52 protein-coding genes (1 of these 52 running past the window's edge) are annotated in these 57,671 nt (G+C 42.4%); 7 read left to right on the top strand and 45 right to left on the bottom strand.

All coding sequences use genetic code 11. From position 1 onward, the window contains the following. Positions 1–207 precede the first annotated feature (207 nt). From PGQ38_RS10610 to PGQ38_RS10620, 3 genes are all read left to right on the top strand, one after another. Positions 208–591, top strand: a complete 384-nt coding sequence (locus PGQ38_RS10610; protein WP_118579507.1) for a metal-sensing transcriptional repressor — start codon at positions 208–210, stop codon at positions 589–591. A gap of 99 nt (positions 592–690) precedes the next feature. Next, positions 691–3,375, top strand: a complete 2,685-nt coding sequence (locus tag PGQ38_RS10615; RefSeq protein ID WP_270431638.1) for a heavy metal translocating P-type ATPase — start codon at positions 691–693, stop codon at positions 3,373–3,375. Positions 3,376–3,716: 341 nt separating this feature from the next. Then, positions 3,717–5,300 (top strand): glucose-6-phosphate isomerase, encoded by a 1,584-nt coding sequence (locus tag PGQ38_RS10620; protein WP_148461889.1) that lies wholly within the window; start codon positions 3,717–3,719, stop codon positions 5,298–5,300. A gap of 193 nt (positions 5,301–5,493) precedes the next feature. Here PGQ38_RS10620 and PGQ38_RS10625 read toward each other — a convergent pair whose 3' ends face one another. The 16 genes from PGQ38_RS10625 to PGQ38_RS10700 all read right to left on the bottom strand — a co-directional run bounded on the left by PGQ38_RS10625 (position 5,494) and on the right by PGQ38_RS10700 (position 17,479). Then, the gene (locus PGQ38_RS10625; RefSeq protein WP_148461890.1) at positions 5,494–5,868 is read right to left on the bottom strand and encodes a hypothetical protein; all 375 of its coding nucleotides are present in this window, start codon (positions 5,866–5,868) and stop codon (positions 5,494–5,496) included. Positions 5,869–6,144: 276 nt separating this feature from the next. Next, the gene (locus PGQ38_RS10630) at positions 6,145–6,336 is read right to left on the bottom strand and encodes a bacteriocin (protein WP_118579498.1); all 192 of its coding nucleotides are present in this window, start codon (positions 6,334–6,336) and stop codon (positions 6,145–6,147) included. A 27-nt stretch (positions 6,337–6,363) separates the two neighbouring features. Next, entirely contained in the window at positions 6,364–6,702 is a 339-nt protein-coding gene (locus PGQ38_RS10635; protein ID WP_270431640.1) for a hypothetical protein, read from the bottom strand. A 442-nt stretch (positions 6,703–7,144) separates the two neighbouring features. Then, positions 7,145–7,645, bottom strand: a complete 501-nt coding sequence (locus tag PGQ38_RS10640) for a hypothetical protein (protein WP_270431642.1) — start codon at positions 7,643–7,645, stop codon at positions 7,145–7,147. Further along, a complete protein-coding gene (locus PGQ38_RS10645; protein WP_227199046.1) occupies positions 7,587–8,639 on the bottom strand; it encodes a hypothetical protein in 1,053 nt (350 codons plus the stop codon). Before PGQ38_RS10645 ends, PGQ38_RS10640 begins: the two co-directional genes overlap by 59 nt. 5 nt (positions 8,640–8,644) lie before the next feature. Further along, positions 8,645–9,136: an RNA polymerase sigma factor gene (locus PGQ38_RS10650; protein ID WP_195409698.1), complete on the bottom strand. Its 492-nt coding sequence runs from the start codon at positions 9,134–9,136 to the stop codon at positions 8,645–8,647. Between the two features lie 177 nt (positions 9,137–9,313). Continuing rightward, entirely contained in the window at positions 9,314–9,616 is a 303-nt protein-coding gene (locus tag PGQ38_RS10655; RefSeq protein ID WP_173715914.1) for a type II toxin-antitoxin system RelE/ParE family toxin, read from the bottom strand. Beyond that, a complete protein-coding gene (locus PGQ38_RS10660) occupies positions 9,609–9,872 on the bottom strand; it encodes a type II toxin-antitoxin system prevent-host-death family antitoxin (protein ID WP_118579486.1) in 264 nt (87 codons plus the stop codon). The genes PGQ38_RS10655 and PGQ38_RS10660 overlap by 8 nt, the downstream gene beginning before the upstream one ends. A 345-nt stretch (positions 9,873–10,217) precedes the next feature. Next, positions 10,218–11,147, bottom strand: a complete 930-nt coding sequence (locus PGQ38_RS10665) for a hypothetical protein (RefSeq protein WP_195991481.1) — start codon at positions 11,145–11,147, stop codon at positions 10,218–10,220. A 94-nt stretch (positions 11,148–11,241) separates the two neighbouring features. Next, positions 11,242–12,801: a sensor histidine kinase gene (locus PGQ38_RS10670; RefSeq protein ID WP_270431646.1), complete on the bottom strand. Its 1,560-nt coding sequence runs from the start codon at positions 12,799–12,801 to the stop codon at positions 11,242–11,244. Beyond that, on the bottom strand, positions 12,785–13,468 hold the full coding sequence (locus PGQ38_RS10675) for a response regulator transcription factor (protein WP_173718324.1): 684 nt from the start codon (positions 13,466–13,468) through the stop codon (positions 12,785–12,787). Before PGQ38_RS10675 ends, PGQ38_RS10670 begins: the two co-directional genes overlap by 17 nt. A 117-nt stretch (positions 13,469–13,585) precedes the next feature. Continuing rightward, complete coding sequence (locus tag PGQ38_RS10680) at positions 13,586–13,936, bottom strand: DUF6075 family protein (RefSeq protein ID WP_118579471.1); 351 nt, start codon at positions 13,934–13,936, stop codon at positions 13,586–13,588. Between the two features lie 517 nt (positions 13,937–14,453). Further along, positions 14,454–15,692 carry a tyrosine-type recombinase/integrase gene (locus PGQ38_RS10685; protein ID WP_117675389.1) on the bottom strand — a complete coding sequence of 413 codons (1,239 nt, stop codon included), beginning with the start codon at positions 15,690–15,692 and terminating at the stop codon, positions 14,454–14,456. Between the two features lie 105 nt (positions 15,693–15,797). After that, positions 15,798–15,977 (bottom strand): helix-turn-helix domain-containing protein, encoded by a 180-nt coding sequence (locus tag PGQ38_RS19965; RefSeq protein ID WP_084414526.1) that lies wholly within the window; start codon positions 15,975–15,977, stop codon positions 15,798–15,800. Between the two features lie 4 nt (positions 15,978–15,981). Further along, the gene (locus PGQ38_RS10695) at positions 15,982–17,091 is read right to left on the bottom strand and encodes a replication initiation factor domain-containing protein (protein ID WP_181977672.1); all 1,110 of its coding nucleotides are present in this window, start codon (positions 17,089–17,091) and stop codon (positions 15,982–15,984) included. Positions 17,092–17,149: 58 nt separating this feature from the next. Beyond that, on the bottom strand, positions 17,150–17,479 hold the full coding sequence (locus PGQ38_RS10700; RefSeq protein WP_117495356.1) for a hypothetical protein: 330 nt from the start codon (positions 17,477–17,479) through the stop codon (positions 17,150–17,152). A gap of 249 nt (positions 17,480–17,728) precedes the next feature. On the opposite strand from PGQ38_RS10700, the gene PGQ38_RS10705 reads away from it, so the two are divergent. After that, positions 17,729–18,412 carry a helix-turn-helix domain-containing protein gene (locus PGQ38_RS10705; RefSeq protein WP_117675391.1) on the top strand — a complete coding sequence of 228 codons (684 nt, stop codon included), beginning with the start codon at positions 17,729–17,731 and terminating at the stop codon, positions 18,410–18,412. 127 nt (positions 18,413–18,539) lie between these two features. Here the strand turns inward: PGQ38_RS10705 and PGQ38_RS10710 are convergent, their stop codons facing one another. From PGQ38_RS10710 to PGQ38_RS10810, 21 genes are all read right to left on the bottom strand, one after another. Beyond that, positions 18,540–18,992 (bottom strand): helix-turn-helix domain-containing protein, encoded by a 453-nt coding sequence (locus PGQ38_RS10710; RefSeq protein ID WP_117675393.1) that lies wholly within the window; start codon positions 18,990–18,992, stop codon positions 18,540–18,542. Between the two features lie 97 nt (positions 18,993–19,089). Beyond that, entirely contained in the window at positions 19,090–19,941 is an 852-nt protein-coding gene (locus tag PGQ38_RS10715) for a MerR family transcriptional regulator (protein WP_117675395.1), read from the bottom strand. 334 nt (positions 19,942–20,275) lie between these two features. Further along, positions 20,276–20,956: a hypothetical protein gene (locus PGQ38_RS10720; protein WP_117675397.1), complete on the bottom strand. Its 681-nt coding sequence runs from the start codon at positions 20,954–20,956 to the stop codon at positions 20,276–20,278. Between the two features lie 288 nt (positions 20,957–21,244). Further along, complete coding sequence (gene tsf / locus PGQ38_RS10725) at positions 21,245–22,183, bottom strand: translation elongation factor Ts (protein ID WP_270431653.1); 939 nt, start codon at positions 22,181–22,183, stop codon at positions 21,245–21,247. Positions 22,184–22,291: 108 nt separating this feature from the next. Further along, positions 22,292–23,032, bottom strand: a complete 741-nt coding sequence (gene rpsB / locus PGQ38_RS10730; RefSeq protein WP_118579468.1) for a 30S ribosomal protein S2 — start codon at positions 23,030–23,032, stop codon at positions 22,292–22,294. A gap of 242 nt (positions 23,033–23,274) precedes the next feature. Beyond that, positions 23,275–24,099 (bottom strand): pseudouridine synthase, encoded by an 825-nt coding sequence (locus PGQ38_RS10735; RefSeq protein WP_270431655.1) that lies wholly within the window; start codon positions 24,097–24,099, stop codon positions 23,275–23,277. Positions 24,100–24,121: 22 nt separating this feature from the next. After that, entirely contained in the window at positions 24,122–26,296 is a 2,175-nt protein-coding gene (locus tag PGQ38_RS10740; RefSeq protein WP_270431656.1) for a DUF6449 domain-containing protein, read from the bottom strand. Then, the gene (locus PGQ38_RS10745; RefSeq protein WP_237963396.1) at positions 26,274–27,173 is read right to left on the bottom strand and encodes an ABC transporter ATP-binding protein; all 900 of its coding nucleotides are present in this window, start codon (positions 27,171–27,173) and stop codon (positions 26,274–26,276) included. The genes PGQ38_RS10740 and PGQ38_RS10745 overlap by 23 nt, the downstream gene beginning before the upstream one ends. Then, complete coding sequence (locus PGQ38_RS10750) at positions 27,170–27,541, bottom strand: GntR family transcriptional regulator (RefSeq protein ID WP_270431658.1); 372 nt, start codon at positions 27,539–27,541, stop codon at positions 27,170–27,172. The genes PGQ38_RS10745 and PGQ38_RS10750 overlap by 4 nt, the downstream gene beginning before the upstream one ends. Positions 27,542–27,744: 203 nt before the next feature. After that, positions 27,745–28,560, bottom strand: a complete 816-nt coding sequence (locus PGQ38_RS10755; RefSeq protein ID WP_118579453.1) for a CPBP family intramembrane glutamic endopeptidase — start codon at positions 28,558–28,560, stop codon at positions 27,745–27,747. Between the two features lie 20 nt (positions 28,561–28,580). Then, positions 28,581–29,228 (bottom strand): HAD-IA family hydrolase, encoded by a 648-nt coding sequence (locus PGQ38_RS10760; protein ID WP_173735037.1) that lies wholly within the window; start codon positions 29,226–29,228, stop codon positions 28,581–28,583. Between the two features lie 166 nt (positions 29,229–29,394). Further along, on the bottom strand, positions 29,395–30,669 hold the full coding sequence (locus PGQ38_RS10765; RefSeq protein ID WP_270431661.1) for a hypothetical protein: 1,275 nt from the start codon (positions 30,667–30,669) through the stop codon (positions 29,395–29,397). Continuing rightward, a complete protein-coding gene (locus tag PGQ38_RS10770) occupies positions 30,666–31,976 on the bottom strand; it encodes a serine/threonine-protein kinase (protein ID WP_173718316.1) in 1,311 nt (436 codons plus the stop codon). Before PGQ38_RS10770 ends, PGQ38_RS10765 begins: the two co-directional genes overlap by 4 nt. Positions 31,977–32,248: 272 nt before the next feature. Continuing rightward, positions 32,249–33,928, bottom strand: coding sequence for an ABC transporter ATP-binding protein (locus PGQ38_RS10775; RefSeq protein ID WP_226815230.1), 1,680 nt, complete (start codon positions 33,926–33,928; stop codon positions 32,249–32,251). Between the two features lie 166 nt (positions 33,929–34,094). After that, positions 34,095–35,975: an ABC transporter ATP-binding protein gene (locus tag PGQ38_RS10780; RefSeq protein ID WP_270431663.1), complete on the bottom strand. Its 1,881-nt coding sequence runs from the start codon at positions 35,973–35,975 to the stop codon at positions 34,095–34,097. Positions 35,976–36,199: 224 nt separating this feature from the next. Continuing rightward, positions 36,200–37,966 (bottom strand): arginine--tRNA ligase, encoded by a 1,767-nt coding sequence (argS, locus tag PGQ38_RS10785; RefSeq protein WP_118579438.1) that lies wholly within the window; start codon positions 37,964–37,966, stop codon positions 36,200–36,202. 172 nt (positions 37,967–38,138) lie between these two features. Further along, entirely contained in the window at positions 38,139–39,008 is an 870-nt protein-coding gene (locus tag PGQ38_RS10790) for a DegV family protein (protein ID WP_173771893.1), read from the bottom strand. A gap of 306 nt (positions 39,009–39,314) precedes the next feature. Further along, positions 39,315–40,346 carry an ABC transporter permease gene (locus PGQ38_RS10795; protein ID WP_270431665.1) on the bottom strand — a complete coding sequence of 344 codons (1,032 nt, stop codon included), beginning with the start codon at positions 40,344–40,346 and terminating at the stop codon, positions 39,315–39,317. A gap of 1 nt (position 40,347) precedes the next feature. Further along, positions 40,348–41,754 (bottom strand): HlyD family secretion protein, encoded by a 1,407-nt coding sequence (locus PGQ38_RS10800; protein WP_270431668.1) that lies wholly within the window; start codon positions 41,752–41,754, stop codon positions 40,348–40,350. 132 nt (positions 41,755–41,886) lie between these two features. Then, positions 41,887–42,726, bottom strand: a complete 840-nt coding sequence (locus tag PGQ38_RS10805) for a carbohydrate ABC transporter permease (protein WP_226854858.1) — start codon at positions 42,724–42,726, stop codon at positions 41,887–41,889. Positions 42,727–42,729: 3 nt separating this feature from the next. After that, positions 42,730–43,575, bottom strand: a complete 846-nt coding sequence (locus tag PGQ38_RS10810; RefSeq protein ID WP_173718311.1) for a carbohydrate ABC transporter permease — start codon at positions 43,573–43,575, stop codon at positions 42,730–42,732. A gap of 77 nt (positions 43,576–43,652) precedes the next feature. On the opposite strand from PGQ38_RS10810, the gene PGQ38_RS20650 reads away from it, so the two are divergent. Beyond that, positions 43,653–43,769, top strand: a complete 117-nt coding sequence (locus PGQ38_RS20650) for a DUF6783 domain-containing protein (RefSeq protein ID WP_368357298.1) — start codon at positions 43,653–43,655, stop codon at positions 43,767–43,769. Positions 43,770–43,794: 25 nt separating this feature from the next. Beyond that, positions 43,795–44,472, top strand: coding sequence for a response regulator transcription factor (locus PGQ38_RS10815; protein ID WP_118579423.1), 678 nt, complete (start codon positions 43,795–43,797; stop codon positions 44,470–44,472). A gap of 14 nt (positions 44,473–44,486) precedes the next feature. Here the strand turns inward: PGQ38_RS10815 and PGQ38_RS10820 are convergent, their stop codons facing one another. The 6 genes from PGQ38_RS10820 to PGQ38_RS10845 form a co-directional block, all read right to left on the bottom strand. After that, complete coding sequence (locus PGQ38_RS10820; RefSeq protein WP_270431671.1) at positions 44,487–45,788, bottom strand: sensor histidine kinase; 1,302 nt, start codon at positions 45,786–45,788, stop codon at positions 44,487–44,489. A 12-nt stretch (positions 45,789–45,800) separates the two neighbouring features. After that, positions 45,801–48,143 carry an ABC transporter substrate-binding protein gene (locus tag PGQ38_RS10825; RefSeq protein WP_226854855.1) on the bottom strand — a complete coding sequence of 781 codons (2,343 nt, stop codon included), beginning with the start codon at positions 48,141–48,143 and terminating at the stop codon, positions 45,801–45,803. 311 nt (positions 48,144–48,454) lie between these two features. Continuing rightward, a complete protein-coding gene (locus tag PGQ38_RS10830; protein ID WP_118579414.1) occupies positions 48,455–49,726 on the bottom strand; it encodes an ABC transporter permease in 1,272 nt (423 codons plus the stop codon). Positions 49,727–49,737: 11 nt separating this feature from the next. Beyond that, positions 49,738–51,834 (bottom strand): efflux RND transporter periplasmic adaptor subunit, encoded by a 2,097-nt coding sequence (locus PGQ38_RS10835; protein ID WP_270431673.1) that lies wholly within the window; start codon positions 51,832–51,834, stop codon positions 49,738–49,740. Between the two features lie 4 nt (positions 51,835–51,838). Then, entirely contained in the window at positions 51,839–52,510 is a 672-nt protein-coding gene (locus tag PGQ38_RS10840) for an ABC transporter ATP-binding protein (protein WP_148461915.1), read from the bottom strand. Beyond that, positions 52,507–54,036: an efflux RND transporter periplasmic adaptor subunit gene (locus PGQ38_RS10845; protein WP_270431675.1), complete on the bottom strand. Its 1,530-nt coding sequence runs from the start codon at positions 54,034–54,036 to the stop codon at positions 52,507–52,509. Before PGQ38_RS10845 ends, PGQ38_RS10840 begins: the two co-directional genes overlap by 4 nt. 282 nt (positions 54,037–54,318) lie before the next feature. On the opposite strand from PGQ38_RS10845, the gene PGQ38_RS10850 reads away from it, so the two are divergent. Beyond that, positions 54,319–55,449 (top strand): hypothetical protein, encoded by a 1,131-nt coding sequence (locus tag PGQ38_RS10850; protein WP_270431678.1) that lies wholly within the window; start codon positions 54,319–54,321, stop codon positions 55,447–55,449. A gap of 197 nt (positions 55,450–55,646) precedes the next feature. On the opposite strand, the gene aspS is transcribed toward PGQ38_RS10850, so the two are convergent. Both aspS and hisS read right to left on the bottom strand, forming a co-directional pair. After that, complete coding sequence (gene aspS, locus PGQ38_RS10855; protein WP_270431680.1) at positions 55,647–57,452, bottom strand: aspartate--tRNA ligase; 1,806 nt, start codon at positions 57,450–57,452, stop codon at positions 55,647–55,649. A 135-nt stretch (positions 57,453–57,587) separates the two neighbouring features. Next, a protein-coding gene (gene hisS / locus PGQ38_RS10860; RefSeq protein ID WP_195699974.1) for a histidine--tRNA ligase crosses the window boundary here: on the bottom strand, positions 57,588–57,671 show its 3' end. It continues 1,167 nt past the right edge of the window; the window shows 84 of its 1,251 coding nt (coding positions 1,168–1,251); its start codon lies beyond the right edge, outside the window; it ends in the stop codon at positions 57,588–57,590.

Consider the following 57,671-nt stretch of genomic DNA (forward strand, 5'->3'; position numbering starts at 1 on the left):
TGCGGGAATAATTTTTCAAACAGATTACTATTCACTCCGTTCATAGCAACACGCTTCGCGATACACAGGAATCATGCTTTCGCATGGTTTCGCGCCGCAATTCTCAGGTTTTCTGTGAATTACTTATTGACAAATACCCCGCCAGGGTATATATTGGTTTCATCAAATACATACCCCTAAGGGGTATATAAGGAAAGGAGTCCGCCTATGACAGCTGATTATAAATCCGAATCCTGCTGCAGCCACACCGCAGCCGATCCTGCAACTCTTTCCAGCCAGGAACCTACCAAGAAGGTCTGTTCCTGCTGTTGTACCAAGCACACCGATCGTTCCGAAGCAGAGCGCAGGAAGCTGGTAAACCGTCTGAAACGTATTGAAGGCCAGATAAGGGGGATTATAGGAATGCTGGAGAATGACGCTTACTGCAACGATATTCTTATTCAGTCAGCAGCTGTAAATGCCGCTGTGAATGCATTTAATAAGGAACTTCTCGCCAATCATATCCGAACCTGTGTGGCAAGAGATATCCGTGATGGTAAAGACGAAACCATTGATGAGCTGGTTGCAACTTTGCAGAAGCTAATGAAGTGAGATACCAGCGTATTCCGAATGTGTACCTGCCTGCGGAGGTACGAATGCGCAGAGCAGTCCGTCGGTATCGAAACACTGTATTCGAAGGAGGAATTTATTATGGAACAATACAACGTCACCGGCATGAGCTGTGCAGCCTGCAGCGCCCGTGTGGAAAAAGCGGTAAACAAGGTTCCGGGAGTTACTTCCTGCTCCGTAAGCCTGCTTACCAATTCCATGGGAGTGGAAGGAACTGCCTCAGCCTCTGCCATTGTCTCAGCTGTAGAAGAAGCCGGATACGGCTGCAGCCTGAAGGGTGCTTCCGGTCAGACGGAATCCGTTTCCGATGCTGAGAAAGCCTTGGAAGATCACGAAACGCCACTCCTCAGGAAACGGCTTATTGCCTCAGTAGGTTTTCTTCTGGTGCTGATGTACTTTTCCATGGGACACATGATGTGGGGATGGCCGCTGCCAGCCTGGTTTGATGGCAACCATATCGCCATGGGACTTGTACAGCTGCTTCTTGCAGGAATCGTCATGGTCATCAATCAGAAATTTTTCATCAGTGGCTTCAGGAGTCTGTGGCACCGCTCTCCGAACATGGATACCCTGGTAGCTCTCGGCTCCATGGCCTCCTTTGTATGGAGTGTCTACGCCCTGTTCGCCATGACCAGAGCCCAGGTTGACGGCAATTCCGAACTTGTCATGCACTACATGATGGAATTCTATTTCGAATCTGCCGCTATGATCCTGACCCTGATCACCGTTGGAAAAATGCTGGAAGCCCGTTCCAAGGGCAAGACCACGGATGCCTTAAAAGGTCTTATGAAGCTTGCTCCCAAGACTGCCGTTGTCATCCGAAACGGCCAGGAAGCCACCGTTCCCATTGACCAGGTTGTAAAAGGTGACACCTTTGTTGTCCGTCCTGGTGAGAACATCCCGGTGGATGGTGTGATTATCGAAGGATCCAGTGCAGTCAACGAATCTGCCCTTACAGGTGAGAGTATCCCTGTCGACAAAGCTGCCGGAGATCTTGTCTCCGCAGCCACAGTCAACCAGTCTGGCTTTATCAAATGTGAAGCTACCCGCGTTGGCGAAGACACCACCCTCTCCCAGATCATCAAAATGGTCAGTGATGCTGCAGCCACCAAAGCTCCTATTGCCAAAATCGCAGACCGTGTTTCCGGTGTTTTCGTACCTGCTGTTATCACTATTGCAATTATAACTACTATTGTCTGGCTGCTTACCGGTCATGAGGCTGGCTACGCCCTGGCAAGAGGAATTTCCGTTCTGGTCATCAGCTGCCCATGCGCCCTTGGTCTTGCCACTCCGGTTGCCATTATGGTTGGAAACGGAATGGGTGCCAAAAACGGTATCCTTTTCAAAACAGCCGTCTCCCTTGAGGAAGCCGGAAAGGTTCAGATCGTAGCCCTTGACAAAACCGGAACCATCACAAACGGTCAGCCGGAGGTTACTGACATTCTCCCTGCAGACGGCGTGTCTGAGAACGATCTTCTCACCATTGCCTACGCCCTTGAAAAAAAGAGCGAGCACCCTCTTGCGAAAGCCATTCTGGAAAAATCTGCAAGCCTTGGTCTTACAGCCCAGGAAGTCACAGAATTCCAGGCTCTTCCCGGCAATGGACTCTCTGCGAAGCTTGGCGCTTCCACGCTTATCGGCGGAAGCATGAAATACATCAGCACTCTGGCAGCTGTCTCTCCGTCTCTTATGAACCAGGCCGAGAAGCTTGCCGAAGCAGGAAAAACTCCTCTTCTTTTCGCAAAAGATGGAAAACTTCTTGGAATCATTGCAGTTGCTGATGTAATCAAACCGGACAGTGCACAGGCGGTCAAAGAGCTTCAGAATATGGGTATCCAGGTAGTTATGCTTACCGGCGACAACGAGCGCACTGCCAGAGCTATCGGCGCACAGGCAGGTGTTGACCAGGTTATTGCAGGCGTCCTTCCAGATGGAAAAGAGAGCGTCATCCGCTCCCTGAAGGAAAAAGGCAAGGTTGCCATGGTTGGCGACGGAATCAACGACGCACCAGCCCTTACCAGAGCAGATATTGGTATTGCCATCGGTGCCGGAACGGATGTAGCCATCGACGCAGCAGATATTGTCCTTATGAAGAGCCAGCTTTCCGACGTGCCAGCTGCTATCCGTATGAGCCGCGCTACTCTTCGCAACATCCACGAGAATCTCTTCTGGGCGTTCTTCTACAATGTAATTGGTATTCCGCTGGCTGCCGGCGTATGGATTCCAATTTTCGGATGGACCCTGAACCCGATGTTCGGCGCTGCTGCCATGAGCCTTTCCAGCTTCTGTGTAGTTACCAACGCGTTGAGGCTAAACCTGTTTAAAATTCATGACGCAGTTAAAGATAAAAAAATCAAGAATCCGGTTTCCATAGAATCCAATTCTGGAAATATTGCTGATTCCTCTGAAGCATCATCTGCTGTTTTCTCAAAATCATTCAATGCAGATAAAACTTCAGATGCAGAACAAACGATTAATAACAGCTGCAAGCTTTTGAACGAATGCAGCGATATTAATAACAATACTAACAAAAAGGAGAATAATACCATGGTAAAAGTGACAGTTAATGTAACAGGAATGATGTGCGGACATTGCGAAGCACACGTAAACAAAGCAATCCAGGAAGCATTTGGGGTACAGGATGTTGTATCCTCCCATGATGCCGGAACTACTATTTTCTCAGCACCAGAGAAAGTGGACGAGGACAAAATCCGCCAGGTAATCAAAGACGCTGGCTATGAAGTAACCGGAATTACACAGGAGTAATCCATCCCTCACATTCAACTTGACCAATGCAGAAACCTATTGCAAAGGTCCGTTCAAACAGCCGACAGAAACATTTTTCAGCTTCTGTCGGCTGTTTTTTTACTTCTATCCCCTCTTTTTCTCCAGCTTTTATGTTCTTTTTTTCATATCAGCCCCATTCTTTCTTATATTAATGTTAATTTTTCAAGAATCTTCATCCTTGCATTGAAATTCTATAAATTTTTCAGTATAATGATTTCGATACGGGTCTCACAGTGAGACTCCTTTGAGAGCATAATCCGTTGCTGAACAAGCTTTGAACAGCAACTATAGTCTCAACCATTTAAAGGAGGAATTATATTATGGCAACATGGAAAAATCTTGACACACTTGATTCTTTTGGCAAACTGAAAGAGCTTAAGAATCACGTAGACATTGCGGCAGCTCTGTCTGGTGAAGAAGGTGGCAAGCGTGTAGCTGATTATAGTACACCAATGGCAGCTGGTCTTTCTTACAACTATGCAGCCAAAGAAGTAGACGAAACCGTTTTATCCGCACTTGCGAAACTGGCTGACGAGGCACAGCTGATCGACAAATTTCAGGAATTATATAATGGTGCAGTGATCAACACCGGAGAGAACCGTATGGTTCTTCATCACCTTGCACGTAAGCAGCTTGGTAACCCGGTTGTTGTAGATGGTGTAGACAAACGTGAATTCTACGTTGCCCAGCAGAAAAAAGCTGCTGATTTTGCAAATAAGGTTCATGCTGGTGAGATCACCAACGAAGCTGGTGAGAAATTCACCACAGTCGTTCAGATTGGTATCGGCGGAAGTGACCTTGGTCCCCGTGCTCTTTACATCGCACTGGAGAACTGGGCGAAGGCCAATAACACATTCAAGATGGAAGCGAAGTTCATCAGCAACGTTGACCCGGATGATGCAGCTGCAGTACTTACTTCTGTAGACCTTGCACACTCCTTATTCATCGTTGTATCCAAATCCGGTACAACCCTTGAGACACTGACCAACGAAGCATTTGTAAAGGATGCCCTGACAAAAGCAGGTCTGAATCCTTCCAAACACATGCTTGCCGTTACAAGTGAGACTTCCCCTCTTGCAAAGAGTGAAGATTATCTTACCGCCATCTTCATGGATGACTACATCGGAGGCCGTTACTCTTCTGTTTCCGGCGTAGGCGGAGCAATCCTTTCCCTGGCATTCGGACCGGAAGTATTTGCTCAGCTCCTTGAAGGTGCTGCAGCTGAGGATCAGCTTGCAACAAACCGTGACCTTATGAAGAACCCAGATATGCTGGATGCCCTGATCGGTATCTATGAGAGAAATGTGCAGGGATATCCTTCCACAGCTGTTCTTCCATATTCACAGGCATTAAGCCGCTTCCCGGCACACCTTCAGCAGTGTGACATGGAGTCCAATGGTAAAACCGTAAACCGTTTCGGCGAGCCGGTTAACTACGTAACAGGTCCGGTTATCTTCGGAGAGCCAGGAACCAACGGTCAGCATTCCTTCTATCAGTTATTGCATCAGGGCTCTGACATTGTCCCGCTTCAGTTCATCGGCTTTAAGAACAGCCAGCTTGGCGTAGATGTTGACATTGAGAACAGCACCAGCCAGCAGAAGCTCTGCGCTAACGTGGCAGCTCAGATTGTTGCATTTGCCTGCGGTAAAGAGGATGAGAACCTGAACAAGAACTTCAAGGGTAAACGTCCGTCCAGCATTATCATCGGTCAGCAGCTTACCCCTGCTTCCCTGGGTGCATTGCTTGCTCACTTTGAGAACAAGATCATGTTCCAGGGCTTCGTATGGAATCTGAACAGCTTCGACCAGGAAGGCGTTCAGCTTGGTAAAGTTCTTGCGAAACGTGTACTTGCACACAATACAGACGGTGCTCTTAAGGTATTCAGCGATCTTCTGAACATCTGATCTTTCAAACAGGCTCTAAAGCGTGTCTGAAAAATTTACGGCAGCCCGGAAAGTACCGGGTTGCCGTTTTTTTTTGTCACATACTATAAAAACAGACCGCAGAAATCCTGTATTTTCATAATCCTCTGCGATCTGATTTCCATATTGACTTGTCTTGCAAAGAACCTTTTTCAAACCATTAATAAACTGACACTCAGGCAACCTGCACGCCCCAGATTTTCTTTGTTTCCAGGCCTCTGCCAGGCTTTCCTGTTACACAGATGCTCTTATTTCTCCAGTTTCCAACACCATTATCCGAGAAACAGATTCCAGCACCATCTGCAGTCTTTTTCACCTGAATCTTCATTTCCAGATTCCGTACCTTGCCATACATCAAACTGGTCTTTACAAGCTCATCCAGATCTTTTTCCAGCTGTGCTTTATCCATATACACGCTAATCTTTTCCTCCGCCAGCTCTGCTTCCAGCCATTCCTGACCTGGTGTAAAGTATTTCTGTCTTGCCTTTACAAATTCATCTATAAAACTGTTAAGCTCCACTTTCTCATTTCTCTGTAATATCTTTCTCATAAAAGAAGCCTCCTTGCCTTAAAAAGCGTTACTGTTCGGTTACTTCGCAGCAACTCAAAAATATCATTCTTTTTTCCTTTTCTGAAAGATATTATAGCTGTCTATGTTAAATTCTGTGTATTGCCAATGTTAAACATATTTAAAATAATTATACCTATTGTAAAGAGCAATATTAAAGTATCTTTTTTATAAAAAATCCCGCAATCCGTTATCATCAATACGGACTGCGGGATTTTCCACTAAAAGGCTACGAGCCAGGGACTTTGGGAATGCGCTTTAAATTTTCCAGTACCCCGTACCACAAACAGCGCATTCAACCAGAGAACCGTCTTCTCTACTGAAAATTGTTTTCGCTTCTGTACTCCCACATTGTGGACAGCAGTTTCGCGCATTCTCCTCGCATCCTCCACCGGACACATTGTCCAACTCATCATCTGAAAGCTCTCTTTTTGTTATTTCGTCTTCCATCAAAAATATCCCTCCATCCAAAATCAATTAATTCTGTGTTTTGGTGGAAGTAGGATCCCAGTAGGTTGCACCGCAGCAGGCGCAGGTTACATAAGTGCAGCCATAAAGCGGCTCTCTGGAAGAAGCCTCCGTACTTCCGCATTTCGGGCAGCTGTATCCTACGTCGCAGGAATCACCGCCTGTTACATTGTCCAGCTCATCATCTGAAAGTTCCTGGGTTACCGGGTGTAATCTGGCATACATTTCTTCTGCCTGTGCAGTATCAAGCTCCATGCCGTTTTCCTTCGCCAGTTTCTGAAGTTCTTCCACAGATCCGGTTCCCTTTGCAGCTTTTAAAACTTCCTTTGTCATTTTGTTCTCTGCCATAGTCAAATCCTCCTTAAAATTATATTAGATTTACAGCCACCTTTTCCCCGGCAGGTCCACTCCATATGTATCTGCGGTCTGCATCATGCCTGAAAAAATGTGCTCTAAATTTCCATTAAATATCAGTACCCGGATTATAATCAATTTCCGTATAATTCTCATATTCCTGCAATGCACTGACAGTTTTCTCATAATATCCCTGTCCGAAAAACACACATTTGGAGGGATCTGCCCCCAGTTTGTCCCCGGTCAGCACAATAAAACTTAAGTTAATGGATTATTTACCCATCTGCTTTGCAAAGTATTTGTGAACAGCCTTTATTTATATGGATTTGCGAGGTTCTGCCCATAAAGCTTACGCAAATTTGACGCAACTTACTGAATAAACTGGGGGTTCTGAACTTATTCTAATTCGGAATGGATCCGGCTCTTTTTTTCATACCTACCAGCCAAACGCATCACGAATCAGTGCCCCCGTTTCCCCGTCTATGTAAAACAGTTCCTGTTCGTCCGGGGAATCTTTCCACTGGTAAGGGCAGCGAAAGCTCCAGACAGGTCTGTATGTGATTCCGTCTGCGGTTTCATCAATATAGTATTCCAAACATATTTTTGTAACTGGAATCGTGGTGGATTCTGTTTCCTCCGCAGTGTCCTGTTCCGTGAAGAGACCAATTTTGCCTTCTTTTACATATTGTTCCACTGACTTCATAATTTCTTCCATTGGAAACATAGTAACTGTTTCTTCCACTTTCAACTGAAGCGGAATCGGTATGTTGAAATAACAGTCTTCAGGCGCAGGACCAAAGCCTGAAGTTCCCAGATAACCATGCTGGGAAAGCCTGCCCACCGGGACCCCATTCAACAGAATCTCTGTATCGTAATAATCATATCCCTCCGTCATGTTGCTGATTGATTTTCTTACATACTGCTGTTTCCGGATCATATTTCTCATTCGCTCCCGTAGCATCTGAAGGATTTTCTGAGTCTGTTGTTTCCTGTGTACTCTCTTCCGTAGAATCCGAAATGGGTTCTACACCAGTATCTTCCGCCTGCATCTTTCCTTCTTTTCTGTATTTTTCTATAATATCCCGTACTTCATCATTTAACGGAAGGGTTACTGTAAGGGTCTGCGGCGTATATCCTCTGTAAGCATCCTCCGCAGGCAGTGCATAAGCCAACATTCCTTCTGAATCTGTAAAAGAACCAGTTTTAAAAATTTTTCTGAAAGCTTCATCATCTTTCCAGGTGTAATAGATCCTGCCGTTATAATCTGGATATGCCTGAATGGTCATGGAAACCTCTACCTGGGAATCTTCATTTAATATTTTCTCTGTCAAAGCATCATCATACAGGGTAATATGTCCATAATAGAGATCTTCCCCGTCTATCTTATTCAAAGTTGCAAGTGCATCTTCTCCATTCACTGTCGCATGATCACGGCAGCTGAGCGTATAATTCTCCACCGCCCCGGAAGGATCTCCAAGAAAGCTGAAACCGCTGCCATCAAAATACGCTTCTGTAACAGACAGCATAGACTGGTTCCAATCCCTCTCCTTTGGCGTTATATGATAAGAAGTCACATCTTCCACATTTTCTGCAGTTGAATCAGGTTCTGTGACAACCATTTGAACAGCTTCCTGTTCTGTAACCCCCTGCTGCTCCAGTTCTTTGTGAAGCCATCCAAGTTTTGTTGCAAGTACGCCGGTGCTGACGCCTAATACAGCAGCCACAGGAAGAAGAATCCGGATTATTTTTTTCTTATTCCCTGAATTTTTTGATCTTCCTTTATCTGATTTTACAATTAGATTCTTCGTGCTGCTCATTCTCTCATCTGGAGAATCCAAAATTCCCTTCAGAACATCTTCCATAGCTTTATCAATATTGTCCGGTATCACAGTTTCTTCTTTTAAAATTTTTCTGATTTCTTTTTCATCCATAGTCTTCACCTCCTGATCACCTTTTTTAATTTTGCTCTTGCCCGGGAAAGTTTGGTTGATACGGTGTTGCTGTTCATTTCAAGAAGATTACCAATTTCCTTTACGGAAAATTCATCAAAATAATAGAGTTCCACGATTTTCCGGCTTTCTTCATCCAGACATAAAAGCAATTGTTTCCATTCGCAGAGATCCAGATCTTCACACTGTACACCTTCTGAGATATTATCCAGTTCCGCGTCATGGTTCTTTTGACGGAGAATGTCTTTGCATTCATTTATCAGAATCCGCATCAGCCAGGTTTTAAAATATTTCACTTCCCTTAATCCCTGTATCTTTTCATAACAGGACAGGATCGTATTTTGCAGTGCATCTGCAATGTCCTGTTCGTTCCGAAGATAAACCCAGGCAGCTTTATACATGCTCTGCTTATTTATCCGGATCAGCTGAACGAACGCTTCTTTATCTCCATTTTTAGCAGCTGTTACCAAAGCCTCCATTTTATTCCCCCTTTTTGTTTTTGTAACTATTAGACTTAAAATATGGGAATTTGCTTTCAAAAATTTTTTATTTTTACAAAACAAGACACAGGCAATCGAAACTTGACTGTCTGTGTCCTTTTTATATCTGACTATCATTCTTAAATGTTATTTTGTACAGCAGTTCAACCCTTTCGTTTACATCTGCCTTCCCTGATATTGCACTGTCAATACAAATACTTTTTTCTTGTTTTCATCAACTTTAAAAATAGCAATATAATTGTCAATGATCAGCTGTTTATATTCTTTTCCGGCATAGCGACCTACCAGACGGTCCTGGTGCGATTTTGGAAACAGTTCCAGCTTTTTTATTGCCTGCCAAATCCGATCCGTCTGTTCTTTTGCAGTTTCAGGTGACAATTTTTCAAGTGCAATATAAGCATAAATATCATGAATATCCCGGTACGCTCTTGGATACAGCATTATCTCATATTTATCCATAATATTTCTTGTTGAGCTGTTCCATTGCACTTTCTAATGAAATCGGCTCTGCTCCTTCTGTTACTTCCTGTTCTGCTTCATAAATTGCCTGATCAATCTTGTTTGTCTGGGCAAAACGTTCATACAGCTCTGAACTCATTACAACTAAGTCACTATATCCATTTTTCGTAATAAATATTGGTTCCTGCTTTTTATGTGCCAGTTCCGATATTTCACTGGTTTTTCTTAAATCTCTAATCGGCATAATTGTTGGCATAATGAACACCTCTCTTTCTTGTGCTATAATTGTATCATAATTATGAGTCGGTGTAAATTCTTATTCTATGTGAACTTCCAGAAATTTTCCGCCTAAAACTCGCACCACAGCCGCAGCTGTGGTGCATTCTTGTCTATTATTTTTTATAACCTTACGACAACTAAAATCTATTCTTAGATCTCGAAATTTTAATTTTTCCGTTTTAGTATTCTGAATCTGAAAAGACTTTACACCTATGCCTAAACATGACACAATCCAGTCAATCATGTTCTCTTCATGATCCTCAAATGTCAAAATCAACATTTTCCCAATATGCTTCACCTTGCAAACGTTTATATCTAATTTCTAATTCAAATGCGCTATACTTGCCATAACTTCTTCCATTGTAATCTGTCTCACAGTTTTAATCCTGCCATCATCTTCCCGTTTCACTATCAGATATATCTTATTATCTTTTGCCTCCTTGCTTCCATTCTGGTAAAAACTTCCATCCTCGTCCATTAGTAAATGAACTTCTTTTCCATGCCACATCCAGCTACCTGTCGCAGAATCGAGGTCTATGCCATTCTGCTTATATTCCTGAATCTTTATTTCTGAATTAAGATTATCTCCTACTACACAGGTACCCTCTGCTGTTTCCACTGCATTTTCAACTGTATCCTTCTGTTCCGCATAATTTGACACCACATCTTCTGTCACTACTGCTGTTTCCGTCGCTGACCCATCATTGGCTTCCGTTACTGTTTCCTCATCGTAAGCAAACATATGAATACTACTTCCCGTTTCTGTATCCACAGCTTCTTGTACATAAGATGATTCTTTTCCAGCCGCTGCTTCCAACGCTTCCATTTCCTTTGTCCGCTGGTCATATTCTTCCTGTGTAGCAATCCGAACGCCCGTTAATCTGTAATCGTCTTCCCTTACCGTATAGACATCAATTTCACCTTCCGGCATCTGGATCGACTTATAAGTATCCTCAAGCTGTCGGTCAATCAGCCATCTTACGGTTTTCCCCTGATAATACAGTGTATCACTGTCTGCATCATAAGTAACACCGTAGCATTCAAGATAAGCAAGTTCATTACGCATTTCTTCCTTATGCCAGTCGGATAATTTTTCCTTTTCTTCCTCTGTCAGATTGGAAGATGAAGAATCTTCGGAGATAAATACCTTTCCTCCCATATCATATCCGTAAGTCATTGCCTGCACACTGTAGCCGCATACTGCCACAGATAAGGTAGTTCCCATTAATAAAGCTGCAATTTTTCTTTTCATTGTACATCCAACTCCTTTACATTTTTTATTATGTCCATACCATACCATTGAATTTTGTAATGTAATTGGAGTTTATATGTGATTCGTGTGTGATTTATAGAGAAAAGGAAAAACAAACCCCATCACATGTATTACCCATACGATAGCTTGCTCCATGCTGGTCCAAGATCATTTTTACAATATAAAGACCCAATCCGCTTCCACCGGTCTGGCGGTTACGGGACTGTTCCACACGATAAAATGCTTCAAACAAATGGACTAATGCTTCTTCCGGAATAAACACCCCGGTATTTTCAATCTGGCAATATACCGTCTCGGTATCTGTTCCCGGTTTCAGCAAAACTCTGATATGATTCCCTTTTTCTTCCGGCGTATAACGGATGGCATTAAGCAGAAGGTTAGAAAAAACTTTGTCCATCATCACCGGATTCACATCTGCATACAAATGTTCTGGGATCTCCACTTGCAGTTCCAGTTTTTTATTTTCTATCAGTTCAGCCATATCAGCAATCTGCAAGCGGAGCTGTTCTGCTATATCGGTCTTTTGTGTAATAAATTTGTTATTCTCGATCCGTGAAACAGTCAGAAGTTCCTTTACCATGTCTTCCATTTTTTCTGTGGTTTCCAGTGACCGCTGCAAATAGTAATTTCTGTCCCTGTATTCCCCTACTCCCTGCAGCATTCCGGACAAGTGCCCTTTCAATATTGTAATCGGTGTTTTCAGTTCATGGGACACTGCTGAAAAAAATGCAATTCTCTTTTTCTCTATCTTGCGTTCCATTTCGATATCTGACTTAAGCTTTTCATTTGCACTCTTCAGTTCTTCCAATGCTCGTGAGAGGTTTTTGGAAAGCTCATTCAAGCTTTCCCCTAATACTCCTACTTCATCTGTTCTTTTCCCCTGATAGGAACTGTCAAAATCAAGCGCAGCCATATTTTGAGCCAGTTGACTTAACCTAACGATCGGAAATGTCAAATAAAGGGATGCCCCCAGTGCAAACAATATGGAAACTACAATAGCGATTCCAAGGATATACGGCAGTATCTGATATAATATTTCAAGAGCCTGATTGACTGGCTGCATTCCCCCAGAAACAATCATTGTATATGTTTCTCCACCCACTTTAACGCTGTACCGTTTCACTGCTGAATTATCTCCAACTTCTGCAATTCCATCAGCCTGTTGGACGACATCCTCTGTTACGACGTCCGCCTGGCCGATTACTCCCTCTTCATAGGCCGCATTTTCTTCCTGTACGATAGTGGTTTGCTCTGCGCTATTTTCGTGTGTCAATATCATATCACCCATATAAACCTGCTCTACCACACCATTATCCAATACATCTTCTGTCACGGCTGTACTCTCAGCCGGCCATATCCTATTTCCCTGTTCATCCAAAATCACGACTGAAACTTTCGAACCTGCTTCAAACAATTCAATGGCATAAGAAGCTTCATTAATCGTTTCATAAGAATGAATGGTTTCAATCATTTCCTGTGAAACCGAATCAATATCCTTCTGTAGCTGTTTACTATAATAGGTTGGAAGGAATCCTACAATTACCGCATATGTAATTCCACTGGATACTGCCAGTAAGACAGCAATCAGTGTGCAAATTTTTATGGTCAGACTGTTTTTAATTCTCTTTATCAATCCGGTATCCCACCCCTCTTATTGTACTAATCAGATTTACTCCCAGCTTTTTGCGGATATTCTTAATATGTGTATCCACAATTCGCTCTTCCCCATAATAATCTTCTCCCCATACCATATTTAGAAGTTTCTGGCGTGTCAAAACGATTCCTTTGTTAATCAGCAGAACATATAGCATTTCAAATTCTTTCTGTGTTAATTCAACCTCTATCTGTTCTCCCTTTTCTGCTTTACAAATATAAACATGATGCCCCTTCACATCCACGCTTAACGTTTTATAAGAAATCACCTGCAATTCATCTTCTCTTTGTGTCCTTCTCAAGATTGCTGCAATTTTTCTCAATAAAATGGGTATAGAAAACGGCTTGGTGACATAATCATCTGCATTCATATCAAAGCCTTTGATCTGATACGCTTCTTCATCTAATGCCGTAAGCATGATAATTGGTACATTCGATTCTCTACGGATTAATTCACATACTCCAAAACCGTCTATCTTTGGCATCATAACATCCAACAGCACAAGATCAAACTCGCCATTGTGAAATTTTGCAATCCCATCCACACCATCATACGCCAGTGTAACTGCATATCCTTGATCTATCAAATAGTTTTCTAATATTTTCTGAATGTCATCCTCATCTTCAACAACCAATATTCGATACATAAAATCACTCCCCACAATTTCTTTTTAATATTTCCTGTAATTATACATTAGATATATGGAGTTACGATGGAGTTAATAAAAAATATAGAATTATTTTCACACATAAAATCTATATCATTATAATAAAACCATTTTCTTTTCATGGCAATGCGTTTTAATCATTCCGATGTTACAACATAATTGGCTAAGTAATCGGAACACTACTCCAAGATTGATAGTGGTAGTGGTCTTTCCTCCACCTTCCTGCAGACATTCTGGCTTCACACTGCCATTTTTAAAATCATAAATTTTGTTAACGTGTTTTCGTGTATCTCTGTCAATTCCAAGACAATATACCAATGCTTCATGATATACGTCTTTCCATCTGCATTTAGGCAGATATTCCAAATAGAATTCCTTATGTTCTTTGCTCATAAAAGTTATTGTGCGAGCATCCTCGCCAGCTGCGCCTATCGCTGTACTTGCCATATTGATTTCCTCCTTATGCAATTAGTTTTTAAGTTTATAATTTGATTTTTGAAAATTATGGCGATCTGATGAAACCGCTGATAATTTGAGTAACTTCGCTGAAGATTGCAAGCCTTTGCTTTTACTCAGTTTTTCCTTACTCAATACTCAATTTTAGAAGATTCTTGGTGATTTCCAGCGATGCTTGGCGGTATTTAGGATTTTTTTAGAAAAATATAGAAAAAAACCCCGAAAACCTTATAATCACTGTGAAACGTAGTGTTTATAAGGCTTTCAGGGCCTTTAAATACTTAAATTTAGACTTATTAAAATAATATAATGAAAACTTAAGCTAATGGATTACTTACCCATCTGCTTTGCCAACTTTTCCTTACTGTTTTCTCAAATGCCCATTTTATAAGGCTTTCTACGCTTTCCTCAATTCTGCTCTTCCATTTTACCCAATTTCCCTTTGGGTAGAAACTTTTCATTCCCGTTGAAAGCAAATTTCTCTTATTTTGCTATGTTGGGTACTCTTTTATGCACACTGGGTAGAGTTTTTATTTTTCTGAACTTTCTGTTTTTCACTCACGCTACCAAACTTTGCTATTTCTTCTTCAAATTTTGTTTCTGTCACATGAGTATATATGTCAATCGTTGTACTGTAATGCTGATGTCCCATTAGCATTTGCACTACTTTAGCGTCCATTCCTTTTTCAAAGCACCTGCTACAAAATGTATGTCGGATTGCATGAGGATAAAGGTCTTTAAATTCTATCGGCTCTCTGTTTTCCTTTACCGCTTCTATTGCTTCTTGAAAATTGATTGCTTTTACTACTTTCTTAATTTCTTTTTCTGCTACATTCCGAATAACTGGACTTCCTAAAGAAGTGGTAAACACCAAGTTATCAAATTCTCCACTTGAACGCCAACGATTTCCATAGGCTTTTTTCTGCCTGTTCTGTTTTTCTTTTTGAGATAACAGAGTTTCTTCTGTTTCTGCCATAAACGGAATACTTCTGTATGAATTATGTGTTTTAGGCTTTGTTAGTCGCATAGTCTTTACTCCATTTTCATATTGGCAGGATAAAGACCTTTGAATGTTAATACATTTCTTATTCCAGTCTATATCTTCCCATTTCAGACCACCAACTTCTCCAATTCGCATACCTGTTAGAAACATAATGTAAAACATCTCTTTATACCAGTTATGCTCTACTTCCTGCAAAAACCTTGTTTGCTCTGCCATTGATAAGAAACGTCTTTCTGCTGTTTTATTTTCCCAAGGTACATTGATTTCAAAACATGGATTGATGTCTATAATACGATTATTCTTTGCAGACTCCAAACACTCCCGAACTCTGCCTAAAGCATCTCGCATACTGGAAGACGCTCTCCCCTGTTTATTCATATCGTTAATGACACGCTGAATATCCAAGTTCCGTATATCTGTCACTTTCATATCTCCTATTGCTTTTCCAAATGTATTATAATATTTGCTACGCATAGGGAACACGCTTGTTTCCTTGATGTTAGGAATTTTATAATTTGTAAACCATTCCTCAAACCATTCGTTCAGCGTTACTTTCTGACGTTTTATATCAATGTTGTTTCTTGCTTCTTCCTTTGCCTTTTCAAACAATACTTTTAATTTCTTCAAATCAACGTCATACAAGTTAATGTCTATTCCGTTTATCTTTGCTCTTGCTTCGTATCTACCGTCCTTTCTTTGACGTAAACCTGTTCCTAATTCTTTTCCTTTTAAATCTTTACCCATAATCTCTACCCTTTCTATCAATCAAATATCTTGATAAATAAAAAGGGAACTTCTGTGATTTTAACCATATACTACTATAAGTTCGCCTCCTTTTCAATCAGAACTTCAATAACTTTTTGTCTGTTGCTCTAACCATGTATCTAATAATCGTCTGTTCGCATACCACCGATACCCAATCTTCATGGAAAACGGACAGTTTCTACTTTTCAAGAGTTCTCTTGTCTTTGTTTCTCCAAGTCCAAGATACTCACTTACTTCCTTTAAATTTAATAATGCTTTTTCTATACGATTATCCCCTTTCCTCTAATCTTCTTGCTTTTATGTAATCATCATACAACTGTTTCTGTGTGATATTCATTTCTCCATTTGCTACAAGATTACCAATATAATCTCTCTGCTCTATCTTTCCAACCTCTGCAAACAGTTTCAAAGACGGAGCAACATACTTTTCCAACCACTCCCACACCTTTTGTAAACTCTTCTTCTGTGGTTGCATAGTAAGTTTGACCGTGCCTATGTCTTTCATCAGTTCTGCCCACGCTTGATAGGTTGGATAAAGTCTTTTTCGTGTTGTCATGCTATCTGTCGGCTTTTCTAAAAATCGTATTTTGCTGTTCAATACTTCCATTGCCAATCCTGCCACATCTCTATATCTCAATAATTCCTGTACTACACTTACTGCCATTTCCTGCCGAAATCTCAATTCATATCTGTTCCAATTTTCGTCTAATTCTGTTCCATACTTTTTATTCTGTTCATATCCCTTTTCATAAAATACCAATCTCAAATTACTGGCTGAACTGCCGAGATAAAGACTTCCACCTTTACTCTGAAACACTTCCTCTTTCAGTTCTCCCGAGTCGTGAAAATCTATCTCCCGTAACTTTGAAGAAAGCAATCCCTCTTTTGTCCGTACAATCAAATCGGGAATACTCAAATACGGTTTTCTGTCGTCAATCGCCAAATCAATCCGAGGAAAATTGATGTGATACTGACAAACTCTGTTTAAGAAATCAAACCATGTTTCCTCATTGAGTTGTAAAAAATTCTCATAGTTGCGACAGCCTTTCCCACTCATCAAAATCTGAAAGCCTTGATACTGTGAATGTCCTGTCGGCTTTAGCACCTTGATATTATCGAATATTGCCACAACCTCATGCCCTGCAATCCCTTTTTCATAGCCTGTTACCGTCATAAGTTCCAAAGGTATTCTCAGCACATCTTCTATAACTGCTTCTAACGGAACTTCCTTAATGGTTATCTGACACCAGTCTATCAAGGCACTTAATGCTTCTTTCTGCCGTATTACTCCCCTGTTAGTGTAGGGGAGTTCTGGAAGAAAACTTCCGCTTCTTTCTTCCAAATTTATCAAACCTCCAATCTGCAACGGCGTTGCCATTGCCCTGCCCTCAACCTGACGTTTGGTACGTCAGAACGAGGACAGGAACTTTGACTGCCTACATATTTTTATTTGGAACAGAGTGGATACCCTTACAGGTAATCTTCTCCACTAATACAGGGAAATTCCCTCTCTGCACATAAGGAGCATAAACTGGTTCTTCCAGTTCCACTACCGCATAAGGCTCAATCTTCGGAAGTTCCGTTGCTTCCAAGCGAATATCCACGCTGTTCCCAAGTTTCATGCTTCCAAGATGAAGTTTTAAGGCTTCCACTTCCTCTGTTTTCTTCTTACTGTCTTTATCATAGCGGTAACAGTTATCCGCACCCATAAAACGAAGTTCTCCAAATGCTTCTTTTACCTGTTCTTTTGTCAATGTAATCTGCATACACGTTCCTTTCTCCCCGTTGAACCGATAGGTCAGTTTCTCATATTTTCATTTTCCTATTACGACGTTGTTTTAAGTTCAGTTATTTCTGAACTTAATTGTATATTAGCACAGACACATTCGTTTTGCAATAGGGAGTTTAGTTTTTTATAAACTTTTTGTTTTCTTTTTTCTGAACTTGTGGTATAGTGTCCTTAGACGATAAGATATGAAAAGTTATAACAGGATATGGAAAGAGAGGGTTTTCAGATGAATACAATCGCAGAACGGATTAAATTTGCCATGAAAGCAAAAAACAAAAAACAAGTAGATATAGTCAAAGATACTGGTATCAGCAAAGGAGCGTTCAGTTCCTATCTTTCGGGACAGTACAATCCGAAAGCCGACAAACTAGAACTGATTGCCGACTCTTTAGATGTAGATTTGCGTTGGCTTTACGGGGAAAATGTACCTATGGAAAATGCTCAAAAATATGATACTGCCCTGCAATACGTCTTTTACAACAACTCCTGCTCCGAGTATCTTCTTGATGATTTAGATGATATGTATATCGCAATGAAAACACAGTATTCCGCCCTCATTCCACGCTTTTATGTCCTTGTCAACCGAAGCGGAAATGAAGTACATATACTGCCTTTATTTTTAAGAGAAGATAGTTCCGAGTTCTACGAATGTCCGTCTGATTTTTTCCACGCAGACAGGCACAGCGTTTTTACAAGAGATTTTGACAGTATCAATGTGGAACTTTCGACTGCCACCGTCTATTATTATGGAATTGATACAAAGACTTATGAACCGAAAGTTACCACGCTGTCCTACTCACAGGCTGACGATTGTTTTTATATCGACAATGGAATACAGAGCGGTCACATAAAAGCATTTGAAAAAGAACTGATGAAAGAAGCACTTTACTTAAAACATAACGCCCAGTAACAAACAAGAGGACTTGCAAGGTTTCCGACCTTTCAAGTCCTCTGCTGTATCATGGTGCTGTTAGCTGTGTCCGTTCTGCCAAGGACTGCCCTACGGCGTATCGGCTTCGCCTTGTTCCTTGACCTCACTACATTTCTCTCAACTTTTTAGAAACTATGAAATTACAAAGAAATGCTACCGCTACAATAATAAAGCAAATGATTGTACACCATCCAGGTACTCTCATATCTAATTGCACTCGTAACAAAATCGTGATTGCTAAAAATACAGCTCCCACAATTTGTATAAAGTCTAATATTTTTTTTTGAAGTGTCTGTAAATGCTTTTTCTCTTTTATTCTTTCAGATTTCCATATTCCATAATTTACTTGCATATCATTTACATCTTCATCTGATATAAGTTCGTCCATACTTACATCTAGTTCTAACGCCAGTTTTTTTGCCGTAATCAAATCTGGACATCTTGAACCATTTTCCCAACGACAAACTGTCTGCCTTGAAACATATAACTTATCTGCAAGTTGTTGCTGAGTGAGATTTTTTTCTTCTCTGAATTTTTTGATGTTATCATTTAATGCCATACTCCATACCTCTCTTTCATTCACATCATATAACGATAGAACCCAAAATAAAAGTACCAGTATGTATTTCCTGTGTTTCCATTTTGGTAACATCTGTTTATTCTAAGTTTTCTACACCATAATACCGATATATCGCTGAACCAATGTATTTTGTAACACCTTTTCCGTATTGTTTATCTGTGTCTTCTTCCAACTGAGAATGATTCAAATAATCTTTAGCCATTTCTAATAATAATACTCTTGCATTATCCATTTTAAAAAGATTTTTACAACTTTTCCCCAATCTTTTTACTGCTTTCATTGACATATCTTCATCTGAATTTTCCATTGCACAAGCAAACTGTTTATAAATCAAGTCCATCTCATTTTTTTGCTCTGTAACTTCTTCTCTAGTTCCTGTTGACTTCAGACTTGCTTCTACTGCTTTTTCTTTACTTCCATATATCTTAATTAAATGCTCACATGCCTTTTCATCTTTAAAGCCTTCCGCAACAGATTCTTTAAACTTCTCAATATCTCCATAATGCTCGATAATTATTTTCTTGTCTTCTTCACTCATAATTTTTAAAGAATGTTGTATTATTTTTTGAATATCATCTTTATTAAATGTTTCAAAACTCATCTTGTCCTCTCCTTTCAACACATCAGAAATCAATTCGATAATACCATTCAAACGATTCCGTTTCATTTCTAGCATCATTTTCTGTGTTTCAAGAATCTTACGATTATCACTTTCAGAATTCTTCATAATTGCTTTTATTTCTGACAATGGAACTTCCAGTTCTCGAAAAAACATAATCTGACGTAATTTTTTCAATGAGCTTTCATCATATAAACGGTATCCTGCTTCTGTTACTTTAGCAGGTTTTAACAAATCAATTTCATCATAATATCGTAATGTTCTTATGCTAATTCCAGTCAATTCTGATACTTCTTTAACTGTTTTCATAAGTCCTCCTTTCCCTTTCATCGTAAACCGTTACGTTACTAGAGAGTCAAGATGTTTTTTCTATTTTATCACAAATTCAATAAAACCGCCCTTAATTTTACAAATGAGAAATGACGCAAATAATGTTTCCACTACCTACGCCATTTCTCATTACATCTTTGAAATATTTACTCCATTTTCTTTCAATCTTTACTCCATTCTAAAAATCTGTTACGATATTTTGCGGTATTCTACGATACCTTTTCTTTGAAGAAAAATGTCTGTAAACCTTGATTTCAAACGAACTTTTCAATATTTCCAAGCACTTTATTCTGTTGTGAGATTTTCTTTCAAATTATTTCTGCACAATAATTTCATAATTTTCCTTTTTTAATGATTGTTTATCTATTACATCCACCGAAAATATTTTCTTCTCTTTTTTTTCAAACACTACATCAAAAATAATATATGTAAGTATTGCCTCTTTAATTGGTGTTAATACATTGAAATATAACATCTCATACGACTCTAAGCATATATTTTGTGTTGAAACTCTATTCAAAAAAGATACTATCATATTCACCATTGATTCAGAACAAAAGTTTAAAGCAACGCAAAGAATATAAAACACACCAAACACAATATATTTTTTACTTTTATCATTTTTACGATAAAAAAATAACACCACTATAAATAATAAATACATTGTAATACTCATGAACGCTTTAATATCTTCCATTCCTCTGAGTATCGCATTATTTTTTAAGGAAAACACAGCACAAATGTACAAGACAAACATAATCGTGAAAAATGGTAATATCAATTTTAATAAATACCAAAAATCAAATTTATTGCCATCAATTTTTCTTTGTATACGATTTAATAACAAAGGATTCATTGGTGTACTACAAATAATCGTAGTAACAAATGATGCCAAAGGTCTATCCGTCATAAAAGACATTATAATCAATACGATATTTACTATCCAAAATATTATTTCTGCTATTATCCTTTTCACTATTAATGTCACTCCCAATCTATTCTTCTCCAAAGTCAACTTTTTAATATTCTAAAAAATGAGAGCATATCACTTCCGCAATATACTCTCATCACTCACAGCGTTCCCTTTCTATTTTAAACAACAAACAAATTCCTCGTTAAGAGGTTGGGTAAATTTCTTTACCCAATACCCTACCCAATCTGTACCCAAAATAGCACGATATTTTGTGAGATTTTACAGTAGTTTATAACACTTGTCAAAATAGCTAGAAACCGCTTAAATACGCTATTTAATTCGCTTTTTACCAGTCCTACGATTGATAAATTAGTTTCCCATCTGCTTTGCAACTTCCTCAGCAAAGTTCTCTTCTTTCTTCTCGATTCCGTCTCCGGTCTCGTAACGAACGAAGCCTTTGATTGTAATCTTAGCGCCGTTCTCTTTAGCAACCTGTGCTACATAGTTGCCAACAGACTGTTTTCCATCTTCAGCTTTAACATAAACCTGATCAAGAAGGCAGATCTCTTTAAGCTCTTTCTTGATACGTCCTGCGATCATTCCCTGGATAACCTTCTCCGGTTTCTGGGATTCCTTAGGATCGTTCTGGATCTGAGCCATAAGGATTTCTTTCTCATGCTCGATATACTCAGCGCTTACTTCGCTGTCGCTTGTGTAAAGAGGTTTCAGAGCTGCAACCTGCATTGCAACGTTCTTAGCCATCTCTTTAACAGCGTCGTTTACAACATCTGTCTCAACGTCAACAAGAACGCCGATCTTTCCACCCATATGTGTGTAGGAAGCAACGAAACCGTTCTCCTCTTTCATCTGAGCGAATCTACGGATGTTCATGTTCTCACCGATAACTGCGATCTGAGCTGCAAGAGCTTCTTTAACAGTCTTAGTGGTATCAAGTGCCCATGCCTCTGCAAGGAAAGCATCGATATCAGCTGCTGTAGTTGTCAGAGCCTGAGCTGCAACATCTGCAACATACTGCTGGAATTTCTCGTTCTTAGCAACGAAGTCTGTCTCGGAGTTAACCTCAACAACAACTGCGTTTTTAGCATCGTCAGCAACAAGTGTCTTGCAAAGACCCTCTGCTGCAACACGGTTTGCTTTCTTCTGAGCGGTAGCAAGACCTTTCTCGCGAAGAAACTCTACTGCTTTATCCATATCGCCTTCTGTAGCTGTAAGAGCTTTCTTACAGTCCATCATACCAGCGCCGGTCATCTCTCTTAACTCTTTTACCTGTGCTGCTGTAATAGCCATTTTCATTTCCTCCTGATTGATAGTGTGTTGTAAGGACCTGTCCGTCAGCTGTGGATATGCCTATGCAGGCATAGCTCATTCACAGCTGATGTCCAGAATTTTCACAAATTATTCCTCTGTAGCGAACTCTTCAGACTCAGCCTGGATTTCTCCCTCAGCGTCTGTCTGTCCCTGGTTTGCTTCGATAACTGCGTCAGCCATCTTGGAAACGATCAGTTTTACAGCACGGATAGCGTCATCGTTACCCGGGATTACGTAATCCAGTTCTTCTGGGTCACAGTTAGTATCGCAGATTCCGATAAGCGGAATTCCCAGTGTATGAGCTTCCTGAATGCAGATCTTTTCCTTCTTAGGATCTACTACGAAGATAGCATCTGGAAGTCTCTTCATTTCTTTGATACCGCCAAGGTTCTTCTGAAGTTTATCTAATTCTTTTCTTAAAGCGATAACTTCTTTCTTAGGCAGAACATCGAATGTTCCATCAGACTCCATGGTCTCGATCTCTTTCAGTTTCGCAATACGGCTCTGGATAGTCTTGAAGTTGGTAAGCATACCGCCTAACCATCTCTCATTTACATAGAACTGTCCGCAACGCTCAGCCTCTGTCTTGATAGCGTCCTGAGCCTGTTTCTTAGTACCAACGAAAAGGATATTTCCGCCGTTAGCTACGATATCAGCGATTGCATTATAAGCATCGTCAACCATTCCTACAGACTGCTGTAAGTCGATGATATAGATACCATTTCTCTCTGTGTAGATGTATGGAGCCATTTTAGGGTTCCATCTTCTTGTCTGATGTCCGAAATGAACACCTGCCTCTAAAAGCTGTTTCATTGAAATAACGCTCATGTCTTTTTCTCCTTTTGGTTAAATTCTTCCGCATGAATCCTTTTCCTCTCGGACCCAGCCTCACACCGCAGGGCACCATCCTGGGAATCTCCATGCGTGTTTGATGATTTGCAACTTTTGCATTATAACATGACAAAACCCTCCGTGTAAAGAGGGTTTTTGCAAATTTTTCCGCTATTTTAGGGTTTTTTTTCTTTTAACAAGGATTCTCAGATTTCTGTAAAATAGCCATTCTGTACAAGTTATCTGCCATCATTCAGTGCAGCCAGCTCTTCCTCCGTCAGTTCCCGGGCCTGTCCTTTCGCCAGATTTTCCGGCAAAGTCAGAGGACCCATGGAAATTCTTTTCAGATAAATTACTTTCTTTCCAACAGCTTCCATCATTCGCTTCACCTGATGAAAACGACCCTCGTGGATTGTCAGAAGAATTTCAGAACACCAGATGCTGCCCTCCAGATCTGACTTATGTCCTGCAGCATTTGAATTGGCCATCACTGCTCCTGATTCACCTTCGACATTTTTACAGTCAACATTCTCTTCCCATGTTCTGAGAATCTCCAGCTTCCCCGGCAAGGTCGGCTCCTCATCTCCAATATCCACACCTAACCAGATCTTCTCTATATCCTCCGGCACCACTTTTCCTTCCGTCACCGCGAAATACGTCTTATCCACATGTTTCTTCGGGGAAAGCAGTCTATGTGCAAGCTGTCCATCATCTGTAATAAGAAGCAAGCCTTCCGTATCCTTATCAAGACGTCCTACCGGAAAAAGATTCCGTCTGCCATCCTTTGGCACCAGATCCAGAACTGTCTTTTCCCTGGTATCTTCTGTGGCACTTACATAGCCGGCAGGCTTGTGCAAAAGATAGTACACAAACTCTGCCCTTGCTCCAAGACGCTCTCCGTCAAATTCTACCACATCCGTCTCCGGATCTATTTTCAGTTCCGGCTTTTTCGCCTTCTCACCATTTACCTGAACCATTCCCTTCTGGATCAGCTTCTTCACTTCCGTTCTCGTACCAGCTCCTGAATCCGCCAGAAATCTGTCCAGTCTCACTGCTTTTCCCATTCTTTATAGTAGCTCTCCTTCTTTATTCCTTTTCAAAAACCTCAAAGGATAATGCCCGCTGTGAATCCTCTTTCATAAATTCCGGAACATCCTTCGCCATTATGGACCACGCTGCCTCTGATTCCACTCCGTCAATCACAACCTTCAGGCTGACCCATTTATCAGCTTCTCTTTTTTCCCAGAATGGCACCATCCGGTAACATCTTAGAACCTTTTTCAGTTCTTCCAGCTGTTCCGGCTGATCGTAAACTACAGGAGAAGAATATTCATTATGCTCTTCATTCATATAATATTCCACTTCCACAGTGCTCAGCTTCACATCCTCCATAGAGACAGGATACCCTGTTTCCTTCAAAATTTCAACAGTCCTTTTAAACTGCGGGAATACATAAAAGCATGCGGAAAAATAATAGTCTCCGGTTCTGCCAGGCACCATGGCATCAACAGATTCTGCAGATGGTACTCCGGAATACTCAATGGTCAGGCTTGCACATGGCTCTCCGGTCAGCACTTCCGGATCCGCCTCCTCCACATCCTTACGAAATGCATCCACCAACAGCTGTCTCTTTGCCTTATTGTCCTGGAAAAGGGAAATAGATTCTCCTGTAATAAAATCGCAGCGCACCTCATCCACATATTTATCATCCAGCTTCAAAATGGAATAGCGCTCAGACTTTAAGGTTCCCTCCGCATATCCCTCTTTATACAAGTTCTTCTGATTCTCTGTGCTGACCATATAAGAGCGATAAACAGTTTTTCCGGACTTCAGGTCATAACGCATCTGAAGTCTTGATGTATCATTAGAAGAATCCCATATATCGCCGTTCCACAGCGCTCTGTTGTCACTATCTTCTGAAAGTGATCGGCATATAACCTTGTTTTCCTTCACAATCTGCTCCACACATGCATAAATATCAGGACTAATGCCCAGATTATTGCCCAGAAGATCTCCATTCCTATAATATCCGGAATCCTGTGTGGAAATCTTGCCATCTTCATTTATTTCAACGCTATAAGTATTCTCCCATCCACCGCCATCCATAAATTCAGCTGCAATATTTTCGATTTTATCATAAGAAGGGATATAGTTGTCGTATCCAGTCAGGTCAAATAAGAACATACAGGCCACAAATGCTACACAGGCCCCGCTTACCACAAACTGTATTTTATTGGAGAAAAATTTTCGGAAATCCCTGTAATAAATAATTCCCATTATCCCTCCTGAAAGAAGGGTTCCAAAAATCAATCCGAAAATCCACCATACAATTCTGGAATTGTCACTTGGAAGCATATAGAAAATAAGTCCGATTCCAAGTCCTCCGGGAACCACGATCATAAATCTTATAATTTTCCCAACCCATGGAAAAACAAAGGCCATACCGGTTCTTTCGGATTTTCTGTATACAAATGCATAATATCCAAGAACGCCAAAAGCGATTGTCACCAGAAGCACAATTCCCAGAATGCCACCATAATTTTCTTCTGCATATTTTCCCACAAAGGTGTAGGCAAGGATGACTGGTGACGCCATTTCTCTCAAGCCTTTTATATAGCCATAGACACCTGCACTGCTGGTATAATAAAAGGCATATTCGTAAAACTGCAGAGTAACAGAAAGCACCGGTCCATAAGCAGCCACTGCAATAAGCAGAAGAGCTCCCATAAGCAGATGACCGGTAATGCAGATTACCAACACAACCGAAAAATACAAAAGCAGATATAAAAGCAAATGAAATACCATCATCAAAAATGCCAGTTTCATAAGATGAAGGCTGAAAAATCCCCTCATTGCCCCGATGCAGACGGAGAAAAATTCCATTGCCAGATATGGAAACAAATAATACAAAAGGGACTGCAAAGTCTTATGCCAGAACATTCTGCTTCGTTTCACCGGAAGACTGTGATAGAAATCAATTTTCCGCGGTGAATAGAGATACCAGAACTGGCTGATTCCGTTAAACAATGCTGCAACTGCTGCAACTGCAAGTCCGGTGATCATAAATCCATCCTGCCACAGATTTGCATAAAGTGCATTGATCTCCCTGGTGGTATATCCCATTCCAAACCAGTTTCCCAGCATGATCAGCTCTGCCACCGGAAATGCCAGAAGAAATCCAATGGTCACAAAAGCCGGGATCCACATCATGCCTTTTGATGACACCTTCATATATCTGCTAGAATAAATTTTTGATTTCATAGCCAGCCACCTCCGTTTCACTGATAAAAATTTCCTCCAGGGTCAGAGGAAGCACCTCCATAAAGAGAGGATTTTTTGCCTGGATTTTCTCTATGATCTCACTTCTGGTTCCCCGGGCCGTTATCATAAGAAGAGAACCCTGATGCTGCACCTTCAAAACCTGAAGTTCCTTTTCCAGTTCTTTTTCCTGCTGTCTTCCACTAAGCACACACTGGATCTTGTGAATGTGAAATTTCATGTCTTCCAGATCTTTGGAAAGAAGAATCCCCCCTTTATGCAAAAGTCCGACATGATCGCAGATATCTTCCAGTTCGCGCAGATTGTGAGACGCGATCACAGGAGTAAATTCCCGGTTCATGATCTCCGCTGCAAACAGGCTCTTTACTGCCTGACGCATTACCGGATCAAGTCCATCAAAGGTCTCATCGCAAAACAGATATTTCGTTGCCGCGCACACACCGATGATTACCAGAACCTGTTTTTTCATACCTTTGGAAAAAGTTGCAATTCTGCGATTTTCTTCCAGATGAAATTGTTCCATCAGTTCATGAAAAAGCCTGGTTCGAAACTGAGGATAAAAATTTCGGTAAAAGCGCACCAGATCCATTGCTGTATAATTTGTCGGAAAATAACTATCATCTGAGATATAAAAAAACAGTTTCTTTGCTTCTTCATTTTCATACACTGGCATACCGTCAATCTGTATTTCCCCTTCATCTGGCTTTATAATTCCAGCCATCATCCGAAGCAGGGTGCTTTTCCCAGCGCCGTTACTGCCCACAAGACCAAACACTTCCCGCACCCCAACATCCAGAGTTGCTTTATTGACCGCTTTGACAGTGCCAAACGCCTTACTGCATTCTTTGACTTCTATCATGGCTTCTCCTCCTTGTAACACTCCCTAATAATGTAGATCAGCTCTTCCGCTTCCATTCCCATAGCCTTTCCCTTCCGGATCAGGGTTTTCAGTTCTTTTATATAGGAAGCTTTGCTAAGTTTACGCACTTCTTCACTGTCTGCAATAAAGTTTCCTGTTCCTTTAACCGGGTAGATCAGTCCCTCCTGTTCCAGCTGCATGTAGGCTCGCTGGATGGTGTTGGGGTTGATCGATAATTCCATGGCCAGCTGCCGCACAGAGGGCATTCTGGAGCCTGGCTCCAGTACTCCCTTCAGGATCAGGTTCCGGAATTTCTCCTCCACCTGCTCGTACAGTGGCCTTCTGTCCTGATAATCTAAAACGATCATAGACAGGCCTCCTCCTTTCTAAGTGTATTAATACGTTTAATACACTTAAGATAGCATATGTGTACTTTAAATTCAAGACGGGAAATTCTTAAATGTTTATAAAGTGGAATGCGCCAACAAAAAACCTTCTCACAATCTCCCCTGTTTTTCCAGGATTTTGTAAGAAGGTCTTCTATTTTTCTTAATATATTTCTGATTATGCTTTATATCAGCCTCGTACATCCTCGTTTCTGATAATTCTTATAGCATCTCCAGATACCATAAGTTCCTGCAAAAACAAGAAACAGATTCAGTGCAATTACGGATGTGGCTCCTGTATGATCCAGCATGTACAGCATCACATCACTGACCAGCAGGCTCCAGATATTTGCCCCCATATGAAGAAATACACTGGCAAACAGATTTCCTCTCCATTCCAGGATCAATGCGAAAAGCAATCCCATAATAGTTGCATACACTCCCTGGAGCAGATTCATATGGTAAATTCCAAATGTCAGTCCTGAAAACAGTGCAGCTGTGATCACGCGCATATTATCTCTCATACGAAGAAATACCAGCCAGCGGAAAATAACTTCTTCTGCAAAAGGTGCTGCAATCCCCATCCAGAAAATCAGACTCCAGATACTTTTCCCCTCGGAAATCAAGGACTGAGTTTCCTGATAAGCTTCCGGATTCAAATATTGCTGAAAAAGCCCTACCAGAATGTTTCCATATTGACCAAGAAATGCGCCAATTATAAGAAACCCCAGAATTTCAGGAACAGGAAGGTGACGATCAGCTGCAGGATATAATATCCCGGTTTCTTTTCTTCTTGAAAAATCGCCCCGATACAACAATATGCAGGGAACTGCAGCCAAAATCCCTGTCAGACCAGTCAGCATAAGCACATGCTGGTAATATGCACTCATATCTGCGCCAGTCCGCTGCACCAGAAAATACAGTCCCAGATAGGAGACAAGCTGGGAAAGCACAAAATGGATTCCCACCGGATACAGACACTTCCATGCCAAAACCGGCATTTTCTGTTTTCTTCTGGGGCTCAGGCGAAAAAATCCAGTATTTCCTCTGCCGAATTCACAATTTTAAAAGGATGGGCATTTTTCAGTTCTTCTTCGGTTCCGTACCCATAGGAAACTGCAATGCATTCCAATCCGGCGCGTCTTGCCCCAAATACATCATGCTCTTTATCCCCCACCATGATCACCTGGTCACGGTGTTCAGAAAATCCCAGCCGCTTCAGAGTTTCCTCGATCACCTCTGTCTTATTGGTTCGTCTACCCTCAGGCTCACTTCCAACCATCTCGTCAAAATAAGAATCAATATGGAAATATTCCGCAACAATCTTCACAAAATTCTCTGGTTTGGAAGATGCAATGGCAAGTTTGTATCCTCTTTGTTTCAGTCCGGATAACATTTCCGGAATGCCAGGATACAGTTCATTCTCATAAATCCCCACTGGTGCATATCGTTCTCTGTAAATCCCAACTGCCTTTCTTGCCGTTTCTTCGTCAATTCCCGCATATTCCTGAAACTGCTCCAAAAGGGGCGGTCCCACAAAAATGCGCAGCTTCTGAAGATCTGGTTCTGGTTTTCCCACCTTCTCCAGAGCATATTGTACGGATTTGGTGATTCCCTCCCCGGAATCGGTGAGAGTTCCGTCCAGATCAAATAAAATAGCTTTGTACATCTGTGTTTTGCCTCCTGTACCGTCATGTAATTTTTGTCGTTGATTTTTCAGGTCTTTCGCTATATGAGTGTTAATTATAACATCATTTCTTTATAACGTCCAGATGGCAAAATCTTAGTTGATGGTTACCATTCACTCCATGACCAGTAACAATTGATGCACACTTTCAAAACTCCCATATAGGCATATGCACAATTCTTCTCCCATCTATTACCGCAATCACCTTCACAGTATTTTCCTTCGCTGTAATCGGCTGGTCAAATATAAGGGTATCCCCCTTCTGGTGCCAGAAAATCTCATCACCATTTAAGTTCAAAGACAGAATTGTAACATCCTGCTCACCGGTAGTTCTTATAACTTGTATTTCAGGATATTCATTTACAGGGACTGTTTCTTCGTGTACAAAACGTATTGTGCCATTTTCATTATCATTTATGTTATTGTTTTTATTTATGTTTTCATTTTTTTCTCTATTTTCATCATTTCTGTTATAGAATCCAAGTCCATGAGATGTCTTTGCCATTCCTACTGCTGTAAAAACCGTGCCGGCCCCCGTGAGCTTCAAGTACTCACTGGTATTTTCTTTTTTGGAACTTTCCGTAATTTTTGCTTTGACCCTATTCTCTTTTTTCCGATAAGTATTCTTTGTTTCTCTGGCAGTAATCCTGCTTTCACTTATATTTTCATCTGCTGCGGTATCTTCTGACTTTTCTTCTTTGCTTTTTGAGCTATCCTTCTTTACACGGGGAGTGTTTTTTGTAGTATTGCTTTTAGACTCAGTTCCATTGGCACTGTTGTCTGCATTTATATTCGTTTTCTTATTCTCTGAGTTTTTGTTTGCCGGTAAGGCTGCCGTGACACTGTTTTCTTTCTTTATTTCTTTCTTGTTTTCTTTTGGTCTTCTCTCAGAACCCGCAGCTTGAGGTTTTTCCCAGCCCTCCTCATCACCTGTGTTGTCACCGTTCTCTGTTTTCGACAAGCCAGCTCCTGCGTTGCTATTATTGCTATTATTGTTGTTACTGTTATTATTCCCGCTGTTGTTATCGTTACTGCTGCCGCTATTATGACTGTTATTATTACCGTCATTTTCTATGTCATTACTGCTAGTACCGCTATTCGCGCTGTCATTATTGCTGTTGTTATTACTTTCATTACCATTACTGCCCCCATTTTCTTTCTGCTCTGGCTCCGTAGTTTCCTGATTTCCTTCAGCCTCCTCCCAATTATCAAATATACCTTCATCAGCACCAATATCGATATCAAATCCCCCAAATTCCCCACCATAGGTGTAAAGCATACCACCTTTGGTAATAAGTAAAATCACGGTCACCACCAGAAAAATTCCAGGTTTCCGAAAGTTATTCCAGATGCTGTGCGAATATATACCTTTTCGATTTGAATTTTTCGCAATTTTTCTCCTTATGCTTCTCCATCTTTTCATTTTCCCTCACCTGTTTCACTTTCCATCTGTTTTTCCCAGATTTCAACGCTCTTACAATCCGTCCCATCTGCCTTACTGCTTCTGTATAAAACATAAAGTCTCCTGCTGGAATTCTTCTGACCTCTTCGCAAAAGGAACAGTCCATATTTCCCATACCCTTCTGCAAATTCCGGCGCATACAAAAGCAGCTGCTCATAATACACGGCGGCCCGTTCCCACTCTTTCTGAAGTTCCGCATTTACCGCCAATAATAAAAGCAATTTTCTCTGCTCTTCATCTTTCGTATATTCTTTTTGCAGTTTTTGCAAAGCACTTTCTGCATGCTCGCATTTTTTAAGAAGAAATTTATCTGCTTCTTTGTCTGTACTTTTTTTATCCGCTTCTGCTGCAAATTTCTTTGACAACGAAGAAGACTCATTTTCCTCTATCTCGTAATATCCTTTCGTTACTTCTGCCAATGCACTTTCGAAAGCTGCCTGCTGCTCTGATCCTGCAAGAAATACACCTGCAGCCAGCAAAATCCCCGTAGTTCCAATCACCACCGCTGCATTTTTTCTGGCAAGCCCTTTTCTTTTTCCTATACCAGAAAGCATTTTTCTTGCCTGTGCCGCATTTTCAAATCGTCTTTTCCCCTGAGGCCGGGTACATTTATAGAGAAACAAAGCAAACCCAGGAACTTTCCACAAAACAGATAACCAGTTTTTTCCTGCCAGCGCCTGTAATGTTTTTCCCAAAGCATAAAGATCACTGGAGCTGTTTACTTTTCCCTCATATTGTTCTGGAGCTGCAAAGCCTTCTGTTCCCATACAGATCCGCTGATTTTCTCCAAATCCAAACACCGCGCTCCCAAAATCCACCAGATACAATTTGCCCGAATCTGAAAGCATAAGATTATCCGGTTTCAAGTCCCCATAATATACCGGCGGCTTTTGCCCATGAAGATATTCCAGAACTGCAAGCACAGTGTCTCCGTGGGAAAGAAGCTCATCCACTGCAAAAACATGTCCCTCCTTTAACATCTGTCCAAGGGACTTTCCACGAATATATTCCATGATCAGATAACAATGATCCCCATTTTCCACATAATCTACCATCCGTGGAATGGATGGATGTTCCAGAAGCCGCAGCAGTCTGGCTTCACGCTTTTTCTCAAGGGGAAGTTCTTTTACTGCCCAGTAATTTCCAAGCTCCATATCCCTGGCAAGGTACAAATGCCCCTCCCCACCTGCACCTACCTGCTCCAGGATACAGTAACGCATTTTCAAGATCATACCTGTAAGATTGATGATAATCACCTCGATTTTCACATAAAACGCAACCCTTTACCAACAACAAAAACGAGACAAAAAAGGCTTCAACTCCTTGTCCGCGTAAATTAAGTGAATGCTGCCGATGACTTCCGGCAAATGATAAATATAAACAGAATAAAAATTAGTGATTATGAAATGCCCGCTATTCTGAAGCATGATAAAAAAACTCCAGATCAGACATGTAAGAATGTAATCAGAATTATAACATTTAAAGTCCATTGTGAAAAGCACTTTATAAAAATTTTATAAGTGCTTTTCACAATCTCAGATTAAATCTGAATCGTCCTTCCCAGTTCTGCGGACGTTCTGTGTGAAATGGAAATAACGGTACGATCCTTTGCCACACGTTTCAATGCGGCCAGAACAGCCTTCTCTGTCTCCGCATCCAGGTTTGCAGTAATCTCATCCAGAAGAAGCAGTTTGGGCTCTGCCACTGCTGCCCTGGCAATGGATAGCAGCTGCCACTGTCCCTGGGAAAAAATCTCCGGGGTGCAATAAGTATCGTAACCATTTTCCAGACTCTCAATTGCCTCTTTTAAACCTGTAAGCTCTGCAACAGCCTTTACCTGACGCTCAGAGATCCGGTCATCATATAATGTAATCTGGTCGCGTACGGTTCCCGGCACCATGTGAAAAGTCTGCTCTACGTATCCAAAGAGTTTCCGTCGTTCTCCAGCCCTCACAGCCGTTGCCGGAATGCCGTGGAGCAGTACCTGCCCCTGATCCGGCTCATAAAGTCCAAGAAGCAGCTTCAATATCGTACTCTTTCCTGCACCAGTTCGTCCGAGTAGAGTCACCTGATCGGTATCCATCACCTTGAAATTCAGATGTTCCAGCACCACATGCTCATCATAGCCGAAGGTTACATTCCGGAATTCTACAAACGGAAAACTATTACTGCCAGAAGCTCCCAGTCTGTGCCTTTCTTCCATATCAGCCATCGCTTCCTTTCGGCTAATCTTTTCATTTCTGTTTTCTTCTATTTTTGTTGCCGGATTATTCCAGGTTTTCTCGGTATCTCCATTCTCCTGTGCGCCATTTTCTTTCTCCTCCAGCCCAAAGAATTCATTAATCCTATGGATTCCAGCTACCGCGGACTGGATGGTCTGAATCTCCATTCCAAGACTTTCCACCGGCGAAAAAATCTGTGAAATATAGTTGATCACAGCCACTGCAGTTCCCGCAGACATTCCAAAAAACGTGAGCACCATCTTATTTCCAGATGCTGAAAGCAGCATCACAGCTGCAACCACGACTGCATTTAAAATCAAGATCACCGGTGAATATACTGCATCATAAAAATTGGTTCTCTCCATTGCCTGGTAACTTTCACCGATGTAAGTGTCGTAACGCTCTTCCATATATTTTTCCCTGCCAAGGCAATGGATGGTACGGATATTATGAAGGGTTTCCGGCACATGTCCAGAGGCTCTTCCCACAGCCTTACGGTTTTCGATCTGGGCTGCCAGCATGTTTTTCTGCACATGTCTGGTAAACCAGAAAAGAAATGGCAGTATTACAAGAAGCACCACAGCGAGACCCTTATTTTCAAACCAGATCACCACCAGAATACTGATAATCTTGCAGGCGTCAGCAAACATACTGATGATCCCTGAGGTAAAAAGATTTTCCACAGTATCTACATCACCAACAAAGCGTGAAGCCAGAGTTCCAGGTTCCAGCCCTGTCAGTTTGTCAGAAGTAAGGCATATGAATTTTTCCATAAGGCTGCTTCTAAGTGCATGTGTGATTTTCTGCCCAAATACGGTAAGCAGACCTTCCCTGGCAGATTCCATGAATCCGGTAAGTGCAAGCATTGCAAAATAAAGGAAAATCACCCAGAATGTCACGGCTTTTCCCGCTGTAACTGTATCTACGATTTTTGCCAGGATCAGCGGCGGGATAAGAGCCGTTACCACTGCGCCTGCTACAGCAAAGACAATACCCATAGACAGCCATTTCTGCTGCAGAACTGTTTTCCAGATCACACCTTTTACCTGTCTTTTTTTCGCTTTTGCAATTTTCCCTTTTCCCTTGTTTTCTACCGGAAAAACATTTGCATCTGACCTTCTGCTCTTTTCCAAAATCATATTTTCTTCTGATTTCACGTTGTTCTTATTTCTGTCTGTCTTCACTCTCTGCACCTCCTTCCTCAGTAAATAATTTCTTATACTCCGGTACCTTCACAAGTAATTCTTCATGCGTACCCACCACTGTTTTTCCATCTTCCATCCAGATGATCTGATCCATCTGCGGAAACAGATACAGACGGTGGGAAATCAGCAGCACAATATTCTCTTTCGCCTGTGCTTTCAAATTGGCAAAAATCTGTCTCTCGGTGCTCTTATCCAAAGCCGAAAAAGGATCATCCAGAACCAGAACTGGCTTTTTGTGGCAAAGAGTTCTTGCAAGAGCCAGACGTTTTCCCTGTCCGCCCGAAAGACGTACGCCACCATTTCCTACCAGAGTCTGTAAACCATCATCCATCTCATTTACTTCTTCTGCCATGCAAACCATTTTCAGGAAATCCTCTGTCTTTTTCTGTTCACCCATAAGCACATTGTTTTCCACGCTGTCGTTAAACAGCTCCGGATCATGACCAAGATAGCCTATGATATTCGTCTGCCAGGATGGGGGCATATTCTGAAGTTCTTTGCCATCCACAAGAATCTGACCTTCATATGGATACTCGCACAAAAATACTTTTCCCAAAGTAGACTTTCCGCAGGCCACTGGTCCGGTGATTCCGATCATCTGCCCTTTTTCAGCCTTGAAGGAAATATCCTTCAGAATCTGTTTCCCGTCCGGATAAGCAAAATTCAGATGACGGACCTGTAATTGTTTTACGCTCCTGCAGCGGATTTCTGACTGGGCTATCTCTAGCTGAGATAGCTCTTTCTGCGACAAGGTTTCTTCTGCCTGTTTAGCAGACATATTTTCCTGCCTTTCCACTTTCCCATTTTCCAGAATTCCAGACACATTTTTCTCACTCTTTGGGATTTCTTCCTGCTTTGTCAAAAGCGGCTTAATACGCTTCCAGGAAACCTGCGCCTTATGCACTGCATTAAACAGCTTCGCTGCACTGGATGACTTCACAGACAGCTTCACAAAACATGCCAGGAAAGTAGTAAAAGATGCAATCGTCCATGTGCTCCAGCCTGTTCCCAGAACATTTTTCTGTCCAAAATACAGGATAAACAGTACCCCGGTCATGGAAATGATCCGGTACAAAGGCGGCATGATGGAATTCCAGATATTCGCTTTTACTGCTGACTTTTCATAAGCGGTAAGATTTTCTTCATATGCCTTGCGGCGCTCCTCTTCACATCCAAAAACACGGTATGTAACAGCATTTTCCGCCCGATCCAGAGTCGCTGTACTTAAATGTCCAGACTGCTCTTTGTATGCAGTTCCGGTTATCTGGATCATTTTTTTCATTTTTTCCGCCGTCATATAAGAAACCGGCGGGAAAATCATGCAAAGCAAGGCAAGCCTGAAATCATACCACAAAAGCATTCCTGCATAAGCAGCCAGGGCAACTCCTGTATCAAAAATCTCCGTAGTGAATTTGCGCATTCCCTCTACGCAGTCATCCACATCCAGGATTGCCTTGGTCATAATGCTTCCCTCGCCCTCTTCCCGAAGGCTTGCACGACTTTTCCGCACCAGACTGGCGTACAGGATTTCTTTCATTCTGCGATTTACATTGTTGGCAAAACGCCGCACATAAAACCGCTTAATATACCTGGCAGTCTGGACAATTGCAATGGCGGTCACATAGCCCGGCACCAGAACCAGCATATCTGAAAACTGGTCAGCCCCTTGCAGGATATCCACCAGGCATCCGGTCATTTTCCCCTCAAACCAGGGGCCTGCCAGAAGGCCGATATTATAGATCAAACCGGAGATAATCACTGCCAGAAGCACTTTCCATTCTTTCTGGAAATAGGAAAACACCCTGTCCGGCTGAAAATTTGTATGATGTTTCGCTTTCATCTGACATTTCCTTTCTGCCTTAAAGCATAACGATACAAAAATGAGACAAAACACACTATGTAAGCTTTACCTCTTATCGCAGCAGCCGTCAGCGTCTCATGCAGGCATGAACCTGGTCACGTCGCTTGCGTAAAGAAAAAAGGAGCCGCTCACTTCCAGCTTTTCCAGAAAGTGCCGCAGCTCCATACCACAGACCATGCCCTCATAATCTGCTTATTATTTTATTACATCTTATCCGGTGCCTCGAATCCAAGAAGATCAATACTTGTCTCAAGCACTCTCTTGGTCAGCTGCAGAAGACGGATATAGGATTCCTTCTGCGCCTGATTCTCTTCGCTGAGGATCTTGGTCTCATGATAAAAGCTGTTGAATGCATTGGAAACCTCATAAATATATGCACAGATTTTATGCGGAGCTTTTTCCTCAAATGCACTCTCGATCATACTTCCAAATCCACTGAGCTGAAGCATCAGGTTCTTCTCGCTGCCGTTAGATGCCGGAAGGATCTCACCTGCTTCAAGATTTCCGCCTGCTTCCACATAACGGTTCAGGATGGATTTGATACGAACGATTGTATAAAGGATGTACGGACCTGTATTTCCCTCGAAAGAGGTGAAGCGGTCTACATCAAAAATATAATCCTTGGTAGCCTGATTGGAAAGATCGCCATATTTAATTGCTGCCAGACCTACAATCTTAGCAGTATCTCTTGCATCTTTATCACGGACACTTCTGTTCTCTACGATCTTTGTGAACATTTCCTCATCAATATCGGCAATCAGGTTCTCAAGGCGCATAACACCGCCCTCTCTTGTTTTGAACGGTTTGCCATCTTTTCCATTCATAGTACCGAAGCCAAGGAAGGAAAGCCTTGTGTCTTCTTTCACAAGACCGGTCTTTCTTGCGCAGCGGAAGACCTGAATAAAATGAAGCTCCTGACGTTTGTCAACAACGTAAAGGATCTCATCTGGCTGGAACAGCTTCATACGCTCTACAATTGTGGCAAGGTCTGTAGTAGTATAAAGAGATGCTCCATCTGATTTCAGAAGCATACATGGCGGGATTTCCTTGGTATCGGTCTCCTCTTTAACGTCTACAACAAGCGCTCCCTGATCCTCATATGCAAAGCCTTTTTCCTTCATCATCTCTACCATGTCCGGAATGTAAGGCTGCGCATCAGACTCTTTTTTCCACAGATCAAAGGATACGTTCAGATTCGCATAGTTTCTCTTAAGGTCTGTAACAGAAACACTCATAATGTGGTTCCAGAGAGCCATGTACCCCGGCTTACCCTGCTGAAGAAGATGAGTTGCCTCCAGTGCTTCCTGACGGTATGCCTCATCCTCCTTGGATTTGCCGCTTGCACATGGATAAATCTCCTCAAGCTCACTGATAGTAAAAGGTGCCTCTGCAGGATATTCACCTGTATAGCTGTCATCAAAATATACAAGCTCCGGCTGTCTGTGCTTCAGCTCTGTAATGATCAGTCCCATCTGAAGTCCCCAGTCACCAAGATGAACATCACCGATCACCTTATGGCCTACGAAACGACCGATTCTCTTAATACTTTCACCAATAATTGCAGAACGGAGATGACCTACATGAAGAGGTTTGGCAACATTCGGTCCGCCGTAATCGATTACGATGGTCTTCGGCTCTTTGGCTGTGTCTGCACCAAGCTTCTCATCCTTCTCCATCTCTTTCAGATAATCTGCAAGAAACTCTTCGCTGACTTTCAGGTTGATAAATCCGGGCTTTACCATTTCTTTCATGGAAAATACTTTGGAATCTGCCAGATTGCCCACTACGTCATCTGCGATCATAAATGGTGCTTTCTTATAAGCCTTAGCTCCCGCCATGGCACCATTGCACTGGTATTCGCAAAGGTCAGGACGGTTGGAAACGCCTACTTTACCGTAGGATGAATCGTATCCTGCTTTTTCAAATGCTGCAGAAAGCTCTTCTGCCATGTAGTCTGTAAGTTTTTTCATAAATCCTCCTAAATTTTCTTCTCAGAGAGAATACTTCTGTTTTCTTCTGAATTCGTTCCGAAAATATATATTCTATTTCGGAATCTTTTCTAAAAAAATCAATTCTTTTCAATTACTATCTATAGGTGACATCCAAAACTAATGTTTATAAACTATAGCCATTTCTTAGCTTCTATGCAGTCACTTTCTTAGAACATGCGATTGCAAGAGAACCATATCCAATATGGCATGCCACACTAAGTGACAGCGGATCCATATGGATTTCCATACCAGGAAAGGTTTCCTGCATCTCCTGCTTCCACTCTTCTGCCTCTTCCGGATTACCTGTGTAAGCAGCCTGAAGACACATTTCTCCATTCTGGACAAACGGTGCAAAGCGTCCCTCAAAATCTGCCTTCATAGCCTTCAGCATAGTACGTCTGGCCTGCTTCTTGCCTCTTACCTTGGCAAAAGCATCCAGCTTCTCACCCTGGAGCTGCAGCACCGGCTTCAGATTCAAAACGGTACCTATTGCAGCTGCAGCAGGTGTGATCCTGCCGCCCTTTTTCAGATATTTCAGGGTTTCCAAGGTAATATAAATACTGGAATTAAATTTCTCTTCTTCCAGGATCTTCTTAATTTCAGCTCCGCTTTTACCTGCATCCCGAAGGGCAATCGCGTCCACCACAGATTGACGCTGGGTTACGGAAATTCTCTGATTATCTACCACGTGCACTCTGCCCTCATACTCCTGGGCAAGTCCCATTGCAGTAGCACAGGTAGCGCTGAGACCACTTGACATGGGGATCTGTACAATCTCATCATACTCTTTCAGAAGGTTGTCCCATAATCCCATAGTCTCTCCCGGGCTTGGCTGGGAAGTGGAAATAGAAGCATCCGACTTCAGCCACTGATAAAATTCATCCTGGCTCAGGGTAATTCCCTCCAGGTACATTTTCTCATTAATAAAAAAAGGCATAGGAATAACAGACACTCCAAGTCTGCGTCCTTCCTCCTGTGTAATGCCGCTGTTACTGTCCGTTACAATGGCAATCTTACTCATTCAATCTCTCCTTATCTCATAAAAACTCATGTTCCTGTTCACTTCGTTCACAGCAACAGGCTTCGCGAACCTTACCAATGAACAGTAACAAACTTGCCGCCGTCCTGCCTTTTCTTCTGGCAGCTGGTTCTTTTTTTCCCAGTAAACAGCGACTGTAAATCTTCTTTCCCTATTCAGGGTCTTAAAGTCTATTATAATACCTGCGCTCCAGTCTGGCAAACACTTTAAAGAAAAGTCTCGAAAAAAATGTACCAAAATATTTCTTCATCTATAAAATTCTTTTGGCAAAAAAGAAAAAAAGACAGCCTACACCGCCCCTATAAGCAGTACTGCTGCCCCACATTTTATAATACAGCCAATTCCGCTCATCAGCCGCTCCGCCTGCGCCATAGTTTTCGGGAACATGATGTACCAGCGGAAAGCTTCCATTGTTTTCCGGATCTTCGCAGGCCAGAAAGAAAAATCTGACCATTTGTCCGGCAGCCAGCTCTGGGGAATATAGGATAAAAGCCTTACGCAAAAAAAAAGGCCGATTCCCCACAGTAAAATTCTAATAACAAAGCAGCTACATTTTCTAAAATCAATTTTCTTTTCTCTACTTCTTTGAATTCCATTTTCCCAGGTTCCGCGCTCCATCTCATACAGCCACCTGGAAACAGTTCTTATAAGCATTACAAGAAAAGTCACTGGAAACCAGGGCAAAATCACTTCCAGCCAGCTGTCATCCACTAATATTCCGGATAGTCCGTTTCCCACGAGAAAATCAGATGCAGCACCCTCCAGTTCCTGACCTTTTTTACCTCGGATCAAAACCTGAGTGCAAACCAGATTTTTTTGTGGCGGACGGATAAGGATCATATGCTGATTCCAGGATACCACACCTCGCACTCCGTAAATCTGCTCTCCCACAGTCAACTGACTTCCCGCACAATTTTCACTGCCGAAAAGCTCCAGGGCTGTGTCTTTATCGATCACGCATCCGGTTTCATCATTCTCTTCTAATAAAGCAGCCTGTCGGTCATACAAAGCAGCCATTCCCACAATGCCTGTCACCCGGGCATTTGTCTGTCTGAAATCCTCTGGATTCGTAACCACCTGAACTCCTCCATTCCACACAAAACAGAAATCTGTAATCTCATCACTACTTTGATAATTTTCCCAGATCTGCTTCGCCAGGTTTACTGCAGGATAATCTCCATACAGTTCAACCACCGCTGTATCTGTTTTTCCCACCTTCACATAATCTTTCATTCCAGAATAAAATAAAGCTGCGGCCAGCAATACTGCCATAACAACCTTCAGATATTTGGAACAGTAATTCTTCTTTTCACTTTCCATGCTAATTTTCAGAAATCCTCACCCTGCTTCCATCCTTCAGTTCCCTGTCTGCCTGGACGATCACAGCCTGATCCGTAGAAAGGCTTCCCTTACCCAATGCAGCAGTTGTCTGGTTTCTATCCTGCACAGTAACTTCCACTTTTCTTGCAACCATTACCGTTCCAAGCACTGTATTTTCTGTGTCTGTAACATACACATAAACCTTCCCATTCTCCTGGTACAGCGCTGAAAGCGGAACGCAGCAGGAATAAGGTCCAGCATCTTTTGATATGGAAAAATCTCCGCTCTGACCGATGGACAGACTGTTCGCCGGCATTATGATGGACAGGTCACGAATATCATTATCCTCCTTATTTTCTGTTATATTTTCCACTGTTGCTCCAGAAATATCATTATTGTTATTATCTGTGATTTTCACATCTGCGCCGGCAGATACATATTTTATATCATCTTTTGAGATGGTACCAGTCATTCGAAGAGCACCATCGGCTGAATATAAAACTACTGCTGCAGTCTGTCCTGTAAGGTCTCCGGTTTGCACGGACAGACTTTTGATCACACCGTCAGAAGGAGACGAAATCACTCCCTCTGTACTTTGAAGCACTGTAACCTTTTCCATATCTGCTCTGGCATTTTCCAATTCTCTTTGTACGTTCTCCAAGGTACTGTCTGAAGCCTCCGGCGTACTGGCATCGGACACCGCTTTTCCAGCACTTGCCAGAGTCTGGTTTCTTCCCGCGATCACTTCATTTAATGCTTCCTGTCTGGCTCGCAGATCATCCTGAAGGGCAGTTTCTGTGGCGGAATCATCCTCCTGTGTTACAGTGGTCTCACCATCATTAAATCCTTCCTCTCCATCTGTGAAGCCACTTAAATCATCCCCGGAAGTCTTTGCTTCCTTTTCCCTGTAAAATTCGTCAAGCCGCTGTTGGGCTATCTGAACTTCCGCCCTTGCATTATCCACGGAAACATTTCCGCTTTGCACAGCCAGATCATAAGAATTTCCAGCCCATGTCTGCTCCGCTGCACGCTTCTGGCTGTTCACCTTTTTCTGGCTTTCCAGATCCTTTGCCTGCCCTTCCAGAGTTTTTACTTTATCGTCCAGATTCTTCAAAGCCGCCTGAATGCTGTTCTGGGATAGCTTCAATAAAATATCCCCTTTTTTCACAGTCTGCCCTGCATGTACCATCACCTGCTCCACTTGCAGATTTTCCAGTACAAACACCGCCACTTCCTGACTGCCCTCCACTTTTCCAGAGCCTTTCACCTCATGAGTGATCATCTGATTTGCCGGGTTCTTAGTCTGGATCTGTATCACATTTACAGAATCCGAAACTCTTGACAATATGGTAAAAATCAGCATCATTACAAAAAACAGGCAAGTTGCCTGAATTAATTTTTTCTTCATGTCAAACTCCCATTCTGTTCCTGAACATATTTGTAAAACACTCTGCATTCTAACTATTTCTTTTAAATTCCATTGACAATATATTTTATCAAACTGTCGTTTTTTATCGTCACTTTCCAGTTGTTTCTCTTTTTATTCTTTTACCGCCGTAGAGACAATTCCCTGCTCCAGATAGTCCTGTCCGGACAAAAATACCAGAACTGCCGGGGCCAGCGCCACCACAGAGGCCGCAAATGCAAACCCTGCCTGCTCCAACTCAATATTAGGCAGGTACAAAGACAACGGCCACAATTCTTTTGTTTTCAAAAATGCCATCGGCTGTTCGATCAGATTCCAGTATTCCAGAAAGCCCAGAACAATGGCAGAAATGACGCCAGGTGAGCCCAAGGGGATGGCAACTATAAAAAACAGTTTAAGCTCACCTGCACCGTCAAGTCTTGCCGCTTCCAGAAACGCCAGAGGAATCCCTTTGAAAAAGCGGTACATAATAAATATGGGGAATGTAGAAAAAACCGCCGGGAAAATAATCCCCAAAAGCGAGTCAAGAAGCCCAATTTTATCCAACACCAGATAATTGCCAAGAAGCATAACCTGAAACGGCATCATCATCAGTGCAATATACAAAGTAAACAATATATTTTTCCCTGGAAAATCAAATTTGGCAAATCCCCATGCAGCAGGCATTCCAACCAGAAGCCCGCCAGCGAGGGCACCAACCGTAATCTTCACCGAGTTCCAGAACATTACGAAAAATTCCGGTGAATCCAGCAATACTTCCACATAATGTTTCAGAGTCGGATATTCCGGAAACAGCTTCCAGGAAGCATATCCTTTCGCCCCCTCCTGCAGCACTGGAAACAGCAGATCTGTAAGCTCATTTTTTCCCATAAGAGAACCAACTACCAGAAATAAAACAGGAAATATAAAGACCAAAGCTAAAAGTACAAGAAAAAAACAAGTTATCTTTTTCACTTCTTAATCCTCTCTTTCCCATGCTTTTTGCAGTAAAAGTACCAGAACCATGATCGCAATTCCAGTAACCACTGCCGCAGCCGCCATCTTATCCATGGCCAGGTCTCTGTACCAGTTATTGAACAGATGCTGCAGAAGATACATGTTCTCCTGTGGATAATCTCCTGCGACCAGATAAGCCTCCCGGAATACTTTAAAGCCGTTCAGCAGCGACAGAACTACAATGGTAAAAAGAGAGGGTAAAAGATTGGGACAGGTAATCCTGGTAAAGCATTTCCAGGCACCTGCTCCATCCACCTTTGCTGCCTCATAAAGAGATTCCGGAATTGTGGAAAGGCCTGCCAGCCACAGTACAATGTCATACCCTAAATTTCGCCAAATATAACTGATCACCAGCACCCAGAAGGTAGCCTTTGTATTCAACCAGTCTATACTTTTCAACGACAACATTTCCAGAAAATGGTTCAAAAGCCCCTGTCCATTAAAGAGTACTTTCCATAAAATTGCCACAGAAGCAACTGGAATGGCCATTGGAAGCAGAAATGCGGTTTTCATCAGCTGCTTCTGATTTTTCCCAAGTCCATTTAGCAGGACAGCAGCTGCCAGTGACAAGACCACCAGTAACGGAATACAGATTCCGAAAAACCGCAAGGTATTTTTCCCGGCAAGAAGAAATGCCTGATTGGAAAATATCATCTGATAATTCATAAATCCAGTAAACACTCCATTTACAGCTCCCAAAAAAGATCTGCGGATCACATCCACATAAGGAAGCAGCCAGAATACACAGACTCCTGCAAAGCTAGGGAGAATAAATAAAATCCCTTTCAGGGCATGTTTTCTTTTCAAAAAATTTCCTCTTTTCTATCTTTCATTCAGCATTATAAAAATAGCAAAGAAATCTCTATTCTTTCTCTAAAGCGTGTTTGAAAAAGGCTTTCTGCAAGATGTGCGCCACAATTTGTGGGAGATTTTGTCCGGTTTTCAAACAGGCTTTAAAATTAATTAGAGAAATTTTAGAGATTTGCGTATATAATGGATAACAGATTATAAGGAGAGGAGTTTCTTATGAGAATCTTAATAATAGAAGATGACAAAGATCTGGCGCAGCTTACAAAGCTTGCACTTGAAAAAGAAAATTTCACGGTAGATATATGTCTGGATGGTGCGGAAGGTCTTTACTATATGCAGGAAAATATGTATGATCTGGTACTTCTGGACCGCATGCTTCCTTCCATGGATGGAACCCAGGTTTTGAAAGAAGCCAGACAGTCCAACATCTCAACCCCTGTTATTTTCCTTACGGCACTTGGCGAATTACAGGACAAAGTCAACGGATTGAACTGCGGAGCAGATGATTACATGGTAAAGCCCTTCGCTTTTGAAGAGCTTCTTGCAAGAATCCACAGCATTATGCGCCGTCCCGGAAAATGGGGTGACTTAAATCTTCTGAAGCTGGGAGATATTGCTTTTGATCCTGAATGCGGGCGCCTTACCAAGGGTGCAAAAGAATGCACTCTTTCCGGCCGCGAAAGTGCCCTTCTGGAAGTATTTCTCCGAAATCCCGGTCAGGTTCTTCCCAGAAACCTTCTTCTCTCCCGCGTATGGGGCATGGAATCCGACGTAGAAGAAGGAAATCTTGACAACTACATACATTTTCTCCGTCGCCGCCTGAAATCTGTGGAAAGCACACTGGTTCTCAAAACCATACGCGGGATAGGTTATCAGTTGGAAGTCTGTCAGTAAACAGCATTCTCGTTTTATTTCGGTAATCTTATCACAAATGTACTTCCGCCACCCGGAGTATCCAGAATACGGATACTCCCTTTATGTAACGTCACAATTTCCCTGGCAATGCAAAGTCCAAGTCCAAAATGCTGTTTCTCCTTTCTGGCCGGATCAGCCCTGTAAAATCTTCGGAATACAGCCTCCTTATTCTCATCCGAAATTCCCGGACCATTATCCTGTACATAAAGCTGAAAATATTTTTCATTTTCTTTTACTCCCATTTCCATCCTGCCACCGACCGACACATAGCTTGCCCCGTTATCCAAAAGTATTCCCAGTACCTGACTGATTCTGGCACTGTCACACTTACAGATAGAAAGAGGCTCCTCTGGCAGAACTACTTTCAGGGAAATCTTTTTCCCATGCAGAATAGGCTGGTATTTCTCATATGTATCCAGAAGCAAGGTATCAAGCTCACAATCTGTCTTCATAATACTCCAGGATTTATTGTCAGCATTTGCAAGAGAAAGCATATCCCCGATAAGCCGGGACATCCTGTCTCCCTCACTTTTTATGGTTTTCAAAAATCTGCCGGCATTTTCCCAGTCAGATTCCATTGCCTGTACACTTGACAATATCACAGCCAGCGGAGATCTCAGTTCATGGGATGCCGAAGCAATAAACTGGGTTTGTTTCCTTTGATTCTCTTCCAAAGGGCGAAGCATTTTTCCTGTAAAAAACCAGGAAAATGTAACCAAAGCCAGAACTGCAAGCAGCACCATACCTCCAAACCAGACTCTTTGATGAAAGATCTGTGTTTTCAACCCATCAAGAGGATATACCAGCACCAGGCTTAACACGCCGCTTCCCTTAGGAATCAAGGCTGTACAGGCATAAAAATCTGAAGTTTCAAAATAAACCGTTTTGGAAAGAGAGAGGCTTCCCATATAGTCCACATCAAGCCCCTGCTCTTCCCGGGAAATTCTGGCAGCCTCTGTCAGCATATTTTCTACAGAGCTCAGATCATCTCCCTTTTTATCCTGATCTTGGCTTTCTGTATCCAGTTTATCAAAATACAGCTTTTTTCCGTTATTCCGAATGCGAAATTCCACCTTGTATTCCTGCTTTGCTTCCAGTATCCACTTGTGAGAAAGCACAGTCTGATTTTCCAGATAAGCCACACAGGAATTTCCATTATTTAAAAATCTTTCGTAAGTATTATGGGTAAGTCCCCTCTCGGAGATCACAAGACAGGAAACTGCCATCAGGATCAGTATTCCGCTTGTGATCAGTGATGCAAATATGGTCATTTGTCTGTGAAGCTTTTTAAACATCTCTTACTCCTTCTATTCTGCCAGATACAGGTTCACCTGCTGCATGACTGCATTTACCGCCTCATCAAGGCTGATTTCCCCATTCAGGTAACGCACTCCGTTTTCACAGACAGCACTGGTAATGATTGTATTATCCAAAACCGGAGTTGTAAGCATTTTTCCAAGCTGTTTTAATTCATTCACCTTATCAGCGGACGGAACTTTTATACTGTATACCAATTCCTGACCGTTCTCGCTGTTACTGCTGCCGCCAGTAACTAACACGTTTCCAGCCTCTCCCTGATTCCAGTAGTCCTCTCCATTGTAAACAGCTTCCACTACAGGGAACCCATCTTCTCTGGAAAGCATCTGTCCTTCCTCAGAAAATAAATATTCCACGAATTTCTCAGCAGCAGCTTTCTGGGAAGCTCTGGAGCTGATTCCGATTCGGCTGACCGGAATGAAACAATTTGCCATCTGCCCATTCCAAAGTGCATAGGACAAGGAAGTATCTATCTCTGCCATAGAATTTACAAATGCAAAATCCAAAGGCGAAAAAATATCACCTAAAGCAAATTCACAGTTTCGGGAAAGCAGCACGGCAGTTTCTCCCGAAATACTGCCAGCTCTTTCATATACTGGCTGTTCACTGTCATCAAAAGCCTGTGGATAAGCAGCCTTTAATTCATCCATAGCATCCTTTCCAGCCTGATAAATTCTTTCGGACTGTTCCAGAAATTCCTTGATCTTTTCTTCGTCCAGAGTTCCATCCGCCTTCATCCATGCTGCGGAATTGTTATCTGCCAGTTTTTCCAGAAGTGCCTGTGGATACATGGAATAAAGTAAGGGCAGCTTATAGATGTTTTCCGAAGTCAGTCCATATTCATCCTTGTGCTTCGTGAGCACATCAGCAAGAGAAGCCAGATCTGTCACTGCCTGCACATCCTCCTTGTTTCCCTCTATCATAGGAATTCCAAATTTCACCGGCATCTCATAGATACTTCCATCCTCTTTTGTATAAGCACTTTCTATGTTGTCCAGTAATCCTGCCTCTTTCAGAATTCCACTTAAATCCTCCAGCATTCCCTGTTCTGCATAGGTTTCGGAAGAAATTCCGTCCAGAATCAGAATATCCGGTCCTTTTCCTGCCATAATTTCCGTATTCAGTGTTTTTAACGCATCTGTACGTGTTACACCATCGTTTCCAGACATTCCGGTTTCCAGTGTGAGATAAATATCCGGATATTTCTTCTGAAACATAACAACAGCCTGTCGAATACCGGAATTCTCTTCCAGGGAATATATGGTGAGCTCTGTATCCGGTACAGTTGGAGTATCTGCAGAATACTTATAAGAAACCAGCCTTCCGCAATTTAAACCGGAGCTGTAATCAATTTCCCCAATGTAAAACACGCCTTCCTGATCCATTGCCATACAGTTAAATGCCTTATTCGAAGAGCTTATGGAATTCAGGCTTCCATCAATTACCTGCTCAATTACATTGCCGCCAAATGCATAGCGGTATAAACCAGTCTGATCCACATAGAATATGGTGTTTTTCTCATCACCATCCAAAAACAGCAAAGCAGTACCGGAGGAATTTCCAAATTCCAGATTTGCAGGAGTCTTTTTCAGCTGCGCAGTCAGTGCATCGCCTCCACCTGCCGGCTTGCCGGAAGCCACATCATAATAATGCACATCTCCATCTGCAATCACAATCAGATACTCTGCAGTCACACACATATAATCTGTGGATTTTCCTTTCTCATACTCATGAACCACAGCCCCGTCAACAGGATTGATTTCCCAGATTCCATTTCCCGAAATCTGCAAAAACAGGTTGCCATTTTCCCCAATATCTATACTCCAGGCCATAGTTTCATCCAAAGCTTCTCCGATTTCTACCTTCTTTCCTTCACCGTCAGCGGGACAATAATAATATTCCATACTTCCCATGCTGTTCTCATCTTCAGATTCTATATACACGCCAATCAGAATACTTCCGTCTCTTCCAAGCGCTGCTTTATAAATGTATTCCCCTTCCACACCGAAAAAACCGGCAACCTTCTTCCCTTCTTCCCAGGTCTTGCCCTTGTCAGAGGACTGGTAGAGCATCAATTCGTAGTCACTGTTTCTTGCAAGCATTTTCAGGCTTCCCTCTTTCATAACCTGCAAATCCACAATCTCCATACATCCTTCCGGCACAGACAGTTCATTCTCCAGATACCGTCCCATTGCTTTGGATTCCACGGAATCTGCCTTGTCCTTCCCTCTGTCAGTACTGCCGCAGCCCATCAGGCTTCCCGCTCCCGCAATGCTCAGACATACTGCTGTAGAAACAGACAGAACTTGTTTCCATTTTTTATATTTTTGCATATTAAAAATCTCCTTCCAGTGGTATGCAATAATCCTACCAAAGGAATCTCTATGTAATCTCTAAACAAGTATATCATGTTTCCCCTTATATTTTGCAAAATTATAACCGACGAAACATAACATTGTCTATAGCCTGTCCTAAAAGCATTTCCACAATCTGCACACTCCACTTTACCCAAATAACAAAAAAACATACTTGGACACATGAATTGACTCATAAAAAGAACGGCCGTTAGCACAAATCATCTAATTTATGCTTTCAGCCGTTCGTTTTTATAACAATATTAACATTTATTGCAAAATATTAACCATTACTCACTTCTAAGTGCATCAATCGGATTCAGGTTGGCCGCCTTAACAGAAGGAAGCAGACCAAAGATGATACCGATCAGCATAGAGAATACTACAGAGCCTATAATCGCCGGAACGCTGATGGCTGTAGGTGAGCCTGCCACCTTGGATACTACTTTTGAAAGTCCGATTCCAAGAACAACTCCGATAATACCTCCAACACTGGTAAGTACTGCTGCCTCCGTCAGGAACTGTCCCAGAATCACCTTCTTTCTGGCACCAATTGCCTTCTTCAGACCAATCTCCTTGGTACGCTCGGTTACAGATACCAGCATGATATTCATAACACCAATACCTCCAACCAGAAGAGAAATACTTGCGATCCAGATCAGCTGGGAGTTGGTGCTCTCACTTAAATCCTGAAGATCCTTTACCCGCTGCATAACATCATCTGCTTTATACTTGAAGCCGCTGCTTCCACTGCCAGTGCTGCTGATAGATTTATTCAGGATTTTCGCCACAGCTGAACCTGTTTCACTCATGTTGTCCGTGCTGTCTACTTTGACGATCGCATTCTCAGGCTCATCAAATTTGTAAGAAATCGGCCAGCATTTATTTGGAATCATTACGGTTCCAATTACATTTTCATAATAGCTGTTGAAATCACTCGGTGTATCCATGTTGGGCAGGCTGTCAGCCGACTGGCGTACAACTCCTACAACTGTATAGGGTTCAGAACCGATCTCAATGATTTTTCCCACCGGATTCGCTCCCGGAAACATGGTATCAGCAGCATAGCTGTCCACCAGTGCCACCTTGCGGAAATTATCATAGTCAGCCTGTACAAATCCCCTTCCGGAACGAACCTGATAACCGCAGGTATTCAGATAATTGGTATCAATGCCATAGACCTTACCACCGGAAAAACTGCTGTTCTCATAGTAAACACTGCTGTTGTAGTCTGTTCTGCTGTAAAAAAATGTTGCATTCTCCACATGGTCTGTTTTTAACACTTCATCCTTCAGGCTCTGACTGAGGATCGGTGTAGAGCCGGAAGAACTGCCATCATAATAATCCACACTGTAAGCACTGTCACCCTGTGACAAAGTTACATTTACCGTGTTATTTCCAGAACCGATCAGGTTATCCTTAATCTGCTCACTCGTTCCCTTAATCGTGGAAACAATGGCAATAATAGATGCAATACCGATAATAATACCCAGCATTGTAAGGAAAGATCTCATCTTGTGTGACCAGATTCCCTGGAATGCCAGACGTATATTTTCAAACATGAAATCCCTCCTTAACCAAGACCGCCATATGATGTGGAATCATATCCCATAAACGTATCCAGCGATCCTTCCTTTGTCTTCATACCTTCTTTAATGGATTTCGAATAAGGGAATGCAATCTTGTCATCCATGGACAAGCCGCCGCTTACCAATACATAAGCACCACCGTTTACATTCTCTTTTACCTTAACGATCTGTTTCTTCAGCACACCATTGTCATCCTTGTACACATAGCTTACGCCGTCTTCCGTACGGACAAAAGCCTTGGAAAGAACAATGCCGTCAGTACTCTGCGCCTGCTGTTCCAGCTGGATATCCACCCAGTCTCCAACACTTACCTGCACGGTGTCATCTGTGATCTTGGCAGTAAAATTATAAGAAGAAACATTTGGATTGCTGTCTCCATAGTAATAATAGGAGCTGTCTCCATCAACTGCATAATCAGAAACCTGGATCACCTCAGCCTCAAAATTCATATATCCATTCTCACCATAAGAATTACAGTTCAAAATTGTGCCTTCCTTCACCTGGTCAAGCATAAGTTCCCCTACAGTTCCCTGTACGTAATAGCCGTCTTTGCTCTTAACAATCATAAAGGAATCAGATTCTGAATTGGTACCTGTAGCTGCATCTCCCACAGTGGTTACAATACCATCCAGCTTACTGGTGATCAGCTGTCTGGCAGCTTTCTTCTGAAGCTTACTGATACTGATCTCACTCTCCTGCACATCCAGTTCCAGACTGGCAATCCGGTTCTTCTGGATCTTAATGGCCTCAGAACGGGACAGGGAAGAGCTTCCGCCACCACTGCCTCCATCACCAGGAATATCCGGCTCGTCATCTCCATTATCATACTGCATAGCCCCGTCAAGGGTAAAATCCATTTCTGCAAAACGGTCAACCGGATTGCTGAGCATATTTCCATCGACCAGATAGTATCCGGTACAGGATCCTTTTCTGTTGGTATAATCAGCAATGGTATCCTTCTTATGGAATTCCAGCAGATACCAGTATCCGCCCGGATGAAGAAGAATGGTTCCGTCAGCATTATAGCCAGCCATCTTATTCAGAAAAGCCCCGGTTACATTAACCTTGCCTTTTGCACTGGAACAAAGATACAGATAAGGATCTTCTTCGGTTCCTGTTCCCTGATAAGGTTCTGTATCATAATCCAGAGTCAGGTAAAAAGGTTCCTCTCCATCTACAAATCCGTCATTTCCAACGGTAGCATTATTCTGTGCGGAACCAGAATTGCTTCCATCTGAAAATCCTCCCTGATTCGTGTCTGAAATATCACTGCTAAAACCATCACTGGAAGGTTCATCATAAAATCCGGAAGCAGTACCCGGATCGCCGGTACTATCCTCTGAATCATCTTCAGAATCATCTCCGGAATCAGCTTCTGTATCAACAGAAATATCTCCTGTGTCACCGCTTGTCATTTCATCTGCAGAACCAATATCTCCGCTTCCCGTTTCCTGGGTATCTGCAGAAGTAATTTCCCCATTTCCAACTGCCTGAGCGTCTGCAAATCCATCTGTCACAGCAGCCAGAAGCATTGGCTGCAAAACAGCTGCCAGATAATGATCAGAAGCAGTTACTGCGGAAGACAGTTCATCATCTCCCATAGAATCTGAGCTGTCATCTTCTGTAGAATCCTTTCCTGAATCAATCAGATTGTCTGCGGAGGAAGAATCGGAATCAAGAATCGGTCCGCCATTTTGCAGGCTGGCAAGTCTTTTCTTTGCAGCAGCAAGATCCTGCTGCTGCTTCTGAAGCTTCAGCTTGGCAATATTCAGTTCCATTTCCACAAGAGTCATATCAAAGGATATCAGCTTGTCTCCCGGCTTTACCTCATCCCCTTTGCTCACATAAACTTCCTGGATTATCATGTCTTTCTCTACGGAAATCCTCTGTGTTGCATTGGCATATACAGTTCCACTCAATGTAGCATCGGAATCATATCTTTCACCTGCCAGATCACTGACGCTTGCCACCAGCACCGCCTTCTGGCTTCCTTTCCGTACATACATCAGTCCGCCGCCAATACCGGTTCCTACAAGGGCTGTGACTACTACACCTATTATAATTTTCTTCGCTTTTCCCATAGGATCACCTCTTTTCCTGAAGCTCACCGTCACGGATCATAACTACCCGCTTGGCATGTGCTGCAATATCCGGATCATGAGTGATCATAAGAACAGAAACACCTTCATCATTCAGCTTCTGGAAAAGCTCCATAACCTGTCTGCCAGACTTACTGTCCAGTGCACCGGTAGGCTCATCAGCCAGTAGAAGTCTTGGATTATTTACAATGGCACGGGCGATGGCAACTCGCTGCATCTGTCCACCTGAGAGCTGATTGGGTCTGAAATCCACACGGTCTGCAAGCCCCACCCTGTCAAGTGCTGCAAAAGCGCGCTCGCGTCGCTCCTTCTTCGGCACATGAGCATAGTTCAGCGGCATTTCCACATTAGAAATAGCAGACTGCCTCGGAAGAAGATGAAAACTCTGAAATACAAATCCAATCTTGTTCAGACGGATATCTGACATCTCATTCTCAGAACATTTGCTGATGTCCTGCCCATCCAGGAAAAAAGTTCCCTTGGTTGCCTGATCCAGACAACCGATTATATTCATCAATGTAGATTTACCAGAACCGGAAGGTCCCATGATGGCTACATATTCGCCCTCTTCCATGGAAAAGTTTACGTCCTTCAATACCGGGACAATCATTTTTCCCTGCTGGTAATCTTTATAAATCCCCTTCAGTTCAAGTATCATCCTGCGGCCTCCGTATCATCAGAACCATACTGTCCAGGCTCATCAATGCTCTCATCCGTAAAATCTTCGTAATCGTCCCCTTCTGAATCATCCTCTATAAAATCTTCATCTGAGAAGTCTTCTGAAGAGTCTGTATAATCACCATCAATGGCTGCATCCATGCTTTCATCAGAAACACCTGTCTCAAAGTCCGCACTGGAATAGTCTCCATCCATAGGCTCCATGGTATCTCCGTCTGAGTACTCACTGCCATCCAGATTACTTTCCATATCAACAGCCTCCAGCTCCTCATCTGTCATCTCAGATACGTCCTTTGTCCGCATTCCCTCTGCTAGGCTGTCTGATGGGAACGCAATACTGTCATCTTCTGTAAGGCCATCTGCGATCTCATATTCTGAAAGATCATCATCATGCTGTCCAAGAACAACGGAGCGCTTCTCCAGCCTTCCCTTGGAATCTACAGCCCACACATATGGGTTTTCTGTATCTGCATCCACAATATAATAATCTCCCAGCCAGATACCTTTCTTCTGCTCTTCCTGTCCCTCATCCATTTCTATGTATACATGCTGTCCTAACATAAGTCCCTTTGATGAATCCAGAGTTACATAGAAAGGATAGGTACTGGAACTTGTAGTATCATCACCGCTGGACATTCCAAAATAGGAATTACTGCTACTGCTGTTCGTAGAATTCTGCTCGTCCACAGCCCCCATAGTTCCATGCCAGATCTGATTCTCATCCACTCTGGAACGCACAATAACTGCAGAGCCTGGAACAACCGTATTACGATTCTGCTCATTTACCTGCCCCTTAATACGGTAAGCACCTGTACTGAGAATGGTGATAAAAGAATTATCAGAAGAATCACTTCCGGAATCAGCTCCCATGCTGTCATCCAGAGTATCTCCATCATCGCTTCCCAGCTTACTGGTATCAATTTTCTGGATGACTCCGTCGATTTCGCTTCGTACTTCTGTATTGGTGGTAGCTGCCTGCAGCTTATCAATCTCTGCCTGCTTGCTCACCTGGTCATATTCGTTCTTCTTCAGATTCATCTTATTCGTCTCAATCTCAATGGTATAAGAAAGCTGGCTGTTCTTATTGGCTTTCTTTTTCTCTTTCTCAAGAGTGGAAATTTGTTGATTAAGGCTGAGGGCTTCATTCTTCAACCGGTCAAGAGCCAGCTGCGCTTCCTTCAGGCTGTCCTGGATACTGCTCAGGTCGTATTCAAAAAGCAACTGTCCCTTCTTTACCTCATCTCCAACCTTCACCTTTACTTCGGTAACAGTCCGATTGTTCTCAATATTTACCTTTACCGTCTCCTGAGGCTCTACCACGCCTGCGAACCGGTTCAGCACTCCGGAATCTTCTCCAAGAAGAGTGCTGATCTTAGTCACATATGCAACTTCACCAGAAGCCGCTGCAGAATCCCCATAATTTTCTTTATAGTAATACCAGCCACCGGCACCAGCTGCTCCAGCAAGAATAATCAGCCCTCCGATGACAAAACCTTTTTTCTTCATGGTTACCTCCTATACGATAACTCAATGGTTTTTCAATATCTTTTGCAATTATAACAGATATATTTCCACATCTGTCATCTGCATTTACCCTGTTTATAATAACAGATTCAGCATCAAAAGAAAAGTGTTCTAAGCTGATAATGCATTTTTCACAATTTATTCACTCTTTTTTTAGAAATATCGTCTAAATTTTAGGCATTTTTGACTTTTATGAAAAAAAATGGTATAATAAAAAAGTTTTATAAACATTTTACGTAATAATTTGAAAGGAAAGAACCCTGTATGAAGTCAGTCAGATTTCTGCTTCCTCTTCTTTTGCTTCTCTGCACTTTTTCACTGTGCGGCTGTACCGGCAAAGAGGAGAAAAAAATCGAGGACGCAGTAAAGCAGGAACTGGATCAGCTAAAGAATCTGGATTCCATTACCACACAGAAATACATCTCCTACCAGGAGCTTTTCCCCGGTGAACCCGAAGATATCGCTATTTCTTCTGATATTGAAGAAGTCTTTTCTCTCTTTTTCCAGGATTTTGACTATAAAATTCTGGATGTTAACGTAGACAAGGACAGACAATCCGCACAGGCGAATCTCAGGCTGGTCACTCTGGATGCCCATGCGCTTGCTGAGGATTTTTCCAAGGCGCAGCTGAAGCATGAAATTTCCCAGTCCGCTTCTTCTGAGGAAGCCACAGAACAGACTATTTCCCTTGAAGAACGCTACATGCTTCTGGATGAACTGCTTAAGAGTAATGACTATCAGACTGTGGAGCGTAACTGCACCATCTCCTTAGACGCCTCAGATAAAGACGGCGAAACCAGTTGGGAGATCCGGCGCACCAATACACTGGAAAACGACCTTGTCGGCGGTCTTATGAACAATCTCACAGACCCGGATATTTTATCACCGGAAGACACAATCTTAGTTTATCTGAATACCCTGAAAAATATGTCAACAGAGGAACTGGGCAATTATTTAAATGCAGATTCCATTATCAGCACAGAAGACCCTGCAAAGATCAGCCTTGCAGAAGCACTGGTAAAACAGGTTCACTCCACCTTTGATTATTCTATTGGGGAAACCACTGTTTCCGGCTATACAGCCACAGTTACAGCCAATATTACCACCTTTGACAGCGATGCTATTCTGGAAAATTATCAGAAGGAGCTGGATTCCTATCTTGCCTCTGTGGATGCTGTTATCGACGGTGCCCAAAAACGATATGAAAAGTCCTACAGTCTGCTTCTTGAATATATTGAAGAAAATACAGCTACTAAAACAGTGGAAACGACTTTCACACTGATCAACGACGGTGCTTCCTGGAAACTGGAAGACGCAGGAACGGTGTTTGGACAGGCATTGTTTGGAACTTTAAGTTCCAGCCCGGTAGAAGACAAGCAGGAAACCAACGGATGATATAGTTAAAATTTACGCCTCTGCAAACTTGTGCAGGGGCGTTTTTATTTGTGCTGACAGCGAACCCAAAGTCCATGCCTGCCAGAGCGTGACAACATTCTTCCATAAGAAAAATCCCACCCATTTTTGCAGGCAGGATTTTTCAGTCAGCTTATTCCAAGTTATAAGCTAAGTTATCTCTTGTTGTATTTCTTTTCTTATTCCTCAGTCTCTGGAGCAGCTTCTTTCTCAACTTCAAGTCCCAGCTCGTCCAACTGTGCTTCGCTTACGCGCTGCGGTGCCTGAGTCATCAGACAGGATGCATCTTTTACCTTCGGGAATGCAATTACGTCACGAATACTGTCAACCTTGGCAATGAGCATAACCAGACGGTCAAGACCATAAGCCAGTCCGGCGTGAGGCGGAACTCCGTATTTGAATGCATCCAGAAGGAATCCGAACTGCTCATGGGCAGCTTCCGGGGTAAATCCAAGCTCTTTAAACATTCTCTCCTGAATGTCATCCTGATGGATACGAACACTGCCGCCGCCGATCTCGTTACCATTCAGTACAATATCGTAAGCCTTCGCACGAACAGCGCCTGGATCTGTGTCGAGAAGCGGGATATCCTCATCCATCGGCATTGTAAATGGATGGTGCATAGCTGTGAAACGGTTTTCTTCCTCGCTCCACTCAAGAAGCGGGAACTCCGTTACCCATACGAAGCGGTATTCGTTCTTGTCAAGAAGCTCCATCTGTTTTGCAAGCTCCAGACGAAGTGCGCCAAGAACATCATAAACCAGTTTCTTCTTATCCGCTGCAAACAGAAGCAGGTCACCTGCTTTACCGTCCATAGCAGCTACAAGAGCATCCATCTCCTCATCTGTCATAAACTTGGCAAAGGAAGACTTTCTGGTGCCATCTTCTGCGATTGCAATGTATGCAAGACCTTTTGCACCATATCCCTTGGCAAACTCTACTAACTTGTCAATTTTCTTACGAGGCATGCAGCCCTGGCCTTCCGCGTTGATACCACGAACGCTTCCACCCGCTTCAAGAGCACCTGTAAATACGGAGAATCCACAGTTCTTCACAATATCGCTTACATCATGAAGCTCCATGCCAAATCTCATATCCGGTTTATCAGAACCGAAACGATCCATTGCTTCCTGCCATGTGATTCTCTCGATTGGAAGCTTCACATCGATACCAAGAACCTCTTTAAACAAATAGGAAAGATATCTCTCATTTACATCGATTACATCATCTACATCTACGAAAGAAAGCTCCATATCAATCTGTGTGAACTCCGGCTGACGATCAGCACGAAGATCCTCATCACGGAAGCATCTTGCAATCTGGATGTATCTGTCATATCCGGAACACATCAGAAGCTGTTTGTACAGCTGCGGTGACTGCGGCAGACCATAGAAGCAGCCAGGATGTACACGGGATGGCACCAGATAATCTCTTGCACCTTCAGGAGTACTCTTTCCAAGCATAGGAGTCTCAATCTCCAGGAATCCCTCGTTTGTAAAGAAGGATCTTGTCAGCTGCATTACACGGCTCTTCAGGATCAGGTTTCTCTGGAGATCCGGACGTCTTAAGTCAAGGTAACGGTATTTCAGACGTACATCCTCTTTTGTTTTGCTGTTCTCCTCAACCGGGAATGGCGGAACTTCTGCCTCGGAAAGAACACGGAGAGATTTTGCTCTCACTTCGATCTCACCTGTTGCAAGATTCTCATTTACTGCACCACCACGTTTCTCAACGGTTCCGGTAACTGCGATCACAAACTCACTTCTCAGCTTGCCGGCTTTGGCAAAGCCTTCCTCATCAATGGAACCATTTTCAAAGATCAGCTGCATAATACCACTGCGGTCACGTAAATCTACGAAAATAATTCCTCCTTTATCTCTTGCTTTCTGAACCCATCCCATAAGTGTTACTTCGCTGCCTACCATCTGTGTGGTCACTTCTGCACATCGACAGGTTCTGTGCAGTCCCTGCATACTCTCAGCCATTTTAAGGCGCCTCCTTATTCTATGGGGTTTCCCCCAGCTTTCTCAGATTATGAACCATTCAGCAGTATTGCTTTAAATGATCCATAAAATATCATTGACGGCTGTTTTTCAAAAACAACACGTTAAATCTCTTTATCAGCGTTTAAAGAATTCCACAAATTCCGTATAGCCTTCAGCTGTCATCTGGTCTTTCTGGAATTTCTTATTCTTCTTCATAAT

It is taken from the genome of Blautia faecis (assembly GCF_027662325.1).
GTDB classification, from domain to species: domain Bacteria; phylum Bacillota; class Clostridia; order Lachnospirales; family Lachnospiraceae; genus Blautia_A; species Blautia_A faecis.

Coding starts and splice junctions, on each gene's coding strand:
- PGQ38_RS10825 (WP_226854855.1), bottom strand. CDS start 48,143: ATGCAAAAATATAAAAAATGGAAACAAGTTCTGTCTGTTTCTACAGCA.
- PGQ38_RS10780 (WP_270431663.1), bottom strand. CDS start 35,975: ATGAAAGCGAAACATCATACAAATTTTCAGCCGGACAGGGTGTTTTCC.
- PGQ38_RS10820 (WP_270431671.1), bottom strand. CDS start 45,788: ATGTTTAAAAAGCTTCACAGACAAATGACCATATTTGCATCACTGATC.
- PGQ38_RS10695 (WP_181977672.1), bottom strand. CDS start 17,091: ATGGCAACGCCGTTGCAGATTGGAGGTTTGATAAATTTGGAAGAAAGA.
- PGQ38_RS10660 (WP_118579486.1), bottom strand. CDS start 9,872: ATGCCAACAATTATGCCGATTAGAGATTTAAGAAAAACCAGTGAAATA.
- PGQ38_RS10755 (WP_118579453.1), bottom strand. CDS start 28,560: ATGCCGGTTTTGGCATGGAAGTGTCTGTATCCGGTGGGAATCCATTTT.
- PGQ38_RS10710 (WP_117675393.1), bottom strand. CDS start 18,992: ATGGCATTAAATGATAACATCAAAAAATTCAGAGAAGAAAAAAATCTC.
- tsf (WP_270431653.1), bottom strand. CDS start 22,183: ATGGCTATTACAGCAGCACAGGTAAAAGAGTTAAGAGAGATGACCGGC.
- PGQ38_RS10715 (WP_117675395.1), bottom strand. CDS start 19,941: ATGAAAACAGTTAAAGAAGTATCAGAATTGACTGGAATTAGCATAAGA.
- PGQ38_RS10745 (WP_237963396.1), bottom strand. CDS start 27,173: ATGATAGAAGTCAAAGAATGCAGTAAGGCGTTTGGCACTGTCAAAGCG.
- rpsB (WP_118579468.1), bottom strand. CDS start 23,032: ATGAGCGTTATTTCAATGAAACAGCTTTTAGAGGCAGGTGTTCATTTC.
- PGQ38_RS10645 (WP_227199046.1), bottom strand. CDS start 8,639: ATGGATGAAAAAGAAATCAGAAAAATTTTAAAAGAAGAAACTGTGATA.
- PGQ38_RS10650 (WP_195409698.1), bottom strand. CDS start 9,136: ATGGAGGCTTTGGTAACAGCTGCTAAAAATGGAGATAAAGAAGCGTTC.
- PGQ38_RS10675 (WP_173718324.1), bottom strand. CDS start 13,468: ATGTATCGAATATTGGTTGTTGAAGATGAGGATGACATTCAGAAAATA.
- PGQ38_RS10610 (WP_118579507.1), top strand. CDS start 208: ATGACAGCTGATTATAAATCCGAATCCTGCTGCAGCCACACCGCAGCC.
- PGQ38_RS10765 (WP_270431661.1), bottom strand. CDS start 30,669: ATGAAAAGATGGAGAAGCATAAGGAGAAAAATTGCGAAAAATTCAAAT.
- PGQ38_RS10750 (WP_270431658.1), bottom strand. CDS start 27,541: ATGATCGTTTTAGATTATCAGGACAGAAGGCCACTGTACGAGCAGGTG.
- PGQ38_RS10760 (WP_173735037.1), bottom strand. CDS start 29,228: ATGTACAAAGCTATTTTATTTGATCTGGACGGAACTCTCACCGATTCC.
- argS (WP_118579438.1), bottom strand. CDS start 37,966: ATGAAAAAACTTACAGACTACATGGCAGAAGAGCTTTCTGCAGCATTT.
- PGQ38_RS10830 (WP_118579414.1), bottom strand. CDS start 49,726: ATGTTTGAAAATATACGTCTGGCATTCCAGGGAATCTGGTCACACAAG.
- PGQ38_RS10775 (WP_226815230.1), bottom strand. CDS start 33,928: ATGGGTATTGTCTTTGCTGTAGCAGGCGCAGTGGTAACGGCTCTTATC.
- PGQ38_RS10800 (WP_270431668.1), bottom strand. CDS start 41,754: ATGAAGAAAAAATTAATTCAGGCAACTTGCCTGTTTTTTGTAATGATG.
- PGQ38_RS10640 (WP_270431642.1), bottom strand. CDS start 7,645: ATGATCCGGAAACAGCAGTATGTAAGAAAATCAATCAGCAACATGACG.
- PGQ38_RS10815 (WP_118579423.1), top strand. CDS start 43,795: ATGAGAATCTTAATAATAGAAGATGACAAAGATCTGGCGCAGCTTACA.
- PGQ38_RS10705 (WP_117675391.1), top strand. CDS start 17,729: ATGAATACAATCGCAGAACGGATTAAATTTGCCATGAAAGCAAAAAAC.
- PGQ38_RS10790 (WP_173771893.1), bottom strand. CDS start 39,008: ATGAGTAAGATTGCCATTGTAACGGACAGTAACAGCGGCATTACACAG.
- PGQ38_RS10630 (WP_118579498.1), bottom strand. CDS start 6,336: ATGGAAGACGAAATAACAAAAAGAGAGCTTTCAGATGATGAGTTGGAC.
- PGQ38_RS10620 (WP_148461889.1), top strand. CDS start 3,717: ATGGCAACATGGAAAAATCTTGACACACTTGATTCTTTTGGCAAACTG.
- PGQ38_RS10700 (WP_117495356.1), bottom strand. CDS start 17,479: ATGCAGATTACATTGACAAAAGAACAGGTAAAAGAAGCATTTGGAGAA.
- aspS (WP_270431680.1), bottom strand. CDS start 57,452: ATGGCTGAGAGTATGCAGGGACTGCACAGAACCTGTCGATGTGCAGAA.
- PGQ38_RS10685 (WP_117675389.1), bottom strand. CDS start 15,692: ATGGGTAAAGATTTAAAAGGAAAAGAATTAGGAACAGGTTTACGTCAA.
- PGQ38_RS10845 (WP_270431675.1), bottom strand. CDS start 54,036: ATGAAGAAAAAAGGTTTTGTCATCGGAGGGCTGATTATTCTTGCTGGA.
- PGQ38_RS10840 (WP_148461915.1), bottom strand. CDS start 52,510: ATGATACTTGAACTGAAGGGGATTTATAAAGATTACCAGCAGGGAAAA.
- PGQ38_RS10835 (WP_270431673.1), bottom strand. CDS start 51,834: ATGGGAAAAGCGAAGAAAATTATAATAGGTGTAGTAGTCACAGCCCTT.
- PGQ38_RS10635 (WP_270431640.1), bottom strand. CDS start 6,702: ATGGCAGAGAACAAAATGACAAAGGAAGTTTTAAAAGCTGCAAAGGGA.
- PGQ38_RS10735 (WP_270431655.1), bottom strand. CDS start 24,099: ATGGGAAAAGCAGTGAGACTGGACAGATTTCTGGCGGATTCAGGAGCT.
- PGQ38_RS10680 (WP_118579471.1), bottom strand. CDS start 13,936: ATGGCAAGTACAGCGATAGGCGCAGCTGGCGAGGATGCTCGCACAATA.
- PGQ38_RS10655 (WP_173715914.1), bottom strand. CDS start 9,616: ATGGATAAATATGAGATAATGCTGTATCCAAGAGCGTACCGGGATATT.
- PGQ38_RS10625 (WP_148461890.1), bottom strand. CDS start 5,868: ATGAGAAAGATATTACAGAGAAATGAGAAAGTGGAGCTTAACAGTTTT.
- PGQ38_RS10615 (WP_270431638.1), top strand. CDS start 691: ATGGAACAATACAACGTCACCGGCATGAGCTGTGCAGCCTGCAGCGCC.
- PGQ38_RS10795 (WP_270431665.1), bottom strand. CDS start 40,346: ATGGAAAGTGAAAAGAAGAATTACTGTTCCAAATATCTGAAGGTTGTT.
- PGQ38_RS10740 (WP_270431656.1), bottom strand. CDS start 26,296: ATGAAATCAAAAATTTATTCTAGCAGATATATGAAGGTGTCATCAAAA.
- PGQ38_RS10850 (WP_270431678.1), top strand. CDS start 54,319: ATGAAGTCAGTCAGATTTCTGCTTCCTCTTCTTTTGCTTCTCTGCACT.
- PGQ38_RS10665 (WP_195991481.1), bottom strand. CDS start 11,147: ATGAAAAGAAAAATTGCAGCTTTATTAATGGGAACTACCTTATCTGTG.